General features: G+C 66.5%; 55 protein-coding genes and 1 pseudogene (2 of these 56 only partly in view). 28 read left to right on the top strand and 28 right to left on the bottom strand.

What is annotated here, in order from left to right; genetic code table 11:
- On the top strand, window positions 1–76 hold the 3' portion of the coding sequence (locus ACSQ9E_RS15865; RefSeq protein ID WP_436218426.1) for a zinc-binding alcohol dehydrogenase family protein. 911 nt of this gene lie to the left of the window's left edge; 76 of the gene's 987 nt are visible here — the last part of the coding sequence; the start codon falls outside the window, past its left edge; the stop codon is at window positions 74–76.
- Between the two features lie 301 nt (window positions 77–377).
- The gene (locus ACSQ9E_RS15860; RefSeq protein WP_436218425.1) at window positions 378–1190 is read left to right on the top strand and encodes a hypothetical protein; all 813 of its coding nucleotides are present in this window, start codon (window positions 378–380) and stop codon (window positions 1188–1190) included.
- A gap of 92 nt (window positions 1191–1282) precedes the next feature.
- Here the strand turns inward: ACSQ9E_RS15860 and ACSQ9E_RS15855 are convergent, their stop codons facing one another.
- The 5 genes from ACSQ9E_RS15855 to ACSQ9E_RS15835 all read right to left on the bottom strand — a co-directional run bounded on the left by ACSQ9E_RS15855 (window position 1283) and on the right by ACSQ9E_RS15835 (window position 9500).
- Window positions 1283–3448 carry a response regulator gene (locus ACSQ9E_RS15855; RefSeq protein ID WP_436218424.1) on the bottom strand — a complete coding sequence of 722 codons (2166 nt, stop codon included), beginning with the start codon at window positions 3446–3448 and terminating at the stop codon, window positions 1283–1285.
- 13 nt (window positions 3449–3461) lie between these two features.
- Window positions 3462–3926, bottom strand: a complete 465-nt coding sequence (locus tag ACSQ9E_RS15850; RefSeq protein ID WP_057268097.1) for a response regulator — start codon at window positions 3924–3926, stop codon at window positions 3462–3464.
- Window positions 3926–6178, bottom strand: coding sequence for an ATP-binding protein (locus tag ACSQ9E_RS15845; protein ID WP_436218423.1), 2253 nt, complete (start codon window positions 6176–6178; stop codon window positions 3926–3928). Before ACSQ9E_RS15845 ends, ACSQ9E_RS15850 begins: the two co-directional genes overlap by 1 nt.
- 104 nt (window positions 6179–6282) lie before the next feature.
- Window positions 6283–7974: a response regulator gene (locus tag ACSQ9E_RS15840; RefSeq protein ID WP_436218422.1), complete on the bottom strand. Its 1692-nt coding sequence runs from the start codon at window positions 7972–7974 to the stop codon at window positions 6283–6285.
- On the bottom strand, window positions 7971–9500 hold the full coding sequence (locus tag ACSQ9E_RS15835; protein WP_436218421.1) for an ATPase domain-containing protein: 1530 nt from the start codon (window positions 9498–9500) through the stop codon (window positions 7971–7973). The genes ACSQ9E_RS15840 and ACSQ9E_RS15835 overlap by 4 nt, the downstream gene beginning before the upstream one ends.
- Window positions 9501–9823: 323 nt before the next feature.
- On the opposite strand from ACSQ9E_RS15835, the gene ACSQ9E_RS15830 reads away from it, so the two are divergent.
- Window positions 9824–10138, top strand: a complete 315-nt coding sequence (locus ACSQ9E_RS15830) for a hypothetical protein (protein ID WP_436218420.1) — start codon at window positions 9824–9826, stop codon at window positions 10136–10138.
- A 114-nt stretch (window positions 10139–10252) separates the two neighbouring features.
- Here the strand turns inward: ACSQ9E_RS15830 and ACSQ9E_RS15825 are convergent, their stop codons facing one another.
- Both ACSQ9E_RS15825 and ACSQ9E_RS15820 read right to left on the bottom strand, forming a co-directional pair.
- Window positions 10253–10468, bottom strand: a complete 216-nt coding sequence (locus ACSQ9E_RS15825; protein WP_436218419.1) for a hypothetical protein — start codon at window positions 10466–10468, stop codon at window positions 10253–10255.
- A 143-nt stretch (window positions 10469–10611) separates the two neighbouring features.
- Complete coding sequence (locus ACSQ9E_RS15820; RefSeq protein ID WP_436218418.1) at window positions 10612–10917, bottom strand: hypothetical protein; 306 nt, start codon at window positions 10915–10917, stop codon at window positions 10612–10614.
- A 220-nt stretch (window positions 10918–11137) separates the two neighbouring features.
- On the opposite strand from ACSQ9E_RS15820, the gene ACSQ9E_RS15815 reads away from it, so the two are divergent.
- Entirely contained in the window at window positions 11138–11347 is a 210-nt protein-coding gene (locus tag ACSQ9E_RS15815) for a hypothetical protein (protein ID WP_436218417.1), read from the top strand.
- Window positions 11348–11409: 62 nt separating this feature from the next.
- On the opposite strand, the gene ACSQ9E_RS15810 is transcribed toward ACSQ9E_RS15815, so the two are convergent.
- Window positions 11410–11784, bottom strand: a complete 375-nt coding sequence (locus ACSQ9E_RS15810; RefSeq protein WP_057268092.1) for a MerR family transcriptional regulator — start codon at window positions 11782–11784, stop codon at window positions 11410–11412.
- A gap of 65 nt (window positions 11785–11849) precedes the next feature.
- On the opposite strand from ACSQ9E_RS15810, the gene ACSQ9E_RS15805 reads away from it, so the two are divergent.
- From ACSQ9E_RS15805 to ACSQ9E_RS15790, 4 genes are all read left to right on the top strand, one after another.
- Complete coding sequence (locus ACSQ9E_RS15805; protein ID WP_436218416.1) at window positions 11850–12311, top strand: SRPBCC family protein; 462 nt, start codon at window positions 11850–11852, stop codon at window positions 12309–12311.
- Between the two features lie 107 nt (window positions 12312–12418).
- Window positions 12419–12718 carry a hypothetical protein gene (locus ACSQ9E_RS15800; protein WP_162261402.1) on the top strand — a complete coding sequence of 100 codons (300 nt, stop codon included), beginning with the start codon at window positions 12419–12421 and terminating at the stop codon, window positions 12716–12718.
- A 250-nt stretch (window positions 12719–12968) separates the two neighbouring features.
- On the top strand, window positions 12969–13382 hold the full coding sequence (locus tag ACSQ9E_RS15795) for a hypothetical protein (protein ID WP_082604190.1): 414 nt from the start codon (window positions 12969–12971) through the stop codon (window positions 13380–13382).
- An 8-nt stretch (window positions 13383–13390) separates the two neighbouring features.
- Entirely contained in the window at window positions 13391–13600 is a 210-nt protein-coding gene (locus tag ACSQ9E_RS15790; protein WP_082604191.1) for a hypothetical protein, read from the top strand.
- An 850-nt stretch (window positions 13601–14450) separates the two neighbouring features.
- Here ACSQ9E_RS15790 and ACSQ9E_RS15785 read toward each other — a convergent pair.
- The 3 genes from ACSQ9E_RS15785 to ACSQ9E_RS15775 form a co-directional block, all read right to left on the bottom strand.
- Window positions 14451–15545: an acyltransferase family protein gene (locus ACSQ9E_RS15785; protein WP_436218415.1), complete on the bottom strand. Its 1095-nt coding sequence runs from the start codon at window positions 15543–15545 to the stop codon at window positions 14451–14453.
- Between the two features lie 262 nt (window positions 15546–15807).
- Window positions 15808–16968, bottom strand: a complete 1161-nt coding sequence (locus ACSQ9E_RS15780; RefSeq protein ID WP_436218414.1) for a hypothetical protein — start codon at window positions 16966–16968, stop codon at window positions 15808–15810.
- Between the two features lie 353 nt (window positions 16969–17321).
- A complete protein-coding gene (locus ACSQ9E_RS15775; RefSeq protein ID WP_436218413.1) occupies window positions 17322–17942 on the bottom strand; it encodes a hypothetical protein in 621 nt (206 codons plus the stop codon).
- A gap of 155 nt (window positions 17943–18097) precedes the next feature.
- On the opposite strand from ACSQ9E_RS15775, the gene ACSQ9E_RS15770 reads away from it, so the two are divergent.
- Both ACSQ9E_RS15770 and ACSQ9E_RS15765 read left to right on the top strand, forming a co-directional pair.
- Window positions 18098–19126 carry an AAA family ATPase gene (locus ACSQ9E_RS15770; RefSeq protein ID WP_436218412.1) on the top strand — a complete coding sequence of 343 codons (1029 nt, stop codon included), beginning with the start codon at window positions 18098–18100 and terminating at the stop codon, window positions 19124–19126.
- A gap of 27 nt (window positions 19127–19153) precedes the next feature.
- Window positions 19154–21682 (top strand): S8 family peptidase, encoded by a 2529-nt coding sequence (locus tag ACSQ9E_RS15765; RefSeq protein WP_436218411.1) that lies wholly within the window; start codon window positions 19154–19156, stop codon window positions 21680–21682.
- A 278-nt stretch (window positions 21683–21960) separates the two neighbouring features.
- On the opposite strand, the gene ACSQ9E_RS15760 is transcribed toward ACSQ9E_RS15765, so the two are convergent.
- A complete protein-coding gene (locus ACSQ9E_RS15760) occupies window positions 21961–22434 on the bottom strand; it encodes a winged helix-turn-helix transcriptional regulator (RefSeq protein WP_436218410.1) in 474 nt (157 codons plus the stop codon).
- 198 nt (window positions 22435–22632) lie between these two features.
- Between ACSQ9E_RS15760 and ACSQ9E_RS15755 the strand changes: the two genes are divergently transcribed.
- The 7 genes from ACSQ9E_RS15755 (at window position 22633) to ACSQ9E_RS15725 (ending at window position 28292) form a co-directional block, all read left to right on the top strand.
- Complete coding sequence (locus ACSQ9E_RS15755) at window positions 22633–23388, top strand: SDR family NAD(P)-dependent oxidoreductase (protein ID WP_436218409.1); 756 nt, start codon at window positions 22633–22635, stop codon at window positions 23386–23388.
- Entirely contained in the window at window positions 23388–24020 is a 633-nt protein-coding gene (locus tag ACSQ9E_RS15750) for a 2-hydroxychromene-2-carboxylate isomerase (RefSeq protein WP_436218408.1), read from the top strand. The genes ACSQ9E_RS15755 and ACSQ9E_RS15750 overlap by 1 nt, the downstream gene beginning before the upstream one ends.
- 123 nt (window positions 24021–24143) lie before the next feature.
- Window positions 24144–24878, top strand: a complete 735-nt coding sequence (locus ACSQ9E_RS15745) for a YoaK family protein (protein ID WP_057202836.1) — start codon at window positions 24144–24146, stop codon at window positions 24876–24878.
- A 77-nt stretch (window positions 24879–24955) separates the two neighbouring features.
- Window positions 24956–26017: a hypothetical protein gene (locus ACSQ9E_RS15740; RefSeq protein ID WP_436218407.1), complete on the top strand. Its 1062-nt coding sequence runs from the start codon at window positions 24956–24958 to the stop codon at window positions 26015–26017.
- A gap of 162 nt (window positions 26018–26179) precedes the next feature.
- On the top strand, window positions 26180–26791 hold the full coding sequence (locus tag ACSQ9E_RS15735) for a LemA family protein (RefSeq protein ID WP_436218406.1): 612 nt from the start codon (window positions 26180–26182) through the stop codon (window positions 26789–26791).
- A gap of 11 nt (window positions 26792–26802) precedes the next feature.
- Window positions 26803–27753, top strand: a complete 951-nt coding sequence (locus tag ACSQ9E_RS15730) for a TPM domain-containing protein (protein WP_436218405.1) — start codon at window positions 26803–26805, stop codon at window positions 27751–27753.
- A gap of 2 nt (window positions 27754–27755) precedes the next feature.
- Window positions 27756–28292 carry a TPM domain-containing protein gene (locus ACSQ9E_RS15725; RefSeq protein WP_436218404.1) on the top strand — a complete coding sequence of 179 codons (537 nt, stop codon included), beginning with the start codon at window positions 27756–27758 and terminating at the stop codon, window positions 28290–28292.
- 530 nt (window positions 28293–28822) lie between these two features.
- Here ACSQ9E_RS15725 and ACSQ9E_RS15720 read toward each other — a convergent pair.
- On the bottom strand, window positions 28823–29866 hold the full coding sequence (locus ACSQ9E_RS15720) for a phosphotransferase (protein WP_436218403.1): 1044 nt from the start codon (window positions 29864–29866) through the stop codon (window positions 28823–28825).
- Window positions 29867–29923: 57 nt separating this feature from the next.
- Window positions 29924–30088 carry a hypothetical protein gene (locus ACSQ9E_RS15715; RefSeq protein ID WP_157412524.1) on the bottom strand — a complete coding sequence of 55 codons (165 nt, stop codon included), beginning with the start codon at window positions 30086–30088 and terminating at the stop codon, window positions 29924–29926.
- 41 nt (window positions 30089–30129) lie between these two features.
- On the opposite strand from ACSQ9E_RS15715, the gene ACSQ9E_RS15710 reads away from it, so the two are divergent.
- Window positions 30130–30567, top strand: a complete 438-nt coding sequence (locus ACSQ9E_RS15710) for a hypothetical protein (RefSeq protein ID WP_436218402.1) — start codon at window positions 30130–30132, stop codon at window positions 30565–30567.
- Window positions 30568–30571: 4 nt separating this feature from the next.
- Window positions 30572–31447, top strand: coding sequence for an alpha/beta fold hydrolase (locus ACSQ9E_RS15705; protein ID WP_436218401.1), 876 nt, complete (start codon window positions 30572–30574; stop codon window positions 31445–31447).
- 45 nt (window positions 31448–31492) lie between these two features.
- Here the strand turns inward: ACSQ9E_RS15705 and ACSQ9E_RS15700 are convergent, their stop codons facing one another.
- Complete coding sequence (locus ACSQ9E_RS15700; RefSeq protein WP_436218400.1) at window positions 31493–32401, bottom strand: LysR family transcriptional regulator; 909 nt, start codon at window positions 32399–32401, stop codon at window positions 31493–31495.
- A 101-nt stretch (window positions 32402–32502) separates the two neighbouring features.
- Between ACSQ9E_RS15700 and ACSQ9E_RS15695 the strand changes: the two genes are divergently transcribed.
- Complete coding sequence (locus ACSQ9E_RS15695) at window positions 32503–33372, top strand: SDR family oxidoreductase (RefSeq protein WP_436218399.1); 870 nt, start codon at window positions 32503–32505, stop codon at window positions 33370–33372.
- A gap of 47 nt (window positions 33373–33419) precedes the next feature.
- Complete coding sequence (locus ACSQ9E_RS15690) at window positions 33420–33908, top strand: AtaL-like protein (RefSeq protein ID WP_436177941.1); 489 nt, start codon at window positions 33420–33422, stop codon at window positions 33906–33908.
- Between the two features lie 92 nt (window positions 33909–34000).
- On the opposite strand, the gene ACSQ9E_RS15685 is transcribed toward ACSQ9E_RS15690, so the two are convergent.
- The 3 genes from ACSQ9E_RS15685 to ACSQ9E_RS15675 form a co-directional block, all read right to left on the bottom strand.
- The gene (locus ACSQ9E_RS15685) at window positions 34001–34306 is read right to left on the bottom strand and encodes a hypothetical protein (protein ID WP_436218398.1); all 306 of its coding nucleotides are present in this window, start codon (window positions 34304–34306) and stop codon (window positions 34001–34003) included.
- A 314-nt stretch (window positions 34307–34620) separates the two neighbouring features.
- On the bottom strand, window positions 34621–35595 hold the full coding sequence (locus ACSQ9E_RS15680; protein ID WP_057268273.1) for a magnesium and cobalt transport protein CorA: 975 nt from the start codon (window positions 35593–35595) through the stop codon (window positions 34621–34623).
- An 86-nt stretch (window positions 35596–35681) separates the two neighbouring features.
- The gene (locus tag ACSQ9E_RS15675; RefSeq protein ID WP_436218397.1) at window positions 35682–36623 is read right to left on the bottom strand and encodes a TIGR03571 family LLM class oxidoreductase; all 942 of its coding nucleotides are present in this window, start codon (window positions 36621–36623) and stop codon (window positions 35682–35684) included.
- 207 nt (window positions 36624–36830) lie between these two features.
- Between ACSQ9E_RS15675 and ACSQ9E_RS15670 the strand changes: the two genes are divergently transcribed.
- Both ACSQ9E_RS15670 and ACSQ9E_RS15665 read left to right on the top strand, forming a co-directional pair.
- Window positions 36831–37325 (top strand): ferritin-like domain-containing protein, encoded by a 495-nt coding sequence (locus ACSQ9E_RS15670; RefSeq protein WP_436218396.1) that lies wholly within the window; start codon window positions 36831–36833, stop codon window positions 37323–37325.
- Window positions 37326–37339: 14 nt separating this feature from the next.
- On the top strand, window positions 37340–37984 hold the full coding sequence (locus tag ACSQ9E_RS15665; RefSeq protein WP_436218395.1) for a DNA-3-methyladenine glycosylase: 645 nt from the start codon (window positions 37340–37342) through the stop codon (window positions 37982–37984).
- A 16-nt stretch (window positions 37985–38000) separates the two neighbouring features.
- On the opposite strand, the gene ACSQ9E_RS15660 is transcribed toward ACSQ9E_RS15665, so the two are convergent.
- Window positions 38001–39035 (bottom strand): patatin-like phospholipase family protein, encoded by a 1035-nt coding sequence (locus ACSQ9E_RS15660; protein ID WP_436218394.1) that lies wholly within the window; start codon window positions 39033–39035, stop codon window positions 38001–38003.
- 127 nt (window positions 39036–39162) lie between these two features.
- Complete coding sequence (locus ACSQ9E_RS15655) at window positions 39163–40950, bottom strand: methyl-accepting chemotaxis protein (protein WP_436218393.1); 1788 nt, start codon at window positions 40948–40950, stop codon at window positions 39163–39165.
- A gap of 239 nt (window positions 40951–41189) precedes the next feature.
- Here ACSQ9E_RS15655 and ACSQ9E_RS15650 point away from each other — a divergent pair.
- Window positions 41190–41978 (top strand): annotated as a pseudogene (locus ACSQ9E_RS15650) (MASE4 domain-containing protein); the annotation flags it as partial.
- A gap of 179 nt (window positions 41979–42157) precedes the next feature.
- The gene (locus tag ACSQ9E_RS15645; protein WP_436218392.1) at window positions 42158–42628 is read left to right on the top strand and encodes a diguanylate cyclase; all 471 of its coding nucleotides are present in this window, start codon (window positions 42158–42160) and stop codon (window positions 42626–42628) included.
- 90 nt (window positions 42629–42718) lie between these two features.
- Here ACSQ9E_RS15645 and ACSQ9E_RS15640 read toward each other — a convergent pair whose 3' ends face one another.
- Together ACSQ9E_RS15640 and ACSQ9E_RS15635 are read right to left on the bottom strand one after the other, a co-directional pair.
- Entirely contained in the window at window positions 42719–44107 is a 1389-nt protein-coding gene (locus ACSQ9E_RS15640; protein ID WP_436218391.1) for a hypothetical protein, read from the bottom strand.
- Between the two features lie 126 nt (window positions 44108–44233).
- The gene (locus ACSQ9E_RS15635; RefSeq protein ID WP_436218390.1) at window positions 44234–45790 is read right to left on the bottom strand and encodes a glycine betaine ABC transporter substrate-binding protein; all 1557 of its coding nucleotides are present in this window, start codon (window positions 45788–45790) and stop codon (window positions 44234–44236) included.
- A gap of 209 nt (window positions 45791–45999) precedes the next feature.
- Between ACSQ9E_RS15635 and ACSQ9E_RS15630 the strand changes: the two genes are divergently transcribed.
- Window positions 46000–46710 (top strand): alpha/beta hydrolase, encoded by a 711-nt coding sequence (locus ACSQ9E_RS15630; protein ID WP_436218389.1) that lies wholly within the window; start codon window positions 46000–46002, stop codon window positions 46708–46710.
- Between the two features lie 189 nt (window positions 46711–46899).
- On the opposite strand, the gene ACSQ9E_RS15625 is transcribed toward ACSQ9E_RS15630, so the two are convergent.
- Together ACSQ9E_RS15625 and ACSQ9E_RS15620 are read right to left on the bottom strand one after the other, a co-directional pair.
- Window positions 46900–47898 (bottom strand): hypothetical protein, encoded by a 999-nt coding sequence (locus ACSQ9E_RS15625; protein WP_436218388.1) that lies wholly within the window; start codon window positions 47896–47898, stop codon window positions 46900–46902.
- A gap of 486 nt (window positions 47899–48384) precedes the next feature.
- Window positions 48385–48591 carry a hypothetical protein gene (locus ACSQ9E_RS15620; protein WP_436218387.1) on the bottom strand — a complete coding sequence of 69 codons (207 nt, stop codon included), beginning with the start codon at window positions 48589–48591 and terminating at the stop codon, window positions 48385–48387.
- A 404-nt stretch (window positions 48592–48995) separates the two neighbouring features.
- Here ACSQ9E_RS15620 and ACSQ9E_RS15615 point away from each other — a divergent pair, with 404 nt between their 5' ends.
- The gene (locus tag ACSQ9E_RS15615; RefSeq protein ID WP_436218386.1) at window positions 48996–49379 is read left to right on the top strand and encodes a hypothetical protein; all 384 of its coding nucleotides are present in this window, start codon (window positions 48996–48998) and stop codon (window positions 49377–49379) included.
- Window positions 49380–49759: 380 nt separating this feature from the next.
- Here ACSQ9E_RS15615 and ACSQ9E_RS15610 read toward each other — a convergent pair whose 3' ends face one another.
- From ACSQ9E_RS15610 to ACSQ9E_RS15595, 4 genes are all read right to left on the bottom strand, one after another.
- The gene (locus ACSQ9E_RS15610; protein ID WP_436218385.1) at window positions 49760–51451 is read right to left on the bottom strand and encodes an ankyrin repeat domain-containing protein; all 1692 of its coding nucleotides are present in this window, start codon (window positions 51449–51451) and stop codon (window positions 49760–49762) included.
- Between the two features lie 1085 nt (window positions 51452–52536).
- Window positions 52537–52998 carry a hypothetical protein gene (locus ACSQ9E_RS15605; protein ID WP_436218384.1) on the bottom strand — a complete coding sequence of 154 codons (462 nt, stop codon included), beginning with the start codon at window positions 52996–52998 and terminating at the stop codon, window positions 52537–52539.
- Between the two features lie 88 nt (window positions 52999–53086).
- Window positions 53087–53239 (bottom strand): hypothetical protein, encoded by a 153-nt coding sequence (locus tag ACSQ9E_RS15600; protein WP_157412301.1) that lies wholly within the window; start codon window positions 53237–53239, stop codon window positions 53087–53089.
- Window positions 53240–53639: 400 nt separating this feature from the next.
- Window positions 53640–54557 carry a hypothetical protein gene (locus ACSQ9E_RS15595; RefSeq protein WP_436218383.1) on the bottom strand — a complete coding sequence of 306 codons (918 nt, stop codon included), beginning with the start codon at window positions 54555–54557 and terminating at the stop codon, window positions 53640–53642.
- Between the two features lie 573 nt (window positions 54558–55130).
- Between ACSQ9E_RS15595 and ACSQ9E_RS15590 the strand changes: the two genes are divergently transcribed.
- Window positions 55131–55269, top strand: the 5' portion of a protein-coding gene (locus ACSQ9E_RS15590) for a hypothetical protein (RefSeq protein WP_436218382.1). It continues 128 nt past the right edge of the window; 139 of the gene's 267 nt are visible here — the first part of the coding sequence; the start codon lies at window positions 55131–55133; the stop codon falls past the right edge of the window.

Raw genomic sequence — 55269 nt, 5'->3', positions numbered from 1 at the left:
CGACCAGATCGCTGAGGCCCACCGCGTGATGCAAGCCAACGAGGCGCAGGGCAAGATCGTCGTGCTGACGCGCTGAGGGCGTCTGAAAAAACTCTTCTGGCGTTCTGGCTGCGTCCTGTCGTTCTGCCTGCGACGCAAGGCCTTTTCTTTTCGCTGCAAGGTCGGCGAAAAGAGCCTTTCAAGCCTCCAGCGCGGTAGCGCCCATCCCGCAACGCCTGGCATCCAATCGGGTGACAGGCGTCACGTTCGGCGTGCAAAAAAAGCAGCGCAACCGGATGGTCCACGGCGAGAATAATTCCGGGCAGGCAGTCCGCGATCACCGTGTGCTGCCTGACCATCCTCGACAACTGCGAACCATACAACAAGGAGAAGATCGCATGTACTGGACACAACGAGTTATGCCACTGAAGGCGCTCAAGGCCCTCATGGCCTCTGCCACGCTCATGGGCCTCGCCGCCTGCGGCGGCGGGGGTGGTGACGACCCCATCGCTACGCCCTACGCCCTGGGCGGCACGGTGAGCGGCGTGCCCAGCGGCAAGCCCGTGGTGCTGAGCAGCGGCAGCGGTGAGGACCTGGCCGTGGCGGCCGATGGCAGCTTCACCTTCACCAAGCCGCTGGCCGATGGCGCGAAGTATTCGGTCGCCGTCAAGACGGCACCCCAGGGTTCGGGCTGCGTGGTGCGCAATGGCTCCGGCACCGTGGCCGGCGCCGCGGTGAACACGGTGGCGGTGCGCTGCGTGCCGCTGGCCATCCTGTCGGACGGCGCGTGGGAGCAGGACCGGTGCCAGCCACCGGCCAGTGGCAGCAGCGGCGTGCGCGATCTGTGGAACCTGTCGACCAACGCGACCAGCGGCCAGGTCACGGTCGGTGTGGGCACGGTGACCTACGGCAACGCGCAATGCGATGGCGTAGGTGTCGCCGCCACGGGTGCCTTGAGCCGTACCTTCTGGTTCCAGCCGGAACGCACCGAGGCCGGCGCAGGCCTGGCGGCCTTCTGGGGCAAGCGCCAGACCTTCCCGGGTGGGCTGTTGAACCCTGCGGTCTTCACCCCCGTGGTGCTGGTGCGCAAGGCCAACAACCTGTGCCTGCTGGAAGACACCGCCGTGCCATCGGCCTTCCCCAACGCTGCCAGCCTGGACACTGCCGTGAGCGCGGCGATTGCTGGCGGGCAGTGCTACACCCCGCGCTAAGGTAGAACGCGCGTGTGCTTGCCGGCCGTGGGTGCCGGCAGGTTAACCGCGCGGCATGGAATTGGCCCTGCGTGTGCAGACGCGGGCCACGCCTACCGCGCTTCGATGACCTCTTTGGCACGCCGCGCGAGGGCGTCCATCCCGAAAGGCTTGGTCATGACGTGCATGCCGGGCTCCAGATGGCTGGCGTCCAGTGCGGACTGTGCGTAGCCGGTCACGAACAGCACCTTGAGCCCGGGGCGCTGGCTGCGCGCGGCGTCGGCCACCTGGCGGCCGTTCATGCCGCCGGGCAGGCCCACATCGGTGATGAGCAGGTCGATGGGGCGGTCCGAGCGCAGCCAGTGCATGGCTTCGGTGCCGTCGCCGGCCTCCAGCGTGGCGTAGCCCAGGTCCTGCATGACCTCCACGATCAGCATGCGCAGTGACGCTTCGTCGTCCACCACCAGCACGGTCTGGCCCTGGTCGGCACGCGGCGGTGCGGCCGGGCGTTGCTCGGGCGGCGCCTGCTCTGGCATGCGCTCGCTGCGCGGCAGATCGATGCACACCGCAGTGCCCACACCCACCGTCGACTCGATGCTGACGCGCCCGCCGGATTGCTTGGCAAAACCATACACCATCGACAGACCCAGGCCCGTGCCCATGCCCAGCGGCTTGGTGGTGAAGAAGGGGTCGAAGGCCCTGGCCGCCACCTCGGGCGGCATGCCGGTGCCGTTGTCGCGCACGCACAGGGACACATAGCTGCCGGGCGTGAGGTCTGCGGCCTGGGCCGCGCGCGCATCCAGGGTGCGGTTGCCGGTTTCGATGACCATGCGCCCGCCCTCGGGCATGGCATCGCGCGCGTTGATGCACAAATTGAGCAAGGCACTTTCGAGCTGGCCGGCATCCACATGCACGTTCCACAGGCCGGGCGCAGCGATGACCTCGACATGGATCTCGGGGCCGACCGTGCGGCGCAGCAGCTCCTCCATGCCGTGCACGAGCTGGTCGAGCGCCAGGGTCTTGGGCTCCAGCGTCTGGCGGCGCGAGAAGGCCAGCAGGCGGTGGGTGAGCGATGCGGCGCGCTTGGCCGCACCCTGCGCCATGCCGATGTAGCGCTCCATGTCGGGGGTGAGGTTGGCGCCGCCACGCCGGCGCAGCAGCTCCAGCGCGCCGGTGATGGAGCCCAGCAGGTTGTTGAAGTCGTGCGCCAGACCGCCGGTGAGCTGGCCAACGGCTTCGAGCTTCTGGCTTTGGCGCAGCTGCTCCTTGGCCGCCTCCAGCTCTGCGGCGCGCTCTTCGACCTGGCGCTCCAGCGAGGCGGCAAACGCCTGCAGCGCGATCTGCGCCTCGCGCCGGCCCAGCACGGAGCGCAGGCGGTCGCCGACCTCGCGCACGAAGTCCACCTCGTCATCGGTCCACACACGGGGCTGGCTGTGGTTGAGGTACAGCAGCCCGACAAAATTGCCCTGCTCGCGCAGCGGCATGTTGAGCACGGCACGGGCCGATATGGCCTCCAGCGCGTGCGCGTTGCCCTGGGTGCGCGGGTCTTCGCGGGCGTCGGCGAAAGCCACGGTGATACCGCGCGCCAGGTCGTCGATGTAGGAGCCGTAGTCGCGAAACTGCAGCACCCCCGCAAGGGTCTGCACGCCGGGCGCGTTCCAGTCGCGTTCGATGGTGATGGTCTCGGCGGTCTTGTCCACCACCCCATAGCCTGCGCGGTCCACGTTGAAGTGGTGCGCCAGGGTTTGCGCCGCGGCATAGCCGATTTCGACCACGTCGTCCATGTCGCGGATGCGGTCGCTCAGCTGCACCAGGGCCAACTGCCGCTCTTGCGCTTGCACGATGGCTGCGTCTGCCTGCTGCAGGCGGCGCTCTGCCACGCCCAGGGTGCGCCGGCTGGCCGCTTCCTTGAGTGCGCGGTCCAGCACGAAGGGCAGGCGTTCCAGCCGGTTCTTGCTCACGTAGTCGGTGGCGCCGCGCTTGAGCAGCTCGACCGCGTTGTCTTCGCCGATCACGCCGGAGACAAAGATGAAGGGTACGTCGGGGGCGTGCCTGCGCACCAGCTCCAGGGCCGCACCACCTGAAAAGCCGGGCAGCTCGAAGTCGGACAGGACCACGTCGAAGCGCGTTTGCCCCAGCGCCTGGGTGAAGCTCGGGCCATCGCTCACGAGGGTGACGTCCGCGGCGGGCAGCGCGCTCTTGAGCGCTTCGGCGAGCAGTTCTGCGTCGAAGCGGGAGTCTTCCAGTACCAGCACGCGCAGGTGCGTCGTCGAGTCCATGGCAGGCAGCTGGCTACAGGGGCTCGCCACGGCGGCTGGCTTTGGAGGAGCCTGGTGGCGGCTCGTTGAGCACGGCCCAGAACACGCCCAGGTCGCCGATGGCAGAGACGAAGCGGTCGAAAGCCACCGGCTTGACGACGTAGGCGTTGACGCCCAGCTCATAGCTCTTGACGACGTCGTTTTCTTCCTGGGACGAGGTCAGCATCACCACCGGAAGGCTGCGCAGCGCCGGGTCGGCGCGCACGGCCTGCAGCACCTCCAGCCCATTGACCTTGGGCAGCTTGAGGTCCAGCAGGACCACGGCCGGGTTGCCCGCATCGCGCCCGGCAAAGTCGCCTTCGCGCCGCAGGTAGTCCAGGGCCTGCGCGCCGTCGCGCATGATCACGACCTCGTTGGCCAACTGGCTGCGCTCCAGCGCAATGAGGGTGAGTTCCAGATCACGCTTGTCGTCTTCGACCAGCAAAATGGGCTTTAGCATCAAAGGCTCCTGGGGGAGGGGTTGTTCCTGGATGGAGAGGGGGCGTCTGCCGCCGCGGCGGGCGCCACGCGCGGCAATATAAAGCCAAAGCGGGCGCCCTGGTCCGGCGTGCCTGAACCCCAGACGGTGCCGCCGTGGCGCTCGACAATGCGCTTGACGATGGCCAGGCCGATGCCCGTGCCCTCGAACTCGTCGGCCTGGTGCAGGCGCTGGAACACGCCGAACAGCTTGTTGGCGTACTCCATGTTGAAGCCCACGCCGTTGTCCTCGACCTCGATGCCGTCGCCCTCGGGCCTGCGCAGCGCGCGCACGCTGATGCGCGCGGGGTCGCGGCCACGCGAGTATTTGAGCGCGTTGCTCAGAAAGTTGCGCGTGGCCACCTGCAGCAGCAGCGGGTCGCCAAAGAGTTCGGGGTAGCTGGGCTCCAGCGCCCATTGCACATTGCGCCCGGGCTCCTGGCGCGACAGCTCGCGCACCAGCTCCTGCAGCAGCACCTGCATGTCGACGGGGCGCTGCTTGAGCGCGGCCCGTCCCATGCGCGAAAAATCCAGCAGCGCATCGACCAACTGGCCCGCGTAGGCGGCCGCGTCCTTGACGTTGCCCAGGTAGCGCAGGGCCCGTTCGGACAGCGCCTTTTTCTCCAGGTCGACCACCAGGTCCACATAGCCCGCAATGTGGCGCATGGGCGCGCGCAGGTCGTGCGACACGGTGTACGAGAAGGCTTCGAGCTCCTTGTTCACCCGCGTCAGCTCGTGGGCCACTTCCTCGAACTCTTCTGCGCGGCGCAGCACGATGCCGATGAGGGCCTGGCGCAGCTCGCCTGCCACGGCAACTTCCGCAGCCGACCAGGGCAGGCAGGCGCCGCGGATGCTTTCCTGCCAGCTGTCGAAGCTGCGCCGGGGGTGGATGCGGCCGTCTGCGGCCACCTGGTTCTTGCGCGGGTTGCCCGCCCAGGTGACGGTTTTGACGATCTCGGGCCGAAACCACAGGATCACGTGGCGGTGCACCTGGGAGATGGACACGGCCAGCACCCCGGCCGCCACGTCCTTGAAGCCCTGTGCCGGCGCATGGTCCTGCGCCAGCTGGTGGCTGTGGAACACCTCTGCGCCCAGCCCCTCGATCCAGTTGGCCAGGTCCATGACCGCCTGCTGCGGTGGCACCTCGCCCACGCTCCAGACCTCGTCGTCGCGCACCACCGCCACGCCGCTGGCGCGGGCAAACCGCAGCATGGCAGGTACCTGTGCCAGCAGGCTCAGCGTGCCATCGCTGTCGGACAGGTGCGAGACGATCTCCAGCGTGAGCTGGCGCAAGGCCAGTTGCTCTGCCACCTGGCCGGTCGCCTCCTTGGACTGGATCTGCAGGGCCAGCAATTGGCCCAGGTGCTCGCAGGCCAGCCGCGTGGCCACGCCGACGTGGCGCGGCGCATGGCCATGGCAGGACACCAGCCCCCACAGCCTGCCTTCGATGACGATGGACACCGACATGGACGACAGCGTGCCCATGTTGCGCATGTACTCCAGGTGGACTGGCGATACGCTGCGCAGCTGCGCCTGGGACAGGTCGATGTCCGAGGGCTGCAGTGCTGCGCCGTGGATGCGCAGCGGCACCGGCGTGTAGTTGGCGTCGGCAATCAGGCGAAACTGGTTGAGCACGTACAGTGCACGCGCCTGCAGGGGAATGTCGTCCGCCGGAAAGTGGTGGCCGGCATAGCTGTCGTAGCCCGGGTCCACGTCCTCGGCCAGCACCTGGCCGTGGCCCGCGTCGTCGAAGCGGTAGACCATGCACCGCCCGAAGCCTGTCAGGCGCTTCATTTCGGTGGCGGCCAGCTGGGCCAGCTGCTCGATGGAGCTTGCGGCCTGCAGGCGCGGCAGAAAGATGCGGGTGAGCGAGTAGATGGGGGCCCCGTTGCCATCGGCAGGCGCGGCGGGCTCGAACTCGGCCAGCAGGTGCCGGTCCGTGCAGTGGGCTGATACGTCCCACCGCTCGCCGGCCTGCGCTGCCCACACCCCCAGGGACACTGGCACCGCCCCAGGGGGATTGGCTGGCAGCGCGCTGCTTGTCAGGTGGGCCAGTGCCGCCTGCAGGCTGCCGTCGGGCCAATTGTCGCTGGAGGCAAGCAGTTGCCGCGTGGACGCATCGAGCACCAGCAAGCGGCCTTGGGGCTGAATGGCCCCAGGCACACGGATGGGCTCTGTGTGGCAGGAGAAAAGATCAGGGTCAGCGGTGGGCGGCAGGCCTGGGTTTGACGTCATGAACAAAGGTAGAACGGCCTGCGGCCGTGCGCAGGACAACGCGCATGATGCCCTGGATTTCAGGCCATGCATGTCAGAAGTTTCCTATAAAAACGGCCCGGCGCTCAGCCCTGCGCCCGCGCGCGCGCCAGCTCGTTGCCCACAGCCGCGTTCAGCGTCTCCAGGTCGAAAGGCTTCTTGAGCACCGATTGCACGCCCACGAGTTTTTCGACCTCGGCCATGTCGGCGTAGCCCGTGGCCATCAGCACCGGGATGCCGGGGTAGATCTGCCGTGCGGCGGTGATGAACTCGGCGCCGTTCATGCCGGGCATGAGGTAGTCGGCCATCAGCAGGTCGGGCATGCGCCGGCGCAGCTCGCGCAGGCCGCTCTCGCCGTCGCTGGCTTCGCGCACGCTGTAGCTGAGCAGTCGCAACCCTTCGGCGATGCCCTGCCTCACGGCGTCGTCGTCTTCCACCACCAGCACTTCGGTGCGGGCCTTGGCATGCCCAGTGCCGTTGCGGTCGGCGGCTGCGCTGCTGCCGTCGCCGTCGCCCGAGGCGTCGTGGGCCTGTGCGAAGCGCAGCGTGAGGGTGGTGCCCTCGCCCTCGGTGCTGTGCATCTCCACGCTGCCGCCGGACTGGTTGGCAAAGCCGTAGACCTGGCTGAGCCCCAGGCCCGTGCCTTCGCCGTCGCCCTTGGTGGTGAAGAAGGGGTCGAACACCTTGGCCTGCAGGGCCTCGGGTATGCCGCAGCCGGTGTCCTGCACGCTGATGTGCACCTGGCGGCTGCCATCTGCCGCGCAGGGCAGGGCGGTGCGGATGGTCAGGGTGCCACCGTCTGGCATGGCATCGCGTGAGTTGACGGCCATGTTCAGCAGGGCCATCTCCAACTGGGCGCCGTCGAGCAGGGCCCACGCTTGGCCGTCGCAGATGTCGATGCGGACCTGCACCTTGGAGCCCACAGACACCTCGATCAGCTCGCGCAGGTTGAGCACCATGGCGTTCACGTCGTGCAGCCTGGGCAGCAGGCTTTGCGCGCGCGCAAACGACAGCAGCTGGGCGGTGAGGCGTGCGCCGCGGTCCACCGAGTCCTTGGCGCGGCGCGCGTAGTCGGCCAGGCGCTTTTCGGTGGCCAGGCGCATGATGAACTGCAGGTTCAGGCTGACCGCGTGCAGCAGGTTGTTGAAGTCGTGCGCAATGCCGCCGGTGAGCCGGCCAATGGCCTCGAGCTTCTGGCCCTGCACCACCTTGGACTGCATGCGCTCGCGGTCGGCGATCTCGCGCATCAGCCGGTCGTTGGCGTTCGCCAGGTCGCTGGTGCGCGCGGCGATGCGGCTTTCGAGCCCGGCGTTGAGCCGCTCCACCGTCTGTTTCGCGGTCTCCAGGTCGGACAGGTGCCGCCGCGTGGCGTACTGCCGATTGCGCGCCCGCAGTGCCGAGCGCACCGCGCTCACCAGCGTCTCGGGGTTGACCGGGCGCTCCAGAATGACCAGGTTACCGAGCTCGTGCAGTGAGGCGGTGGCGCGCAGTGACCGGCGGCTGGCCTGGCGAGTGGCCAGCACGACAAACGGAAAATCCGACCACGCGGGCTGGCGCGCCAGGTACTGGCGCAGCGATTCACCCAGGCCGCCCGCCAGCACTTCCTCGGTGAGAATGGCGGCGGCGGCTGCGACCTCCAGCTCGGCCAACAGCGCGGCCGCGTCGGGGCAGACCACGCATTGCACACCATCGCCGCACACCACCGATGCGATGACCTTGGCGTCGCGCCCGTGGGGCGCCAGAATGAGGACACGGCTCTCCATGCGGTGCCCGGTCATGCGCGCGAATGCGCGTTGTCGCTGTCGCCCAGCAGGGGCTGGCGGCCCGTGTACTGCGCAGCGCCGACCAGGATGCCGTGGAAGTCGGACAGGGGCTTGCCGATCTCGACCCCGTTGGCGCCCAGGCGGAACTCGCGGATGGTGGTCTGGTGCGCCGTGGTGCGGCTCTTGATGACCGAGATGGCCTTGAGCACCTCGCCGCGCGCCTCAAAGAAGCGGTACTGCACCATGGCATCGCTCAGGTAGCTCAGGTCGATGTCGGAGCGCATCTCGCCCACGGTGCCGTGCAGCGACAGGATGATGAGCGTGACCACGCCCTTGAGGTTCAGGTACGACAGCAGCTCGTGCATCTGCAGCAGCAGGTACTGCCCGCCGGGCATGGCCTGCATGTAGGAGTTGAGGCTGTCGAGCACCACCATCTTCACCCCGTCGACTTCGACCGCATTGCGCACGGCCTGGGCGAACTGGCCTGGTGATACCTCGGCCGGGTCGAAAGAGCGGATCAGCAGCTGGCCCGATGCGATGAAGGGGTCGATGTCGAGCCCCAGGGCCAGCGAGCGCTGGCGCAGCGAGTTGAGGCCTTCGTCGAAGAGGTAGAAGGCCACCTTGTCGCCGCGCCGCATGGCGGCCACCGCGCAGCTGGTGGCGGTGGTGGTCTTGCCCACGCCGGCCGGGCCGGCCAGCAGCAGGTTGCTGCCGGGCGACAGGCCGCCGCCCAGCATTTCATCGAAGGCCGCCGTGCCGGTGGGGATGGGCGCGTCGTCGAAGCTGCCGCCATGCTCGCCCGCCGAAAGGCGCGGAAAGACCACCAGGCCCCCGCGGTCCAGATCGAAATCGTGGTCGCCGCTGCGGAATTTGACCCCGCGCAGCTTGACCACGCGCAGCTGGCGCTTGTCGGGCCCGTAGGTGTTGGCGTTCTGGTTCAAATGCACCACGCCATGCGCAATGCTGTGCAGTTGCTGGTCGCCTTCGCCCGAGGTCTTGTCGTCGAGCATGAGCACGGTGCAGCCCATCTGCGCAAAAAAGCGCTTCAGAGCGAGTATCTGGCGCCGGTAGCGCAGGGGGCTCTGGGCCAGCAGGCGCAGCTCGGACAGGCTGTCGAATGCCACGCGCTGGGGCTTGAGCTCACCCACCAGCTTCATCACCTCGCGGGTGGTCTCGCCCAGCTCGAACTCGGAGGGGTGCAATATGGTCTGCTCGGCGTCTTCGCTCAGCCCTTCGTCACTCACCAGGTCGAAGACCTTGATGCCGTCGAGCGACCAGCCGTGGGACTGGGCGACCTGCTCCAGCTCTTCCGAGGTTTCGGAAAGGGTGACGTACAGCCCCCGCTCGCCCTTCTCGCGCCCCTCGATCAGGAACTGCAGCGCCAGCGTGGTCTTGCCGGTGCCCGGGCTGCCTTCGACCAGGTAGAGGTGCCGCGTGGGCAGGCCGCCGGCCAGCACGTCGTCGAGCCCGGCAATGCCGGTGCGTGCGATGCCTTGCGTGGCGGGTGCGGTTGCGATAGGGGTGCTGAGGGTGCTTGTCAAATGGATCCTTTCTGTGGCCCGCCCCCGCTGGGGGTGGGGCCCGTGCAGCGCATGCATCCCTGTGGGACAAGGCCAGTCGCGGTAAGGAGCGGCCCGTTGCGCAGACGTATCCAATTTTGAATGGGCGGTGTCGAAACGAAAGTCAGCCCACTTCGGCAGACCAAGGAAGGGCGGGTCCTACAGGGCCCCCCTGCGCTGCGGTTGTAGCGCGCACAGGGTGGACGCGGGTAACAGCGGTGTTCATGAACGGTTGGCCAGGGGGTTTTCCTACAGAGGCCCCTCGGCGCTGCCAAGAAACTGGTTGCACCGTTTCAAGTTGACCGATGATCTACCGCTTTCACATTGCACCCATCGACGCGCCCGATGCCTCGTCCCCGGGCGAGAGGCCGCCGGGCCCCGGCGAACTGCTGCAGGCATACACCCGCCTGAGCGATGCGCTGGGGCAGTTTCTTCAATCCGTGCCGCGCATGGGCATGTCACTCACCGCCGCCGAGCACGGCGAGCAGGGGCTGGAGATCTGGCTGGACAGCCAGCTCGACGCCCAGAGCGTTCACAACCTCGTGGCATCGTTTCTGCGGGACATGAACCGTGCCACGCCGGGCTTGCAGCTTGCCCTGCGGCAGCGTGTGGCACAGTGAGCCAGTGGTCCGTTGCACCATGCGTGCGTTGCAGTTCGTTGCAAACACTGCAGCCACATGGGGTGTACAGGCAGCCGGAGGTGGGGGAAGTGCGGGGCCGGCGCAGGCTGCTGGCTACCCTGTGCGGCGCTGTCTTTGCGCCAGGAATATCCGGCCATACGGCGTGACCGAGTCGACGACGACATGCGGCTCGGGGCTGGCACATGCGACCACCTTGCCCTCGACCAGATTCGCCTGCGCGAGGGCTTTGTAGGCCTCGATGTCGGATCGTTCAACAAGCCGCAGGGGCATGCATTCCAGGGTCAGCCTTCGCAGAAAGATCAGGTCCATGCGGTGTCAGGGTGCGCGCAGCAATGCGCCAGAGTGTCTACTCCCTCCAGGGTAAGCGCGTTGGCCGGTTTGGCAAGTGCCTGCATGTAAGGTGCCGTTACACCAGGCAGGCGTTGGTCAGCACCACCGCCATGCCGCCGCCGCTACCCCAACCGCACCTCAAACCGGCTGCCATCGCGCACGCCCAGCCCCCGGTAGCCCGCCAGGCGCGCCACAGAGAGTGCCCGCACCCAGCGCTGCAGGGCCACCAGGTCGTGGGCCGACACATCCTCGGGCTCCACGCGCTCCAGGGCGTCGATGGTGTGCATGGTGGCGGCAATGTCGTCGGGGCTGCCGAACTGGTGCTCCAGGGCCACGGCAAAGCGCACCTCTGCAGCAGTGCGTTCGGCCTGCGCAAGGCCGGGGTAGTCGCACAGGGCGACGGTGTAGGTGGCGTCCAGAACATCCATGGTCAATCTTCAAAATACTGTATGAATTTACAGTATTTCTGCGGCGCGCGGGCAGAAGATTGGTGCGGCCGGGCCAAATAGTGACTGTGCTGGCGGGGCTGCTATGGATTTGCGAGCGCGGGTCGCTCAGGCGGGCGTTGGAGCCCATGCCCCTCGTGCCGCGCGCGCCCCTGGCATCCCTCGGAGCGAGGAGAATGGTGCTTTAGACAATGAGGTCCCTGTGAGCCCAACCCATCCCCATGCCGAACTCATTGCCTGTTTCAAAAGGGCGCAGGCAGATGCTGCGCGCAAGTTCGGGCTCATCCAGGCGGCTGCGAAGAAAGGGCCTGGCGCTATTCAAGCGGCTGCAGACACCGCAGCCAAGGCCGCGAAGCGCCGGGATTCGTACGCGCAGAAGCTCAAAGCCCTGGGGGTGGACCTGCAGGATTGAGTGGGGCACGGGCTGGCTCGACCCGCTGAAACGACAACGCCAGAGGCGTTTTGTGAGCCACGCTAGTGCTTTGGCAGCCCGTACCGCGCGGCACGGTCTTGCAGGCGCTGCTGTTCGCGCAGCAGCACCTTGCTCACCTTGCGCAGGTTGGCGATCTGGGCCTCGATCGCCGTGCGCTTGTCGGCCATCAGGCGGGCGCCCTTGGCGCAGTCGATGCTTTTGGCGCGCATGGCATCGAGCACCTGGCGAATCTCCTGCAGTGAGAAGCCCAGCGACTGCAGTTGCTGCAGCAGGGCCGCGTCCCTGGCGGCCGACTCGGGGTAGTCGCGGTAGTTGTTCTGGCCGCGTTGCACGCCGACGAGCAGCCCCTCGCGTTCATAAAAGCGCAGCGCGTGGCGGCCCAGGCCGGTGCGGCTTTCCAGCTCCGATATGCGCATCGAATTTCCCTTGACTGTAGACCTTGCTCTACAGATTAGCATGGCTTTTTTGAAGAGGGCACACCATGCATTTGCTGGTCGAAAAGACGGTCTCCATCCATCGGCCTGTGCAGGCGGTGTTTGGCTACATATCGAACATGGAGCAGTTTGGCGAGTGGTTCCCGGGCGTCATCGCGATCGAATCGCTCGGCGCGCTTGCCCACGGGCAGCCGGGCAAGGAGTACCTTGAAACCGTGGTCGTGCCGCTCAGGGGGCGCCGGCAGGTCACTCTGCAGGTGCGCGAAGCCCGGGCCCCCGGGTTCTTTGCCACCGAGGGGCGGTTGCTGCCGCTGCTGCCGCGCATGGAGATCTCGCTGCATGCCACGGCGCCGCAGTCCTGCGAACTCACCTGGCGCATGTTCAGCCGAAGCCGCAGCCTTGCCGTCCGCTGCCTGCTGCTCCCGCTGGCCAGGCGGGTCATGCGGCAACGGGCGGGCCGGGGCCTGGCGGCTTTGAAGGTGCGCATGGAGGGGGGTACCGGTACCTGAACACGGGTGGAACCCGTGCGCTGCGTATTTCGGTAACTTCCGGGCAGTCGGATCGAATTCAGTGGTACGGCGGGGCCGGGGTGAATCGGACACCCATATCGGCGCTTGTGGACATCTCCAGTTCGCTGACGATGGGCACTTTTCCGCTTCGCTCAGTCGCCTTCTTGGGTGATCGAGGGCATGGGCGTGAGCAGCTAGACTTTCGTTGTCGGCCAAAAGCGGTGCGGCACATCGTCGGTGGCGACGCCGTCTTCATGAAAAGGATCTTCAAGGCCATCGGCCAACTGGGCAGCAAGGCCGACGCCGCTGTGCTGGCCAGCCGGTTCGATGCCGCCGCCGAAGATCGACCGGATGTGCTGCAAGCGTTTGAGGCGGCGCTGGCGCGTTGGGAAAAGAAGAAGGTGTGATGCCCGGATCGAGAAGGACGGCTTTGGGCCCAGATCGGTCTATCACCTTGCCATGTGGATCGGCCATTTGCAGTTGTTCGGTTAAAGCCCCGTCCCGCAAGGCAAACACGGCCAATGTCGAACACTTCGCATCTCAAGGGGCATCGCTCCGCTGAAGCCCAGTTTGAAAATCGCGAGCGGGACTTTGGGGCGTGATGGAGGATAATTGGGCTCTTATAACTGTGGCTTATGGAATCACGAGGAAAAAAACGTGCTGTTAACTGATATCGCCGTCGAGCACACGCTGGCGTCTAAAAATGGAGGACCTCGTGAGACGCTTTTTTTGCATCCCTTTACGAATACTCAACGGGATTCTCTGGGTAAATTCGAGATCGTACGTAGCGTCCGTAAGCTTGGGGATAAAGAAGTGAAGTGCTCAACATTCGTTTCGTTTCAGCATTTGGCGGAGTTATATGCAAAAGGGGTGCTCGAAGAATTCGGGTTTTCCGTTCGCATGTGTGCTGCAGGTGGCAAGCACCCCGGTACGAATCCCGTAAAAAAAATACTCCCGACCAGTATCAAACCTGGCTCACCGTTCGACCTGGCAGTTCAAGGCATCGATATTTCAAAACCAGCTACCCGCGAATTGAGAACAGCGTTGCTTCGCACTGACGTCAAGCTTTAAGGGCACCTGTGAATCAATCTGTTGCCAATTTCGAAATCATCGCCACTTTCAAACGGGCGCAGGCAGATGCTGCTCACAAGTCCGGATTGATCAAAGCCGCTGCAAAAAAGGGGCCAAAGGCCATCCAAGCAGCCGTTGACGCAGCTGCAAAGGCAGCAAAACGCCGGGACGCATACGCAAAGAAGCTGGATGCCTTGGGCGTGAGTCTCAAGGACTGAGAGGCTGAGAATCTTTCGTCCAGGCCCGCCTTGCACGCCAAAAAACCCCGGCTCGTCGAAAGCAAATGCTCGCCTTAGAGCGGCTAACAAAACTCAGCGAAGCGGTTCTGGCTAGGCGGTGCGTCGCAGGCAGTACGAGTAGTACGACAAGACGCAGCAACGACGTCAGAAGAGTTTTGTTAGCCGCTCTTAGCCCGAGCTATGGCTGTGCTTTGCGCCTAGGAGCGTGCGCGGCATAAGGCGTCGAAGCGAAACGTCCGAAAACCGAGGATCGCTGGGTAGTACCGACAAGCCCAGGGTGGCCCCCTGGGCGCCGGAAGTAATACCCGGCGAGACCGGTTTGTCGGGCGTTGCAGCCGATGCTCCTTCTGCCGCGCACGCTCCTAGATCCGAGGCGTCTTGGCGCGCCCCTCGGAGACGGCCAAAAAATTCCCAGCCTCTGAGGCGCCATCCGCGGATTTCCGGGACCAGCCGCTGGTCGCAACGGTCGTCGGGCTCGCGCTGCGGTCCGCTGAAAGGCGGGGGAGCCGCTGTTCGCCACCGGCAGTACCTGGCCGATTTTGCTCTTTCGAGATTCATGGCACCCTGTCGTGGCGACGTCCGTCAACACGGGACGGCGCCGTAGCACCTTCGATAGGAGCACGCCATGGAGCATGATTAATCGACTGTCGCATCCCGGACGATCATATGGCCGCTTGTGGAACAGATCGGCTCACAAAACTCTTCTGGCGTCATTGCAGCGTCATTGCAGCGTCATTGCAGCGTCTTTGCAGCGTCTTGTCGTACTGCTCGTACTGCCTGCGACGCAGCGCCTGGCCAGAACCGCTTCGCTGAGTTTTGCTTGCTGCTCTTAGGCCAAGGTGCCGGCGGGCACGCGAGTGGTGACCGTGCTCCGAAAGCGTTTGCCAAACTCGATCATGGGTTGCTCCACGGTGTAATACAGCCCGATGCTCAGCAGCAGGGTGGCAACAATGACGGCGAGGTGGGCATCTGCACCGGTCCACTGCAGATTGACATAGACCACAACCATTACCTTTGCGTGGACCAGGTACAGCGAGTAGGAGATCTTGCCGATGTAGCGCACCAGCGCGTCCTGAACAGGCGGCAGCTTGAGAAATAGGATGAACACGCCGGCCAAGCCCACTGCGGCGAGTGGTTGCGGCGCAAAGCCAACGAACCCCTGCCACGGTGACCACAGCACGATAAGCAGCAGCGTTGCAGGCCACAGGATGCCGCTGGGGATGCGCCGGAGCACCCGCTCGTACCGGTAGATCACCGTGCCCAGCACGAAGAAGTACAGATAGCCCACGATGTTGGACTTGATCAGCGCGAGCTGCAGCGCAGGTGAGAACTCCACGCCCACGCTACGTGCTTGGCCAAGGTACAGGAAATCCAGCGCTCCGGCGTTGGCCGCCTTGATCCAGCCGATGGACAGCAGCGTGGAGAGGGCCAGCACACCGAGCCAGAAATGCCGCCAGCGCAGTCGGTGTGCCACCACAGCCAAGATGCCCACGATGCCATACCAAAAAAGCTCTACCGTGAGTGTCCAGCCTACATGCACACGATCCAAAAACAGGCTGCTCATTACGGACAGCTGCTGCAGGTTCAGCAGGTTCAATAGGAAATGAGGGTATTCGTTGAGCATCAACTGGCGGAACTCCGGCACCAACGCCATCTCGATGAGCACGATGCCCCCCAGGGCGACCCAGTACACCGGGAAGATGCGAAAGAACCGTGCTTTGGCATAGTCGCCCAGGCTGTTGCGCTCGGCGCTCTGGATGATGAGGTAGCCCGAGATCAGGAAGAACAGCTGCACGCCAATACCACCGCCGTGCCGACCGAACAGCGGCACCGGAATGCCGGAGTAAATCGAGAAGTGGTGCAGGGCGACCGAAAGGATGGCGCAGGCCCGCAGGACGTCGATGTTGTTGTCGTGTTGTACCAATTGGAGTGCTCTTCAATACGTGAAGAATTCCTGCTTTAAGGAAGTGGCTTCTTCGAGCCAACGAGGTGTGCGAACGTCCGGCTGTAGCAGGCTGTGGCCATGATCGCTGTGGACCGGTGGGGAGCGAAGCGCAAGCAGCTCTGTGGAAAGCGCAGGTGCAGCCACAGCGTCCGCCGGCGGGCACCTGCCGGGCAGAGTGCGCCGGCCGGCAGCCGGCCAGCGCACGCCGGGCTGGCCCCCGCCGTGCCTTATCCCAGGCGCCTCAGTTGGGCGACTTCAAATAGCAAACCTTCGCCTGGATGGACTCGTCCGTGTCCTGCTCCACACTGGCGATGGTCGGGTAGTCCTTGACGGGGTCGGGCTGGTTGAACGTCTTGCGCGGCAGCAGGCACAGGTACGGGCCCTTGCGCGCCCACACCACACGTTTGGTGCCCGTGCTGCTGGTCTGCGTGCCCCAGAAGGCGGTGAGAGCGCCGCGGGTTTCCTGGCGGTCGAACGCGACGCTTACCGCCGGCCGGCCGGTCAACGCCTCGCTGCCGGGGCTGCAGAACAGGCCCCACCTGGTGACCGAGCCCTGGGTAGCGATGGCACGCAAATCTCCTTCACGCACAATGTTCAGATACTCGCGCGTGCTGACGTCGAAGCCCGAGGAGCAATACTCGGAAGCCCAGGCGCCCTCGGGCGCGGCCTGGGGCAGGCCGGTGCAGGTGACCTGCACAGAGCGCACGTCGCTGCTGGCGCCCACCGTGCCGCTGGCGTTGGCCACGCTGCAGGTCTGGCCGGCCGGCTGCGTCTGCACCTGCACCGCGTAGGCGGCGCCGCTGGCGACCGGCGTGTTGAAGAAAAAGCGCCCATCGGCCTTGACGGTCAGGTTGTCGCCCTGGTTGTTCTGCAGCACCAACGGGCTGCGCGGCACCAAGCCCGTGACCACGCCGCTCAGGTTGCGGGTGCCAGCGGGCAGGCTCGCGCAGCTCACGGACACGTCGGTCATGTTGGCCTCGTTCACCACCTGCCTTGGCTGCGCCACGCTGCAGCGCTGGCCCTCGGGGTGCGAGGCAATGGTGACGACTGCAATGCTGAACCTCTCGAAGCGGCGCCCCATCACGAAGCTGCCGTTGGCGGCAACGGTCAGGTCGTCTGCGCCCTGCACCTGCAGTACCAGGTTGCCCCCCTCGCCCAGGCCTGCGACGGTACCTCCCACGGTGTAGCCGGTGATGGGCGGCGTGACGGGCGGCGGGGTCACCGGCTGCGCATCGCCATCACCGCCACCGCCACCGCATGCCACCAACAGCAACAGCGGCAGTGCCGCCAGCGCCAGGCGGGCCGCAGGTGCGCGGCCACTGAGGGGGTGCTGTTGCCGCTGCCGAGGGGCGCGCGAAGGGCTGGGCAATTGGGGCGGGGTGGTGGTAGTCGTCACTGGCATGGTCGAAACCCTCTCGGCTCAAATGATAAAAAAGACAGCCCGCCTGTACAGCGCGCGCAGCAGTGCGGCGGTGCAGTGGGGTCCGCACGCAAGGGTGGGACTGCACCGATTTTTGTCGAAGAGCGGTGATTCGTCGGTGCCGGGTGTCACAAAGAAGGTGCGCACACCCATTTGGGCGAGGCCGGGCGATGGGTGGGGCAGGCCCGTGCGGCGGCCGCGGTGGGAAAGATCTTCGGGCGACTTTTTTCGGGGCCGCCCCTGCGGTGCCCTGCGGCGGTCACGGCGGCTGCGCCATGTGCGCGATGCGAAACAGGCGCGGGCGCAACGGGCGCGTGTCGGTGTGGTGCCTGCGGCTACGCAGGGATGCCGTTGTTCACGAGGTAGCCCCCGGTGAAGCGCGGGTCGTCGGTCACCTCGCAGGTGGCGAAGTCCGGCCCCGGGAACGCGACCAGCTGTTCTGGGGTGTCGAACTCGGCCTCGGCCAGCAGCAGCCCCGCGAGTTCGCCCAGGAACTCGTCGACGACCACGAACACGCCGTCCACCGGCGCGAGCCGGTGCCGCAGCTTTCTGATGCGGCGCCCCGGCAGGGAGGTGGCGAGCACGGCAAATTCTTCCTCGGGCAGATAGATGGAGGTGATCAGCCGGGTGTGGATGTCCACGTCCCCCTTGCGCGTAAGCCGCAGCATGGGGGCACCACCGCCGACCGGGCGCGCCTCCCGCAACCGCAGCCGCGCGCCGGTCACATAGAGGTCGGTGATCGCCTCCGTGCGGTGAATGCGCTCGCGCGGCACCTCGCTGCACAGCCAGCGCCGTTCGCGTTCGATGGCCATGTAGTGTTGCTTGGGGAAGCCCAGGCGTTCTGCGGTCTCCTGGTCGATGCGGTTCACCTGCTTGCGCTCCTCATGGCGCCCCGTGTGGTGGGGCGGGTGCCAGCGTAACCCAAAGGGGTCACCACGCACTTGCGTCTTTCGCAAGACTTGGACATGAAGTTCGGCACTGTGGACACTGGGCCAGACGCCGCGAGCAGGGACCACCACCACGCCTGGGAGTTCTGACAAAAATCAGCCGCCGACTTAAAAGCCACGTCACATGCACGACAAAGCCCCCACATGTCGGGTTTACCAATGTCGTGGGCGCCAAGCCTGATAATGTTGAGCAAATGGCAAATGGTGATCAACTCAAAGCTCTCTTCCGCTCCTATGCGGAGGGAGACGAGCGCCATTTCTACAGCGTAGCGATGCAAATGGCGGCCCACGAGGCCAAGCATGGCCACGGCAAGCTAGCCGAGGAGCTGCGCGAGCTGATCGACGCAGCGAAAGGACGGCGCAACGCTGCCGGCGGTGAAGCGGCCATTCCCCTGGCGCGCCCCAAAGGCGAGCTGTCGTCGCTGCTGAGCGTGTCTTACCCAGCCATGCGCTTGTCGGACATGGTGCTTGCGCCGACCGTTCTGGATGGCCTCAAGCAGGTACTCAAGGAACAACGGCACCTTAGCAAGCTACGCAGCCATGGGCTGCAGCCACGGCGCAAGTTGCTGCTGGTGGGGCCATCCGGCACGGGCAAGACAATGACGGCGGCCGCTCTGGCGGGTGAACTCGGAATTCCATTGTTTGTTGTCCGGCTCGACGCGCTCATCACCAAGTTCATGGGCGAATCGGCTGCCAAGCTGCGGCAGGTATTCGATGCTGCAGCGACGACCAGGGGCGTCTACTTCTTTGATGAGTTCGATGCCATTGGCAGCCAGCGGGGACTGGCCAACGACGTCGGAGAAATCCGCCGTATCCTCAATAGCTTCCTGCTGATGATCGAGCAGGACGAGTCCAGCAGCGTCATCGTTGCAGCAACCAACCATGTAGACATTCTGGACGAAGCCCTTTTCAGGCGCTTTGACGATCTCGTCGAGTACCACTTCCCCTCTGCCGACGAGGTCCGGGCACTGCTGCGCATGCGGTTGGGCAGCTTCCTCAAGTCCCCCAAATCCATCACAAGCCTGGCGACCGAGGCCGAGGGACTGAGCCACGCTGAAATCACACGCGCCGTCGGCGATGCGGTCAAGGAGGCCGTCATGCACGACCAGGACAGCATCCCTCTCGATTCCGTGAAGCTGTTACTGCAGCAGCGCCAAGCGGTTCGGCGCCGTTCTCCGGCTTCCCGCGCATAAACCCAGGCCCGAGCACGCATTCGAGGTATGGCGACTCAACATCCGCAGCATCGCCAGCACCTGCTCCCGCAGAACACAAGTACTGCACAAAGCTATACCGCCAAGCCCCAAGCGCGGGACCCTGAGCCGGGGACACCTGCCAAAGTGCGCCAACAGCATGGTGATCACCTGCGCGCCCAACTGGCAGCAGTGGCCATCGTTCAACAGCAGCGTGCAGCACAGCTGCATGACGCCAACGTGCAGAGCGCTATCGGTATTCAGGTCGAATTCGAAAGCGAGGAAGGGATTGAACTCGCAGCCGCCAGCCTCGCAAGGGACAATCAGGGCATCGAGTTGATGAACGTGCGAAAGCGCGATGACCAGATTCTGGCCACCGTTTTCGTGCCCGAAGGCAAGCTCACGTATTTCGAAAAGCTGATCACCAAGTACGTTGGATACAAGACCGATAAGAACGGAGATCCGCTGGATCACCAAAACCTGATCGACGCCATCAAAACCCTGCGTGTGGCGACTTTTGAATCCCTCTGGACCGATGCACCTGAGGCACTGCCCACAGACGATGCGCAAGCGATCTGGTGGGAGACATGGCTGCCGCTGGGCCGGAATATTCAGCGGACCGTCGAGGACTTTCAGACCGTTGTGCTGCAGGCCGGGCTGCAGGTCAGCGAACGGGTGCTGCACTTTCCTGAGCGGATTGTTGCCCAGATCCACAGCAGCAAAGCGCAGTTGCTGCAGTCGCCACTGGTACTCAACATGATTGCCGAGCTGCGCCGGGCGAAGACCACTGCTGCGTTCTTCGACGGCCTCCCTTTGGATGAACAGGTCCAGTGGCAAGACGATCTTCAGGCCCGCCTGCTGCCCCAGCCCACCGGCAATGCCTACGTCACGTTGCTCGACACCGGTGTCAACCATGGCCACCCGCTGTTGACGCCCTTTGTGGCCAACGTCGACCGCCATTCGATAGAGCCGGACTGGGGTACGGACGACGCCAACGGCCATGGCACCGAATTGGCGGGTCTCGCCCTCATGGGGGACCTCACCCATGCGCTTGCGGACAATGCCCTACTGCCGGTCCCCCATCGTCTGGAGTCGGTGAAGATCCTGCGCTGGCCTGGCGACAATGAGGGTGAGTCTTATGGCGCTATCACGGCAGAAGCCGTGGCACGCGTCGAGATCACGGACGTCGATCGCCGGCGGGTTTTTGCGATGGCCGTTTCGTCTACCGACGCCCTGGACCGCGGCCGGCCATCGTCTTGGTCGGCCGAAGTGGACCGCCTGGCATGCGACTACGACGCGCGGGGTGCATCACCGCGGCTTTTCGTACTGAGCGCGGGCAACACTATCGATAGCAATGCCTGGGCAGCCCATCCCGACAGTCTGGCGACCAATTCGATACACGACCCGGGACAGGCCTGGAACGCATTAACAGTCGGTGCCTGCACCGAACTCAGCACGATCACGGAAGACAACGCACAGCAGTATGCGGCTGTCGCTGCTCCGGGCAACCTGAGTCCCTACACCACGACATCTGCGACCTGGCAGAACGACTGGCCGCTCAAGCCCGACATCGTGATGGAAGGCGGCAACACAGCAATCGAACCGACGGGTTTTGCCTGCTCTATGGGCAGTCTGTCGCTGCTGACGACAGGGCATCAGCCTCATGAACGCCTGTTCACGTTGAGCTGGGCCACCAGTGCTGCGACGGCATTGGCGGCCGGCATGTGCGCCCGGATCGCTGCGGCCTATCCGGGCTTCTGGCCGGAAACTGTGCGCGGTTTGATGGTGCATTCAGCGCGATGGACCCCGCCCATGCTCGACACCTACACGCCCGGTGGAGTGCGGACCAGGCACACTTTGCGAAACCTTTTGCGCCACTGCGGCTACGGCGTACCCAGCCTGGATCGGGCGTTGTACAGCGCAAGCAACTCACTGACGATGATCGTGCAGGACGATCTTCAGCCGTACGTCAAAACCAGCAAAGGAGTGAAGACCCGAGAGATGCATCTGCATGATCTCCCGTGGCCAGCCGACATGCTGATGGCGTTGGGCAACACGCAGGTCACCTTGCGTGTGACCCTGTCATATTTCATCGAGCCCAATCCAGGCGAACGCGGTGGCATCGACAAATATGCCTACCAGTCGCACGCGTTGCGCTTTGCGGTGCGCCGTCCGCTCGAAAGCGAAACAGCGTTCAGGCAGCGCATTAACGCACAGGCCACAGCAGCCGTGGAGGGTTTGCCAGACACCACAGCCAGCGGGGACGCAGGCTGGACTGTCGGCGAGAAGCTGCGTGCGCGCGGATCCTTGCTGTCTGACAGCTGGACGGGTACCGCAGTCAATTTGGCCAACCGCGGTCAACTTGCCGTGTTCCCTGCGATGGGCTGGTGGCGCAACCGCCCCTCTCACCAACGATTCAACCGCTCGGCCCGCTATAGCTTGTTGATTTCGATCGAGGCACCAACGGTCGAGCAGGATCTTTACGTGCAGATCTCCCAGCAAATCGAGGCAGCCGCAGTAGTGCCGGTCGTGGTTCAGGTCCCGGGAGCGGCCGCCTAAGGCGAGACCCCAAGTCGGTTGTGGGCTGAGGCTGTGTGAAAACGCGCGTTAGGCCCTCGGCTTGACAGCCCATTCAGAAATCGACCGCACAGATCGCGACGCAAAGTCGATACTCATCCGCAGCAACTTGCTTGTGTCCGTCGATGCCGATTGGGGTGTCCAGTTCCCATCGTTCTCACTGATACGCAGCACTGACCGCGCGCGCTTTCTGCATCCCTGTGTGCCGCACGCCCCCGCGCCAGCGAAGCCAGTGCCAGCGAAGCAGGCATTTGCTCTTGTCAGCGCTGCGTGTGGCCCGTGTCCTGCGCGCCGGGCCCGGCCTCTACCGTGACCTCGCGCGCAGACAGCGCGGCCCTGCACTCCGAGCATACGGTCACCGGATCGAACAGGTGCCCGCACCCCGTGTGCCGATGCAGCAGGGGGCGCCCTTCCTTGCCCGCCATGTGGATGTCGCCCCAGTGCACGATGGCCATCAGCACCGGGTGAAGGTCCAGGCCCTTGGGCGTGAGGCGGTAGTCGTAGCGCGCGGGCGTTTGCTGGTAGGCCACTTTTTTCAGGACCTTGGCCTCGACCAGCTTGTGCAGCCGGTCCACCAGCATGGGCCGTGATATGGCCAGCCGCTCCTGAAACTCCTCGAAGCGCTTCACCCCGAGAAAGCACTCGCGCAGCACGAGCAGCGTCCAGCGGTCGCCGATCACCGAGACGGTTCGCGCCACCGAGCAGGGCTCGGCCTCCAGTTCTGTCCACTTCATGTCGGGCATTCTACGGTTGACGGGTTCAGTTTTCAAACGTACTATTTTTGTGAGTTCAAAAAATAAACGGACAAGGAGACCCGATGCACATCACAGATTCCGATCCCCTGGCCTGCACGTGCCATGCGCGCGCCGCGATCCCGGCCACCACCGCTGCAACCAAGCTGCGCCAACACCCATCCGCCAAGGAGGTATGCCATGGGCAATGAACCCCAAGCCGTCGTCGCGAGGAACAAGACGGTCGCCGTGATCGGCGCGGGCGACTACATCGGCGCGGCCATCGTGCGCCGCTTTGCCGCCGGCGGCTACACCGTGGTGGCCGGCCGGCGCAATGGCGACAAGCTGGCGCCGCTGGTGGAGGAGATTGCGGCCCAGGGAGGCCAGTGCATCGGCAGGTCGCTGGATGCCCGCAAGGAAGAAGACGTCACCGCCTTCCTGGCCGAGGCCGAACAGATTGCGCCGCTGGCGGTGTGCGTCTTCAACGTGGGCGCGAACGTGAACTACCCGCTGGTCGACACCACCGAGCGGGTGTTCCGCAAGGTGTGGGAGATGGCCTGCTACGCAGGCTTTCTGAGCACGCGCGAGGCGGCGCGCCTCATGCTCCCGCGCAAGGAGGGGTGCATCTTGCTGACCGGTGCCACCGCCGGCTTGCGCGGCGGGCCGGGGTATGCCGCGTTCGCCGCCGCGAAGTTTGGCCTGCGCGCGGTGGCGCAAAGCGCTGCGCGTGAACTGGGGCCTGCCAACATCCACGTGGCCCACCTCGTGATCGATGCCGGCGTGGACACCGAGTGGGTGCGCGCCCGGCGCAAGGAGCGCGATGGCACCGATACCTTCGAGCCCGACCAGCTCATGCGGCCCGAGTCCATCGCCCAGACCTACTGGGACCTGCACCTGCAGCCGCGCGATGCCTGGACCCATGAGATGGACCTGCGTCCGTTTGGGGAGAAGTGGTGATGGTGGCTGTCCAACCCGAGTTCCTTTTCGATTTTGGCAGCCCCAATGCCTACCTGTGCCACAAGGTGCTGCCCGCCATCGAGCAGCGCACCGGCACGCGGTTCGTGTACGTCCCCGTGCTGCTGGGCGGGCTTTTCAAGCTCACCAACAACCGCTCCCCCGCAGAGGCGTTCGCCCACATTCCCCACAAGCTGGCCTACGACCGGCTGGAGATGGAGCGGTTCAGGGCGCGGCATGGGCTGCAGGCGTATCGGCACAACCCGCACTTCCCGGTGAACACCCTGAAGATCATGCGCGGCGCGTGCGCGGCGCAGCAGCTGGGCGTGCTGCCCGCCTACGTGGAGGCGGTGTATGCGGCGATGTGGGAGCACGGGCGCAACATGGCCGACGACGCCGAGATTGCACAGGTGCTCGGCGCCGCGCACCTGGACGTGGCGGCCCTGCTGGCCGCCTCGCAAGACCCGGCCGTCAAGGCGCAACTGATGGCCAACACCCAGCGCGCCTGCGATGCCGGCGCCTTTGGGTCGCCCAGCTTTCTGTTCGGCGATGCGCTCTTCTTCGGCAAGGACCGGCTGCCGGATGTCGAGGAAGAGATTGTTGCCCGCCAGCAGGGCAGGGGGCCCGCCCCCTGAGGCCCCGCAGGCGCTGAATGCCTGAGTGATTCAGTGCCAGCCAGCCCGCCCGATTGCTCCTGCCCCGGAGGTGTTCCAATCGAATACCGCCAAGCATGGTTTTCCGCAAAAGGACAGGAGCTGATGCCGACCAACTACGCCCGATTTCTGGTGGGCAGCCACCGCACGGCTGCGTCCAACCGCCAGCTGGGCTGGTTCCTGGCCTTTGTGGCCGGGGCCATCAATGCCGGGGGCTTTCTGGCGGTGCAGCAGTACACCTCGCACGTCACCGGAATGGTGTCGGCGGTGGCCGACAACCTGGCGCTGGGCCAGCTCGGGCTGGTGGTGGATGGCATCGTGGCCGTGCTGTCGTTTCTGCTCGGTGCGATGTGCTGCGCCATTCTGGTCAACTTTGCCCGGCGCAAGGCGATGGCGAGCGAGTACGCCCTTCCCTTGTTGCTGGAGTCGGTGCTCATCCTCTGCTTCGGCCTGCTCGGGGCCCGCCTGGCGTCGTTCGAGGGGCTGCTGCTGCCCTTCACGGTGGTGCTGCTGTGCTTCATCATGGGCCTGCAGAACGCGGTGGTGACCAAGCTGTCGGGCGCCGTGATCCGCACCACGCACATGACCGGCATCGTGACCGACCTGGGCATCGAGCTGGGCAAGCTGCTGTACTGGAACGCCGACCGCAGCGCCGCAAACCCGGTGCGTGCCGACCGCGACCGCATGAAGGTGCTGGGCGGGCTGTTCCTGGCATTTCTGCTGGGCGGCATATCGGGTGCCTTCGGGTTCAAGGCGTTCGGCTACGGCTTCACGATCCCGGTCGCGGTGCTGCTGGCCGTTGTTTCGCTGGTGCCGGCGTGGGATGACTTCAGGCGGTGATGGAGACTTCACGCGCAACCCGCGCACACTGCGACCGCAGATAATGCCGAACCATCGCTACTGCACGGAGAGCCTCGATGAGCTATGTGGTCCATATCTGGGAGCACCCCCAACCCACCAGCCTGGCGGCGGCGGAGAAGTTGCACCAGTACCTTGGTGACCGGGCTTCGCCCCGGTCTGCAAAGTGGCAGCAGTTGCGCGACGAGATCGAGGCGCGCATGGTGGCGCAGGGCACGCCCAGGGAGTGGATCGAGTTTCCCATCGATCCCGAGCATCAGGAGCGCAGTTACGGCCTGGAGTTTGATGGCCCCGAGAATTACCAGGAGGTGGTGGTGCAAAGCGCTACCGGGCTCGGGTTCAGTGTCTACGACGACCAGGCGGCGCGGCTGTACCTGCCGTTTGGCCATGTGCTGACCTTCGAGGGCCTCTCGCGCTTCGATCGGGGCGATGGTGCCATCCCACCGCCACGCCTGGGCGTGGAAGACCGCGACGCGGTGATGGCGCGGTGCGAGGCCGCGTGGCGGCCACGCCTGGAGGCACTGGGATTCAGTTTCCATCGCGGCGAGCCTTTTCGCTCTGAAATCCCGCTGGTGGCCGAGCGCGTGGTGCTGGTCGGCAAGCAGACCATCGCCATCAACTTCTCGACCTTCGAAGAACGCTTGTCGTTCGAGGTGATCGCAGCCATCGTGCCGGACCTGCCCGCAGCCGTGCTCGAGGCCAGCGGCGGCATCCAGCGGATGCAGGTGCGGGGCCGCGAGTACCGCGGCATCGCCGCATTCATGGTCGACCATGGGCGGGGGGCGGAGTGGATGAGCATGGGCGGCACCCTGCGCAATGCCGAGTACGTGGACCGGCTGGTTCCAGCGCTGTTCGAATACCTCGGTGACGAGATTTTGCCCATGCTGGATGCATGCACCACAGCCGGCGACGTACTGCGCGCTGCCACCCGCCCCGACGAGGGGCCCGGCGAGCTGCTGCCCAGCAGGCTGCCCCTGGCCCTGGCCTGGGTGGAAGGGGACAGCGCGTTCCAACACTTCTACGCACAGTACGACAAGGCGCTTTCGCACTGGGACAAGGATTGGGCGCGCGAGGTCTGCGACGCGCTGCGCGCCTTGCCGCGCGGTGCGGCCACGGCTTGAGGCAGGTACTTGAGGAGTTTCTCACGCCTCAGTGGCGGGCGGAGCCCGTGCCGACGTTGGCTGCCGCAGGGCTCGGAATAGCCCCGCTCCTACACGTCGCCGCGTGAGAATGGCCTATGTTCGATTCGCCGCCGGGCGCTGTCTTGCCCACGGCCTACGAACATGATCCAACGCCTCACCGCCATCCTCCTCGCCTTTGCTGCCGCCCTCGCACTCACGGGCTGCGGCTACAACGATTTTCAGCGCCTGGACGAACAGTCCAAGGCCGCGTGGAGCGAGGTACTCAACCAGTACCAGCGCCGCGCAGAGCTGGTGCCCAACATCGTGGCCAGCGTGAAGGGCGAGGCCAATTTCGAGCAGGAGACGCTGACCCGCGTGGTGCAGGCGCGCGCCCAGGCCACCGCGATACAGGTGACACCCGAGACCCTCAACGACCCCGAGGCCATGCGCAAGTTCCAGGCGGCGCAGGGCGAGCTGTCGAGTGCGCTGTCGCGCTTGATCGCGGTGTCCGAGCGCTACCCTACCTTGCAGGCGAACCAGGGCTTTCGCGACCTGCGTGTGACGCTGGAGGGCACCGAGAACCGCATCGCCGTGGCGCGCAACCGCTACATCGACACCGTGCAGCAGTACAACACCCTGGCGCGCAGCTTTCCCACCAACATCACGGCCAAGGTGTTCAGCTACGCCCCCAAGCCGCCGATGGCCGTGCCCAACGAGGCCCAGATCTCGACCCCGCCCACGGTGGACTTCTCCACCACCCCCAAGAAGCCGTGAGCTGCGGGCCCATGCCGCACGCCAAGCCCTTCTGGCGTCGCCTTGCCGTCGCCGCCACGCTGCTGGGGGCGCTCTGCGCCGGGGCCCAGTCGCCAGTACAGCCCGTGCCGGCCCTCACCGGTCATGTGGTGGATGGCACAGGCACGCTCAGCCCCGCGCAGCACCAGGCCCTCGAAGCGCAACTGGCCGCGCTAGAGACCGGCCAGGGCAGCCAGGTGGTGTTGCTGATGGTGCCCACCACCGCGCCCGAGGACATTGCCGCCTACGCCAACCGCGTGGCCAACCAGTGGAAGATAGGGCGCCGCGATGTGGGCGACGGCGTGCTGGTGCTGGTCGCCAAGGACGACCGCAAGATGCGCATCGAAGTGGCCAAGGCGCTCGAAGGCGCCATCCCCGACATCGCGGCTGCGCGCATCATCGACGGCACCCTGCAGCCGCGCTTTCGCGCCGGTGACTTTGCCGGCGGGCTGCAGGCTGCGGCCACGCAACTGGGCGCACTCATTGCGCGCGAGCCGCTGCCCGAACCGTCCGCTTCACCGTCGCAGCAGGCGCCAGGCAAAGGCCTCGGTTCAGGGTTTGGCTGGGGCGAGGCCGCCATCATGCTGGTGATGGGCGTGCTGGTCGGAGGGCCGATTGCGCGCTCGATGTTCGGCAGCGCATTCGGCTCGGTCGTCACGGGAGGTGCGGCGGGCGTGGGCGCCTTTGTGCTCACGTCCAGCGCGATGCTGGCGGGGCTGGCCGGTGTGGCGGGTCTGCTGTTCACGCTGCTGGCCGGCGCAGGCCGGCGCACCACCATGCGCCAGGGCGGCTCTGGCGGCCCCTGGGGCGGTGGGCTTGGAGGCCTTGGAGGTCTTGGCGGTGGCGGCTTCGGAGGTGGCGGCTCGCGCGGTGGATCGGGCGGCGGCTTCAGCTCGGGCGGCGGTGGCAACTTCGGCGGGGGCGGTGCCTCCGGGGGGTGGTGAGCATGGCCGTGGATCTGTCCTTGTCCCGGTCCTTGCGCGCGCTGCGGCGCCTGGCCGCGCACCGCTGGCAGGAGGGCGATGTGCGCCGAGCCCTGCCCGATGAGGCTCTGGCCCGGCTGTCGGCGCGCGTGGCGGCCAGCGAGCAGCTGCACACCGGGCAGATCCGCATCTGCGCCGAAGGCGCGCTGCCCTGGAGCTACCTGCACCGCGACGCCACGGCCCGCGAACGCGCCCTCATGCTGTTCAGCAAGCTGCGCGTATGGGACACCGAACACAACAACGGCGTGCTGATCTACCTGCTGGTGCCCGAGCACGCCATCGAGATCGTCGCCGACCGTGGCCTGGCCCGCAGCGTGGCGCCGGGCGAATGGCAGGCGCTGGTGTCCCAACTGGCGGTGCACCTGCGCGAAGGCCGCTACGAAGAAGGCCTGGCGCAGGCGGTGGACGCGGTGTCGGCCAGGCAGGCGGCGCATTTCCCCAGGCTGGGCACAGGCACCGCTTACGCCAACGAGTTGCCTGATGCGCCGGTGGTTCGGTGAGTGATCATTTGATTGGTCGGCGCCTGCGCGCCTGGGTGCTGGGGCGGGAGGGTAGGGCGCTGGCCGGGGATTCTCTACCCACGGGATGTCGCTGCGATCACGCGCGGGGATGGCACGGTGGTGGAGCCGTTGGGTTGGTGGCAGATGGGTTTGTGTATGCGTGCGGAAGTCTGCCTCGTGCTGCAGTCTTGCTGCTTCCTGGCCATGATGGCTCCGTGCTCTTCTGCACTCAAGTACTCGTATTCGCTTGTCATACAGCGCTTCTCCACAAGTCAGGGGAGTGTTGCGCTTGGAGCTTGAGACCGCCCAGCGCCAGCACTATCGCATCAAGAGTTTGATGCCCGGAGACGTGCAGCTGGCATTTGCAGGCAAACCGATTGTGATCGGCTGATACCGTAGAGTGGCTGCTTTCCCAAACGCCGACAGCGGCTCCCGGCCTGTAGTTGCCACTGCAGCAGTGGCTGCTTCAACCCCAACTCAGCAACGCCCTTCGCCATTGGGCCCGCCGATTGATTCAGTCATTCAGTCACTCACTCCAGCAAATCCAGGCAGCCCAAATCTTCCACCGCATGCGCCACCCGGGTGAGCTGGGGCCACCAGACGAAGGCCGACATGCCCCGCGCAAACCTCGCCATTGGTGTGCGCAGGTGCAGCAGCACCGCCAGGCGATAGTCCTGCTGAAACGCCTCACGCGAATAGCCCGCCACCCCGTGGGCGGTGAGCATTGCGTGGTAGCGGTCCAGCAGCGGCATTTCAAAGCGCTGGCGCACGGCGCGGTCCCACTGCAGGGCCATCATGTAGGCCAGGTCCCAGACACCGGTGCCCACATGCCAGCCATCCCAGTCGATGAGCTTCGCGACCCCTGCTGCGCTGTCGCGGGGAACCATCCAGTTCCAGACGTGGGCATCGCCGTGGACCAGGGTCTTGTGCTGGAATTGGTTGGCCCGCTCGATGAGCGCTGGCAGCCCGGGCAGGAACTGCGCGTAGGTATCCCGCGTGCGCTCATCCAGCGCATCGCCGGCCTGCGCAAACAGGCGCTCGCAGGCGCCTGGCAGCCATTCCGATGCCTGAAGCCGGCTCCAGAGCGTGGGGCCCATGCCAGGCACGGTGCCCTGATCGCCACCGGTCCAGCCAATGGCATGGAACCGCGCCAGCGCTTCGACAATGAGGGTGCAGCGTTCGAACGTGGGCGGCAAGGGCTCGTCGCTGGGCTGCTGGTGCGACTCCGACAGGTCCTCCATCAGCAGCCAGGTGCGGCCCGTGGGTTCATCCACGCCCCCGGCGTAGAACCGGGGAATGACCGGGCTGTTCAAGTGCCTGGCGATGGTCTCGTAGAACGGCAGCTCCGGCTGCCCAAACCCGAGGTGCGACACCTTCAACACGGCCCGTGTCGGAGCGCCTGTGGGGTGGCTCCATGCCAGCGTCACTCCGGTCAGATCGGAAAGATAGCCTGACGCACCGATGGCGCTGGGCACGGCGCTGAGCAGCGATGCACCGCTGGGATCCTGGTGCCGGGCCATGTGCTCCCCCAGCAACGGGGGGGCCAGCAAACGCTCCAAAATCGAACTGTCCAAATTGGCTCCTTGGGGGATCTGCATTTTCAACGGCCGCTGCGGGCCCGACGCCCACGTTCAGCGCTCGGTCGCATTGCCCTTTTTGCCCGTGATGGCAGAGACAACCACCTCGATCACGAGGGCCAGCACGATGACGACACCTGCGGCCTCAGCGTGCCCAGTCACATAGAGCACGAGCGGGACGAGCACACCCGCAAGGGAAAAATAGTGCATGGGTTTCAAGCCTGACCTCCTGGTGTTGTGGCCGCCAGCCCCGGAGGCGGATGGCGACGATTGCCTATGGCGGCCATTGTGCATCGCCGGCCGTCGGGCCCATCGTTCGCTCGGGTGTACACCCGTCGAGCGCGTGGCGCCCTGCGAAGAATGGGGGATGGACACGCGTCAGCCGCTGTGGACCTGGGCAACTGGGCAACGGCACCTCGGTCAACACGGACAAGCCGGTCAACATCGGCGCCGGCTTCACCCAGGTCGCCGTGGGCAGCCGCTACATGGTGGCCCTCAAGGCCGACGGCAGCCTGTGGATGCGGGGCCACGCGCTCTTGAAGAACAAGGTGTTCTACGAGACCTCGCCAGTGCAGATCGGCAGCGGTTTTTCGCAGCTGCTGACGTCCGACACCGCGGCAAAGGCAGGCGGAACGGCCTGGTTCTGGGGCGATTCCAATGCCCGCCTTGCACCCCAAAACACCGGCGTGTCAGAATGAAAGGATGAGCACTTCGACCTCTTCATTTCTCTCCAACGCAGACGGCACCAAGGTCGCGACCTACACCTGGGCCGACATCGCTGGACGCCCCACCGGTGTGGTGCAGATTGCCCACGGACTTGCCGAGCATGGTGAACGCTATGACCGTTTTGCCAGGCAGCTCAATGCCGCGGGGTTTGTGGTCCACGCGGTCGATCATCGTGGACACGGGCGTACCGGCGGTGCTCGGCTGGGCGATTTCGGCAGCGCCGGGTTCAGCGGGCTGATTGCCGATGTGGCCCAGTATGGATCGGCACTGCGTGCGCAGCATGTCGGCCTTCCGGTGTTTCTGTTGGCCCATTCGATGGGTTCGTTTGCAGCGCAAGCGGCGATCCTGGACCACGCATCGACATGGGCCGGTGTCATTCTCTCCGGCTCCACCGCGCTCGACGCGCTTGCCGCTGCAATGGCCAATGCCCCTGCCGATGCGCCGGCGGGGCTGGAGGCATTCAATGCAGCCTTCGAACACCGTACGGGATACGAATGGCTTTCGCGGGACGAGGCGGAGGTTGATGCCTATGTGGCCGACCCCTGGTGCGGGTGGGAGGTGCCGGGCGATGTGATCCCGTCGCTCTTCGCCCCCGCGTCCCGGCTGGCGGACCCGGCGCTGCTGGCGGGCATCCGCAGTGACCTGCCCCTCCTGATTGCCTCTGGCGACGCCGATCCGCTGGCCGGTGGCGGTGCACTCATTGAGCTGCTGGGGCAGCGCTACCGTGATGCGGGGATAGCGGACGTGACCGTCAAGTTGTACCCCGCAGCGCGCCACGAAATCCTCAATGAGACAAATCGCGACGAGGTGACTGCCGATATGGTCGCCTGGCTGCGTGCGCACGCGGCATAGCCTGCACCCGCTGGCACGCTGGTTTTTGCAAGCCGCCCTGCCACCTCACGCGATGTACGCCGCCAGCTCCTGCGGCGTGCCTTGCGGAAACGCCTCTTTCAACAGGTCCAGAAAGGCCGATACGCGCGGGCTCAGCAGGCGGCGCGAGGGGTAGAGCGCCCACAGCGCGATCTCCGGGCCTGGTACATCGCCCCACTGCACCAGGGTTCCGTCCGCCAGGTCGTGCAGCACCAGAGACAGGGGCAGGCGTGCGGCACCCACCTGGGCGCGCACGGCATCGCGCACCATGAACAGAGAGGACAGGTGCAGCACGGGTTGCACCGCCAGACGCTTTGGTTTGCCCTTGGCGTCGGTCAGGTCCCAGGTGGTGGCAGGGGCGGCGGCGTCCGCGCCTGCGCCCCCACGCAGCACGGCCGGGACAGGGGTGGCGCCCGATGGCCGGCCGAGCTCGGGGCTGGCAACGACCACGATGCGGTCGCGCATGAAGATGCGCCCGACCAGGCGTTCGTCCGGGTCGGGGTTGACGCGGATCACCAGGTCGTAACCTTCTTCCACCATGTCCACCGGCCGGTCTTCGGTCGTGACCTCCAGGCGCACCTCGCGGTGCTGCAGGGCAAAGCGGGCGGCCAGCTTGCCCATGGCGGCCTGCGAAAAGAGCAGGGGCGCGCTCACCCGCAGCCGCCCGCGCGGGGCGCCGCCGCCGCTGGCGATGGCGGTGGTGCTCTCGTCGAGCTGGGCGAGCAGCACCGAGGTCTTCTCGTACAGCGCGCGCCCCTCTTCGGTGAGCTTGAGCGCGCGCGGCCCGCGCTCGAACAGGCGCAGGTTCAGGCCGCTTTCCAGGTCGGCCACGCGGCGCGACAGGGTGGCCTTGGGCCGGCCCGATTCGCGCGCCGCGCGGCCAAAGCCGCCGTGCCGGGCCACCAGCGTGAAGTCGGCCAATGCCAGCAGGTCCATGTGTTCCACCAGTGAGACGAAGAGTCTAAATATACCGTCTATCGGACATCAGGCGGAACAAAGAAGATCAGGGCTCCTTCAACACGCAACGGAGCATTTCCATGACCATCCTCATCACCGGCGCCACGGGCAACGTAGGCCGCCAGGTCGTCAACCAACTCGTGAACCGCGGCGCCGATGTGCGCGCCCTGGTTCGCGACCCCGCCCGGGCGAACCTTCCGGCGGGCGTGCAAACGGTGCAGGGCGACCTGCTCGACGTGGACGCGCTGCGGCGCGCTTTCGAGGGCGTCTCCACGCTGTTTCTGCTCAATGCAGTGGTGCCCGACGAGTTCACGCAGGCATTGCTGGCGCTGAACCTGGCACGCGAGGCGGGCATCGAGCGCGTGGTCTACCTGTCGGTGATCCACAGCGACCGCTACCTCAACGTGCCGCACTTTGCGGGCAAGTTCGGGGTGGAGCGCATGCTGGAGCAAATGGGCTTTGGCGCCACCATCCTGCGGCCGGCCTACTTCATGGACAACGACCACAGCATCAAGGACGTGGTGCGCAACTACGGTGTCTACCCCATGCCCATCGGCAGCAAGGGCCTGGCCATGGTGGACGTGCGCGACATCGCCGAGGTCGCCGCCATCGAGCTGCTGCGCCGCGAGCGTGCGAGCGAGCCGCTGCCGCTGGCGCGCATCAACCTGGTGGGCCCCGACACGCTGACCGGCGAGGCGGTGGCCGCCCTCTGGTCCGCCGCGCTGGGCCGCCCTGTCGCCTACGGCGGTGACGACACTGCCGGCTTCGAGACCAACCTGCGCAACGCCATGCCGCACTGGATGGCCTACGACATGCGCCTGATGGCCGAGCGCTTCTTGACCGACGGCATGGTGCCCGAGGCCGGCGACGTAGAGCGCCTGGTGCAGCTGCTGGGCCGCCCGCTGCATTCGTACCGCGACTTTGTGCACGCCATCGCCAACGCGGCCTGAGCGCCGCGCACTGAATCTCTCAACAAGCAACACCGAAAGGAAACGCCATGATCTATTCCACCGCCACAGTCCTCGTCAACCCACAGGGCGAAGTGCCGCTCACCCGCGCCCAGGCCTGGGCGGGACTAGTCCTCAAGGCCCGCGACGCACGGCTGTTTCTGCCACCCAATCTATGCACCCACTGCGAGGTGGTGCAAGACAGCGGCACCCACATCGTGCGCGAGGCCACCATCGCGGGTCAGGATGTGCGTGAGATCATCGCCTTCGAGCCCTTGAGCAAGGTCACCTTCTTCCAGGCCAGCGGCCCGCGCGAAGGCGCCATCGTCAACGAGCTGTTCGAGGACGAACACGGGCAGCTGCAGCTGCGCTTTTACGGCTACCTCGGCCTGCGCGGCAAGCAGCCCGGTGGCCCCGAAGAGCAGGCGGAGCAGGCCTGGATGGACGGCGAAAAGGGCTACTGCAGCGCGCTGCTTTCGACGCTCCAGCGCACCCGCGAACTGCTCGCGCAAGGCCAGCTGCCGGTGGGCGTGGCATGACGGCACCTGCGATGGCGCCATAGTGCCTCGTTGCCCTCTGGGCCGCCCAGTGAGGCTATGAACTCTTGCAGCCCATGGTGAATGGCGCCGTCTCAACTGCGCGGCAGCTCGCGCACTTCCACCGTGCCGCCCGCTTCGTACACGGGGTTGCCGGCGAGAAACTGCTCCTTGGCCGCCTGCAGGCTGTCGGCGCGCACGCGGATGAAGCCGCTGGGGCCGCCAGTGGCGGCCTGGCCGGGCTGGCCCTTGCGCACTCGCTCGCCGGGCCCGATGGCGCTGCCGCCATCGAACTGCCCGGTGCTGCGCAGCCGGGCGAGGTACTGGCCCAAGCGCTCGGGGTCATCGGCGGCCTGGGTGTCGGGCGCGTCCTGGTGCATCAGCATGATGTATTCGTTCATGCGCGGGCCCTACAGCGCAAACACATCTACCGACAGCTGCTGCATGCCGCCCACCAGGGCCACCAGTGGTTCGGTGCTGACGGGCACCCGCGGCGCGTGAAGGGTAGTGTGTGCCGGTGGCATGGATGAAGGGCTCCCGAAGATTCTGTTTTTTGCTGTTCGCGCAGCCGGTCCAGGGGCTTGAAGGCATGAACCGGCAGGGTCAAGCATGCCGGATTGTGCTGCGCCGGTCGAGCATCCGAGCGCAACAACATGTTGGCAGCCGAAGGCCGTAGCCAGCGAGGCCTGGTGCGATGCGTTTCGCAGTTCAAGAGTCACAGCCATCCGGCCTTTCGGAAGCGGTAGTACACATAAGAGCACACGCTCACGATGAGCAGCAGCGCGGCCGGGTAGCCGTAGCGCCATTTCAGCTCGGGCATGTGCTCGAAATTCATGCCCCACACGCCGACAAAGGCGGTGCAGATGGCGAAGATGCCGGCCCATGAGGCCAGGCGCTTGGTGATCTCGTTGTCTTCGATGGTCACCATCGAGAGGTTCACCTGAATCGCCGTGCCGATGGTGTCGCGCATACCCTCAATCAGACCGTTGATTCGCACCAGGTGGTCCACCACGTCGCGAAAATACTCCTGCGACCCCATGCAGATCTGCGGCACCCGGCCGCCATGCAGCTTGCTGGCGCCTTCCAGCAAGGGCGAGACAGCATGCTTGAGCAGCATCACGCGCTGCTTGAGGTGGTAGAGCTGTTCGATGTTGTCGCGAGCCGCTTTTTTTGTGAAGATCTGGTGTTCGATTCTTTCGAGTTCGACTTCCAGGGCATCGATGATGGGGAAGTACCGGTCCACCACAGCGTCCATCAGCGCATACAGCACGAAGCCCGAACCATGGCGAAGCAGGTCGGGCTCGTGCTCGCAGCGGTCGCGCACGCCGAGGAACCCCTGCTTGCTGCGGTTGCGCACCGAGAGCACGTAGTTGGGGCCCACGAAGACATCGACCTCGCCCGCGCTGAAATGGCCAGGCCGCTCGGGCTCGGGCTCCAGCAGGTGCATCACCACGAACAGGGACGGGCCGTACTCCTCGACCTTGGGCCGCTGGTGGCCGTGGTGGGCGTCTTCCACCGCCAGCTCGTGCAGGCCGAACTCCTCGCGCATTTCGTTGAGCTCTTCGGGCGTGGCGTCGGCCAGCGCCACCCATACGAAGCAGCCGGGCCGCACGATGTACTCGCTGATATCGGCGACAGGGATATCAGCCAGTTTGGCGCCGTTTTCATAGGCTACGCAGTTGATCAGCATCGGGGCACTCCAGGGGCAGTTGTGGTGGCGGTGGAGGCGATGGTGCCATGGTTCCATGGCGCTCCCGGGCGCGCGCATGCGCGCCGTCACAGGCTGGGCATAACCTGCTCCCCGATCTCGCGCAGCACCTCGGCCGGTGTGCGGCCGCTGCCTTGTGCCAGGTTGAACAGCACATGCCCCACGCCCATGGCCTGCAGGCGCTGCAGGTAGGCGATGAGTTCATTGCGCCCCGTGCGCAGCCCCAGCTCCAGCGGCACGGCGCCGGCTGCCGGATCGGCCAGCAGGTCGAGCTGTACGGATTGCACGAAGGGCTTGCGCTCACCCGCCGCCTTCTGGTCCAGCGCCTGCTGCCACAAATGAATACGGCCTTGCTGCCTTGCCTCCTCTCGGTGGTAGCTGGCCCAACCATCGGCATGGGCGGCAGTCCATTGCAGCGACTGCCGGGCCGAGCCGACCACCACCATGGGGATGCGCGCTGCTGGCGGCTGCATGAGGTCGTAGCCGCCTGTTGCCGTCAACAAAGCCTGTCGCTCCTGCGGCTCGGGCGACAGCGCTGCGCGTACCAGTGGCCACCGGTCGCGAAAGGCATCGCCACGCGCTTCCACGTTTTCGCCGAAGGATGCGAATTCCTCGGGCCGGTCGCCCGAGCCCAGCCCCAGGATGAAGCGGCCGTTGCTGATGCGGTCCAGAGAAAGCGCTGCCTTGGCCACATGCAGCGGGTGGCGCAGCGGCAACACGATGGCCGCTGCGCCGATGGCGATGCGGCGCGTGGAAGAGGCGAGCGCTGCCAGCCACAGAAAGGGGTCGTCGAGCGCACTCGCGGTGTTGTCGCTGCCCTGGGGAATCATCAGCGGCACATCGCGCGCCCATAGGGCCGCGAAGCCGAGTTCGTCGGCCAGCGCGGCCAGGCGGGGGGTCTCCTGGATATCGGCCATGGCGCCAGCGGCGTGGCCGAAGGGCGTCATGAAGCCGAGGGTAAGCCGCCCGGGCTGGAAGACCTGCGCGTGACCGGCGTTGAATGAAGGCATGGGTCTCCCGTGAATCGGTGGCCGGCCACCATGCGATGCGATGGCGCGCGAGGGCTGGCAAAACTGGAGGTCGGCAATGGAACGAGGATAGGGCGATTGCAAGCGCGGCGGCGCCAGGCAGGCTCGCACTTCCACAAGCTGTTGTCTTACGAGCAGCGAAATGATCCGCAATCACCATAGCCCCTTTTCAACCCAAGGAGCATTTTCATGGCCGTAAAAACTGTCGAAGACCTCTTCCTGCACGAGCTTTCGGACACCTACAGTGCCGAGAAGCAGATGACCCGCTCCCTTCCCCGGATGGCGCGCGCAGCGGCTGACGGGCAACTGGCCCAGGCGTTTCTCGATCACCTTGAAGAGACCCGGGGCCAGGTGGAGCGCATCGACGAGATCGTGGAGATCCTGAACCTCAAGCTCAAGCGCATCAAGTGTGCGGCCATGGAGGGCCTGGTGGAAGAAGGCAAGGACCTGATCGACGAAATCGACAAGGGGCCCGTGCTCGACGTGGCCCTGATCGGTGCGGCGCAGAAGGTGGAGCACTACGAGATCGCCAGCTACACCACCCTGATCGCCCTGGCCACCAAGCTGGGCTACACGCCGGCATTGCCATTGCTGCAGGCATCGCTGGCCGAAGAGAAGGCCACCGATGACAAGCTGGGCAAGCTCGGCCAGGCAGCGGCCATCGAAGAGGCCGTGCAGGCGTAAGGCCTGTAGATGCCGTGGCGCGTAGCCTGACGGACCTGTCGCCACGCCGCCCGCTGGTGGTGGCCGACATCGACTTTGCCGCCCCTGCACACGAGGTGGCGCGCAGGTTGATCGGCGTCACACTGCTGGTGGACGGCGTGGGCGGGCGCATCGTGGAGACCGAGGCCTACGACCAGGCAGACCCGGCATCGCACACCTTTGGCGGGCCCACGGTGCGCAATGCGGCCATGTTCGGCCCGCCCGGCCATGCCTACGTGTACCGCTCGTACGGGCTGCACTGGTGTCTGAACACCGTGTGCCGCGAGGCAGGGCACGGCGCGGGCGTGCTGCTGCGCGCGCTGGAGCCCACGCACGGCATCGGCACCATGCGCGAGCGCCGTGGCTTGCAGGACGTGCGCTTGCTGTGCGCCGGCCCGGGGCGCCTGGCGCAGGCGCTGGGCATCGATGCGGGGATGAACGGCGTGCCGCTGCACATGCCGCCTTTTGCGCTGTTGCAGGCGGATGCCCTGGCAGCGCAGGAGGGTGCGGACCAGATCGTGGCGGGCCCGCGCATCGGCATTTCCAAAGCGGTGGACGTGCCCTGGCGCTTCGGGCTGAAGGGCTCGCGCTATCTCAGCCGCGCATTTGCCGCGCCACAGGTTCCGCCGGGCAGCACTTAGCCGACCGGCCAGGGTCTCAGGACAAAGCCATGTCCCGCTGCTGCGTGTGGGGCCTCAGATAGCGCGCGGTGATGTCCGCCGTCGCATGCCGGCCCAGGTGCGCGCCGTGCTCGGACAGCCAGGCATCGCATGCCCTGCGCCCGTCCCGGCGCAGCATCTCGAACAGCACACGCCCCACGGTGCGTTTGATCGAAGGCTCGGTGGCGAGCAGCCCTGCAGGCTGATCGGGCAGGCTCAGCACATGCATGCGGATGTCGGCGCCCGGCACGTTGCGATTGATGATTTCCAGGGCCCTGAGCTCCGACACCAGGCCATTGACCGACGCCACCTCGTTGATGCGGTTGAGGATGTTCTTGGCAAACAAGGGCGTCTCGGCCCGGTGCAGAGGGGTCAGCTCCACCAGCAGGATGTCCGTGTCCAGCGCATCCTCGTACAGCGGCCACAGCGACGGGTTGGCCGCGTAGCTCCCATCCCAGTAGGATTCGCCGTCGATCTGCACCGCCTGGTAGGACAGCGGCGCGCAGGCGGAGGCAAGTACGGCGTCGATGCTCATTTCCGCCGGGCCGAACACGCGGCCGCTGCCACTTTGCACGTGCAGGGCGTTGACAAAGAGTTTCGGCGCAGTGTCGGCCTTGCGCAGCAGATCTTCATCCACCACGGTGTTCAGAATGTAGCGCAGCGGCGCCATGCCCATGGGGTTGGCCTGGTACGGGGAGAGGACGGGCAGGGCGTCGTCCCATAGGCCCATGCCAGGCTTGCGCAGGGGCAGCAGCAGAAGAGTCATCAACGAGCCGGCCTGCGCCACCTGCTCCCAAAGCATTGCAAGGTGCTCCTTCGCACCTGCGCGGCCGCTGCGCGCCATGCCGGTGGCCAAAGCCGCGCCGTTCAGCGCGCCGGCACTGCTGCCGCTGATGCTACCGATGTCGATGTCCTCTTCTTCGAGCAGGCGGTCGAGCACGCCCCAGGTGAATGCGCCCTGCGCGCCGCCTCCCTGCAGCGCCAGATTCAGCTGTACCCGCTCGCGCGCTGCGCGCCGCATGCCTTTTGCCATGGTGGTCCCTTTGTGAAAAGACCATGGTATGGGCCATGCAGCAGCGGCGTGTCAGCCAATGGCGCGATCCGGGGGAGGGCGCTCGGTATTCGCCAGGGCCGCGCAGCAGGGGCAGCTCTTCGCTTCTCTAAAAGCTCTCCCATTCGTCATCCCCACCCCCGGCCGCCTTCGCCGGCGCCTTGGGTGCCGCTGCCGCTGCAGGGCCTGCCGCCGCTGCGGCCTTGGGCGCCGCCAGCCGGCTGGCCGCAGGTGCCTTGGCCGCTGGCCTGGACGTGACCGCCGCGCGTGCAGCCGGTGCCGCCATGGCTATCGGCTTGCGCACCGCTGGGGCCGGTGCGGGTCCCGCGCTGCGGTAGTTGCCGCCTCCGCTGCCATCGCCCGCCAGCCTGAACACCGCCACCGCATTCACCAGCTCGCCCGCCTGGCTGTTCAGGCTGCTCGCCGCTGCGGCCATCTCCTCCACCAGCGCTGCGTTCTGCTGGGTGGCCTGGTCCATCTGGGTGACTGCTTCTCCCACTTGGCCCACCCCTGCGCTTTGCTCGCTGCTGGCGGCGCTGATCTCGCCCATGATGTCCGTCACGCGCCGGATGGCTGCCACCACTTCGGTCATGGTGGCCCCGGCCTTGTCCACCAGTTGCGTGCCTTGCTCCACGCGTTCGACGCTGGCGGTGATCAGGCTCTTGATTTCCTTGGCCGCTTCGGCGCTGCGCCCGGCCAGGCTGCGCACTTCGCTGGCCACCACGGCAAAGCCCCGGCCTTGTTCGCCCGCCCGGGCGGCTTCCACCGCTGCATTCAGGGCCAGGATGTTGGTCTGGAAGGCGATGCCGTCGATGACGCTGATGATGTCGGCGATCTTGCTGCTGCTGGCGTTGATGCCTTTCATGGTCTCTACCACTTCGGCCACCACGTCGCCGCCTTGCACGGCCACGGTGGAGGCGCTCAGCGCCAGCTGGTTGGCCTGGCGTGCGTTGTCTGCGTTCTGGCGCACGGTGGAGCCAAGCTCTTCCATCGAGGCGGCCGTCTCTTCCAGTGCCGAGGCCTGCTGCTCGGTGCGCGCCGACAGGTCGTTGTTGCCCGAGGCAATCTGGGCGCTGGCCGAGGCCACGCTTTCGGCGTTGCCGCGCACCGTGGTCACGGTATTCGCCAGGCTTTGCTGCATGCGCTGCAGGGCACTGAGCAGGTGGCCGGTTTCATCGCGGGATTGCACGACGATGTCGCCACTGAGGTCGCCGGCGGCGACGCGGTCGGCAGCCTGCACCGCCTGGGCCAGGGGGCGGGTGATGGAGCGGATGATGGTGATGGCCAGGAAGATCGCCAGCGCGATAGCCAGCGCGCTGGCAATCATCACGTCGCGCTGCAGGGCCGCCGCGGCTTCCTCGGCCTCCTTGCCGGCTTCGTCGGTGAGTTGCGCCTGGAACTCCACCTGGTCGCGCAGCGTCTTCTGGTAGTCAAGCTGGATGGGGCGCAGCCTTTCTTCCAGCAGTTTCGTCGCCTCGTCCTTCTGACCCTTTTGCACCAGGCCCAGAAACTCATCGCCGCGTGTGTAGAACTCGGCGCGCGCCTTGAGCATGCTGGCCAACAGCTCTTCCCCTTTGGGCGAGGAAATCAGCGTGCCCAGCAGCTTGTATTGATCTGCCGTGGTGGCCCGCTCGGAGGTGATCTGTTCGAGGGCCGATCTGGTGATGGGTTCTGAGCTGAAGATCACCAGGTTGCGGTACTGGATTGCCTGGGTGTTCACGCTGTTCGCCAGCACGCCCAGCGCGTTGGTGATCGGCACGCGGGTGCCGATGACGTCGCTCAGTTCGGAGCGTTGGTCGGCGGACCGGACCAGGCTGGTGGCACCCAGTGCAATGAGCATCAGCACCATCGCTGCAAATGCCACCGCGAGCCGGGTGGCAATCGTCATCTTGTCCATGGCAGTTCTCCCTCAGGTTGATTGCAAGGCAGCGCTCGCATGCCGCTTCGATCCGGCGGGCTAGGGCCTATTCAAGAACGCGCTTATTAATAAATACAGCATATTCAAGGATCCCGAATTCACTAAGCATGAAATTGCAGGACTACATGCCCCAGGCGATCATTGGAATGCTATGTAAGCAAATGGTATTTTTGTAACAAAAGACTAAAATTCTCGGGACATCACGCAGAAGGTTCCCCATGCACCCCACTGCGTCCCCCGGGCTGTCCACGGCCCCGCTGGCCGGCGAACCGGCGGGCACCCGTGAGAAGGTGGTCGCCGGCACCGTGGTCGTTGTTTCGCTGGCACTTGGCGCAATGGCCCTGCCGTACGCCAAGGTGCCGCTCGCAGCATTTGCGGCCTTCATTCCGATCTACGTCACCGCGCTGGTGATCTTTGATCTGGTCACGGCGGTGCTGCTGTTGGGCCACTACCGGGCCCTGAAGTCTGCGGGGCTGCTGGTGCTGGGCGGGGTGTACCTGTTCACCGCCACGGCCACGGCGGCCTATGCGCTCATCTTCCCGGGGCTGTTCGCGCCCACGGGCCTGCTGGGGTCGGGGCCCCAGACCTCATCGGCCATGTACATGCTGTGGCACGCGGGCTTTCCGCTGGGGCTGGTGGCGTATGTGCTTGTCAGGCGGCGCGAGGCACGCCGCCCGGCGCGCCCGAGCGGCGGCCGGGCGTTGCGTGCGGTTGCCGCCACCGCTGCCCTGGTGCTGGCGCTGGTGGCGGCGTTCACGGCATTCGCCACCGCGGGGCATGAATGGCTGCCGGTGTTTCTGGACGACAACCGCACCACGTCGGTCGGCAAGGCCTTTCTCATCGGCATCTGGGTGCTGAGCTTCGGGGCGCTGGTGGTGCTTTTGTGGAGCCGGCCCCATTCGCTGCTGGACATCTGGCTGATGGTGGCCTTGTGCGTCTGGCTGCTGGACCTGGCCCTGGCGGCCGTGCTGAACGCCGGGCGCTACGACCTGGGCTGGTACCTGGGGCGCATCTATGGCCTGGTGTCTGCGGGTGTGCTGCTGATCGTGCTGCTCGGCGAGAACGCGCGGCACTACGCCCGGCTGCGGGCGCTGACCGCCGCACTGCAAAGTGCCAACGAGACGCTGTGGCGCTCGTCCATGCAGGACGGCCTGACCGAGCTCTGGCCAACCGCCGGGCGTTCGACATGCACCTGGCGGAACACCTGGCCCTGGCCCAGCGCCACCGGCGGCCGCTGGCGCTGGTGCTGCTGGACGTGGACCACTTCAAGGCCTACAACGATGCCTATGGGCACCAGATGGGCGATGAATGCCTCAAGGCCATTGCCCGGGTGCTGATGGCCCATGGCAAGCGCCCCTCGGATCTGGCCGCACGGTATGGCGGCGAAGAGTTCGCCCTGGTGCTGCCCGAGACCGATTCGGTCGGCGCCATGCACATTGCCGCTGCGGCGCATGCGGCTGTGGCGGGCCTGTCGATTGCCCACCGCGAATGCTCCACCGGTGCGGTGGTGAGCATCAGCATCGGCATCGCGGCCACGCGGGGGGACGAGCCGCTGAACCCGCAAGACATGATCGCCATGGCGGACAAGGCGCTTTACCAGGCCAAGGACGCGGGCCGCAACCGCATTGTGCTGCTGGACGCAGCGGGTGTGTGGTGAGCCCTTCAGCGCGCGGGAATGCTATGGGCCGACCGGGCCGACCGGGCCTGCCGGCGCACCCGGCTGCCCAGGCGCCGCCATGTCCTGCCTTCAGAGCACGAAGGTCGCGCCCGCCCTGGCCTGTGCCTGCAGCCACGGGAACAGCTGGTCGGCGCTGTCCACGATGGGGCTGAACACGGTGCACTCGTCGTGCGCCCAGAAGTAGATGCCGCCCGCGCCGGGGCCGTCCATGCGCAGCACAAAGCAGTCCGAGGCGTTCTCGGCGCCCACGATGGGCAGCATGTGCTGCGGGTCGATGCCGCTGTCGGCGATGGCGCTGCGGATCTCCTCTGCCAGCTCGGGCGAGCTTTCGTCGTGCAGGCTGAGCCAGCCCAGCAGCTCTTCGTGCTTGTCCAGCGCGGCGGAGATGCTGAACAGCTCGTAGGTTTCGCTGCTGTCGCCATCGACCACGGTGAGCTGGTGCCGCTCTGCCTGGGTGATCCATTGCAGGTAGGCGTGCGGTGGCTGGGGAAAGCGCCGCAGCAATTGTTCGAGATCGCCTTCGGAGGCGGGGCTGCCCGGGGCGGTTTCAAAGCGCAGCTGGCTCACGCGCTGGCTTTCGGCGCTGCGCGCCTGGGTCTGCTGTTGCTCGACGAAGGCCCGGTAGCCAGCGGATTCGAGCACCTCGGGCATCTGCAGGCGCCACTTCAGGTGGGTTTCGTACGCCTCGGTGCTGCGCTTGAGCTGCAGCAGCGCTGTCACCTTCAGATGCTGCAGTTGATCGGTGCCATGGTTCGTGGCATCGGCGATGGCCAGGGCCTGCATCGCCTGCTCCGGGTCGCCGGCAATGCACAGCAGGTACTCCGCCACGGTCTGCGCGGCTGCGGCCAGTTGCGATGCAGGGTGCCGGTAACTGTCGCCAAAGCTGTACATGGCGTCTGGCTGGGCGGCGTTAGCGTCTGCAGATTGGTGGATGATGACCATGGCGTGCTCAACGGCTGCCGCCCAGTCGCCGTCCGCCTGCGGGCCGGGGTGGGCGCGCGCCCGGTTGGCATGGGCGCGCCGGGCCGCCGTGTGCCAGTACCAGGCCTGTTCGCTGTGGCGGCAGCGGTGCAGGGCGGCCAGGGCGCTCTCGTGGTCACTGCACTCGGTGTGCAGCGCCGCCAGGTCCATCAGGCACTCGTCATCGGTCTTGGTGCGGTGGTCCAGCAGGTCCTTGGGGAAGAGGGTCAGGCTGTCGTGCACGACGATCTCCTGCCACCCTTGCTGGGCAAGGGCCTGGCGCAGGTCCACCAGGCGCTGCAGCACGGCCTGGGGGCCGCCATCGGGATCGAGGCGCAGGTCCTCCACCATCTTGAACTCGCGGTCGGAGGCGCGCGCCTCCTGGCGCTTCCAGTAGGCATGGCCGTCATAGCCGTGCGGTATCAGCGTGATCTTGATCAGCAGCGGAGCCTTGTTGCTGGCCGCGGCCTGGAGCCAGTGGCTGGTGTAGGTGGTCATGCGGGGGGCAATGCAGTCAATGCAGGCTGTGCGGTGGCGAAGCCGCCATTGAAGCACCGGCTTGCAAGCGCGCGAGCGGCGCGGTGTGACGCATTTCACGCGCAAGGCGTTTTTACTTGTGCTGAATCAACTGGCTGCCGCACCTGGTTGCCGGAACATGCGCTCGACCACCTCGAACACCACCTGGATCAGCACCGCCAGCCCGGCCGAGGGAATCGCACCCGCCAGCAAGGTGGTGCCGTCGTTGAGCGCCAGCCCCTGCGCAATGCGCTCGCCATAGCCGCCCGCGCCGATGAAGGCGGCGATGGTGGCCGTGCCCACGGTCATCACGGTGGCGGTCTTCACGCCTGCAATGATGACGGGCAAGGCCAGCGGCAGCAGCACCAGGCGCCAGCTTTGCGCGGGCGTCATGCCCAGCGCCACGGCGGCCTGCTGGGTGCCCTTGGGCACCTGCATCAACCCCACGGCGGTGTTGCGCACGATGGGCAGCAGGGCATACAGGCTCAGCGCCACGATCGCCGGCACGGTGCCTATGCGGCCCAGCAGCGGGATCAGCGCGGCCAGCAAGGCCAGCGAGGGCACGGTCTGCAGCAGGCCGACAAAACCCAGGATGCCCTGGCCCAGCCACGCCCGCGCGGCGGCCAGCGTGCCCAGCGGTATGCCGATGAGCACGGCGATGCCGACGGACACGGCCACCAGCCACAGGTGGTCGCGCGTGAGGCGCCAGAAGTTGCCGCCGAAGATGGCGCTGGACAGTGACGGGCGGGCCTGTGGCGCGGCCGCAGTGGCCGCACTTGCGGGTGCAGCGGCCGGCGTGGCCTTGCCGGCCAGGAAGTCGGCCGCAATGGCCGGGAACGCCTGCCCGTGCAGCTCGGCCTGTGCGTTCATGGTGATCATGCGCGTGACGTCGATGCGGCCTTCGAGCGCGGCGATCTGGCGCCAGGCCTGCGGCGCGCGCGTGGGCAGATCGGCGCGGTAGAGCAGCACCGCGTCGTAGCGGGGGAAGTAGTTGGCGTTGTCCTGCAGCGTCACCAGGCCCAGGTCGGCGATGCGCGCGTCGGTGGTGTAGATGTCGGTCAGGTCGATGCGCTGCGAGGCCAGCGCCTGGTACGACAGGCCGTGGTCGATGGACGTGGGGCGCTGAGGCAATTGGTAGCGCCTGGCCAGGCCGGGCCAGCCGTCTTCGCGGCCCAGGAACTCTTGCGAGATGGCGATGCGCAGGTCGGGCGCATTGCGAAGGTCGCCCAGGGTTTTGAGGCCGTGCTTGCGCGCCACCTCGGCGCTGGCGGCCAGGGCATAGCCGTTGGCAAAGCCCAGCGGAACACCCAGGGCCAGGCCCATTTCGCGCAACTTCTGGTCGATGGCCTCCCTGGACGACCCGGTGGGGAGCTTGAGGATCTCGCGCTCCACGGTGCCCAGGTACTCGGGGTAGACATCGATGGAGCCGGTCTTGAGCGCCTCGACCACCACCGCGGTGTTGCCCAGGCCCTGGCGGTGCTCTGCAGTGGCGCCGCCCTGGCGCGCTGCCTGGGTGATGACCTCGCCGAGGATGTAGCTTTCGGTGAAGCGCTTGGAGCCCACCGCCAGTTGCTCGGCCGCGTGCAGCGCAGGGGACAGCAGGGCGCCGGCCATGAGGAGGGCGAGCGCATGCGCTGCGAAGCGCAGTGGACGTATGACATTCATCGGGCCATTCTGCGCTGGTTTGGGGCCTGCGCCGTGGGTGGCATGCGCCACCCGCTGTCAGCGCAGGCGCGGTGCGGCGATGCCGGTCGCTACGTCGCCTGGGCAGCGCGTTGCAGGCGTGTCTTACGGGTTGACTGCCGCACCGCTGACACCCGGCAGCACGCAGGCGCGGACACCATGGGCACATGGCCTTCTTGCACGCAGATTCCTTGTCCCTTGCGCATGGCAGCGCGCGGCCTGGCGCGCCGCTGTTGCGGCCCGATGGCATCCAGCGCCCTGCCTTGCTGGTACTGCCGGGCTGGGACGACCATGGCCACGCCCAGTTCGACCTGCTCGACCAGGACCTGTCTGCCCAGGGCTGGCACTGCCGACGCGGCAATCTGCCTGATGCCAGCTGGCCTGCGGCCGAGCGCGCCCGTGTGAACCGCGAGGACACCCTGCGCCAGACGCTGCGCGACTACCAATTGCTGCACGCCCAGGAGCGGCCTGACGCCGTGGGCGTGCTGGGGTTCAGCTACGGCGGGTACATGGCGGCACTGTTGGCGGGGATGTACCCGTTCGACTGGCTGGTGCTGCGGTCACCCGCGATCTATCCCGATGCGGACTGGATGCTGCCCAAGGAGGACCTGGACAGGCGCAAGGTGAACGCCTACCGCCACACCGTGCACACGCCCGAGGGCAACCGCGCGCTGGCCGCCTGCGCCGCCTTCAAGGGCGATGTGCTGCTGGTGCAGTCCGAACACGACCAGGTGGTGCCGGGCCCGGTGGCCGAAAGCTATGCCTGGGCCTTCGGCAACGCGCGCTCAGTGGTGCGGCACATGCTGCTGGGCGCGGACCATGAACTGTCGAGCGCCCAGTGGCGTGAGACGTACCATCGCATTGTTGTCGACTGGCTGCAGGCCCGGCGGGCCCGCTGCTGAGGGTATGGGTCGCATCGCGCGCAACCGTGCCAGGTGAGCCGGCGCCAACCCCTGCAACGGTGCGAGTCGGTCGCGACAACCGCGTCAGGTATCGCGCCCGAACTACTGCCGCACGCCGCCCTCACCTCGAACTGGAATTCGCCCCCGGGCATTTTCCGGGCGACTGGATCCCGGAGAAGGGCGGCGATCTTACTCGACTGCTTCGGTGCCCTCGGGCTCGCCATCGGCGTCGGACCCATCCGTCTTTTGCTCGAAGCGGTTGATGTAGCACTTCTCCTGCATGACCCTCTGCGTCACCAGCAGGTTGATGCCCGTTTCATCGACATGGATGCCAGAGCCCCAGCGGAAGTGCGGCTGGTTCACTCCCGGTGTGCTCGATCCATGCGTGATGAAGTGCCTGGCAGAGGCCGGATCTCCGAGGCCCTCGGACCAAGTGACCTGGTAGAGGTAGGCGTAGTCGGTGAAGAGGACTACCGCCTTCTCCCGCACCGCGAAGTTGACCAGGTACAGCTGACCGTCCCCACCGTAGAGCAGGTTGATGGTCTGCGGGCCCGCGTCATTGTGCTCGGGTACCTTGCAGGTGAACGCGTAGCCGCCCGAGACCGGCACCGAAAGATCGCTGCCCGCAGTGCGGTAGAAGTACAGGTCGCTGCCCTGGAGGCCGACGATCACGTAGGTGCCATTGGCTTCGTCGAATGCGACGCCGATGGATTCGATCTTGCGGTCGTCGCAGTCGGGGATCAGGCTGTTGTTGACCAGCGTGATCGAGGGGTTGTCGCTGGTCAGGCCTTCCACGTTGTACACCTGTATGCGGGTGTTGTTGTAGTCCTCGGTCTGCACCGGCACAAACAGGTACTTGCCCGCCAGTTGAACGCCCCCCGGATGGTTGAATGCCTGGCCATTGCCTCCCAGTGCAGCAGTCGACAGGCTGACGTCAAGATGGGTGGTGAAGATGCATTGCTGGGGTGGCGAGGCGCGGAACACATAGAGTTTTCCGCTGTCATGGCCGGAGCGGTTCTGGGTGAGCAGGTACAGGTCCTCGTACTGGGCAATGCCCTGAAGGTGGCTCTCACTCAAAGCGTCGTAGTGCGAGGGGCCCTGCAGGCATTCGCGGTCGCCGTTTTTGTGCAGGTTGTTGAAGGATGCCAGTGGGTTGGCCAGTGCGGATGAGACGGTAGTGGAGTTCACGGTGAGACCTTCGATTCGGTGGTTGATTGAAGGAAAAGGCGGCAGCCCGGCTGAGGCCAGCCAGGCAGCCCACAAGGCAGATCCGGTCGCAACCGGCACGGTTGAGCGACTGCAGTTCCGCACGGGCTGTGAATGGCTTCATGGCTACCACCATGGGCAGCGCCACACCCAGCACCCACCAAATGCTAGGGATTTGTGCTGTGTTTGTATGTCCTCTAAATAGATGACAAATGCGGGTTGAATGCGTTTTTTGTGCCTGCACCTGCGGCCCCAGCCTCAGTGGCTGCAAACCACTGGTCGCTGGGCAGGCGCGCGCAGGAGCTGCTCACTGACGGCATGGGGCCTTCGGTCTTTTGATGCGGGGGGCGCGGCGCAGGGCGTGGAATTCTGCGCGCGGGCATGCATGCATGGGTAGGGGCCTGGTGCGTGGACTGGCCCGCTCAATCCCTTCGTGCAAGCGTGATGCTGTCGATCAACGATCAACGATCAACGATCAACGAGCACCAGCACCAGCACCGGCACCGGCACCGGCACCAGCACCAGCACCAGCACCGGCACCAGCACCAGCACCGCCGGATCCTGCGCTGCCAGCGCCTGCGCCTGCTGAACCGGCTCCGGCGCCCACGCCCGCGCCGGGGCCGGCCCCCGTACCGGCACCTGGCCCCGCGCCCACGCCGCCAGCTCCAGTTGCACCGGCACCCACCCCCGCGCTGCCGCTCGTACCGGCTGCCCCGCTGCTCGCGGCACCTGCGCTACTCCCTGTCGCAGAACCCGCTGCAGCGCCTGGGGCCGCACCGGGTGCGGTGCCGGCCGCACTGCCAGGTGCGCCCGCGCTGGTGCTGCCACCCGAGCCCGTGCCAGATGGCGCACCTGCCACGCTGCCCGCGCCTGCGCCGCTGACCCCGACCCCAGCGCTGGTACCCGGGGCGATACCGGTGCCTGTGCCAGTGGCGCTGCCTGCACCAGTGCCGGTGCTTGCGCTCGAGCCAGGGCTGGTGCCGCCCGATGGCGTGCCGTTACCGGTGGTGCCCGGGCTCCCTGCCGGATTGCCTGTCGTGGCTGCTGTCGTGCCCGTGCTGCCCGTACCCGGTGTACCTATGCTGCTGCTCGGAATGCCACTGGGGATGTTGCCCGAAATGCTGGCGTTGCCGATGCTGCTGTTGCTGCTGGGTGTGGTGGTGGTTGTGCTGCTCGGGTTGCCGGTGGCAGCCGTGGGCGTGGCGGTGCTGCTGGGCACGCTGCCGGGGATGCTGGAGGGGCTGGTGGTGGCGTTGCCGATGTTGCCGCTGCTTGGGATGCTGCTCGGAATATTTCCAGGAACGGGGGTGTTGCCGATGCTGCTGTTGCTGCTCGGCGTAGAGGTGGTGTTGCCCAAGGTACTGCCGGGGGTGGCCGTGCTCGGGGTCGCGGTGCTGGGGTTGCCAATGGTCGAGATGGCCGGCGTGGCCGGGCTTGCGCTGCCGAAGCCGCCCTGGCTGTAGGCATGCTGCGATACGGTGAGCGCGAGCACGGACACTGCGATCAGCGGGGCCGCAAGGCTGCGGTGCGAACGGGAGACTGGGGTGGTGGACATGGGGAGCTCCTTGAAGGATGGCGGTGGCCGTGGTGCCACCATGCCTCCCATGTTGAAACCGGCGGGCGTGCGGCGCGGTAGGGACACAGGCGCGCCCCCGGTAGGACGGGGCCGTCCACGCCGCGCGGCCCGCAGGCTGCATGCAAGCGCAGGTAACGCGCCCAAGGCCCGCACGCAAGGGCGCGTCGCAACCTGACACAGGGTGAACAGCTGCTGACAACTGGTGGGCCGGCGCTGCGCGGGTGCCACTGCCACCCACACCGTGCCAGCCTGTCTCGCAACCGGTCGCTAAGCCTGCGCGCTGGCGGGCTGGCCCAGCAGGTAGTCCGCCACGTCTTCCGAGAACCTGCTGCGCCGCCCGCTCAGCAGCACGGCACCGTCGTCCGTGCCTTCGGGGTCGGGCCGCGCGCCGGGCATGCCGTGGGCCACCAGGGCCTGGGCGCAGCCGACCCAGTCGCCACCGGGCACGGGCTCGTTGAGCGAGGCCCATGACAGCGTGCCGCTGGCGTTGTCGCCAAAGCCGTGCAGGGCCTGCCAATCGGCGCCATGCGCCAGCAGGAAGCGGGCGAGCGCCGCATCGCCCCGGAACACGGCCTGGTTCAGGGCCGAGGCATCCCAGTCGCCACCGCGCACCTCGATGGGCCAGCCCAGGGTGACCATGGTGCGCACCGCATCGCCGCAGCCCTGGGCCGCCAGCTCGGGCAGCAGCCGCAGCTGGGCAGGGCCGAGCCTGCCGATGGTGCCAGGGTGTGCGGCCTGCAGGGCGCGGGCCGCCGCTTCGTCGCCGCGTGCGCAGGCGGCGATGAAGGCCTCGTCCGTGTCGGGCGGCGCATGGCCGCTGGTTCCCGCCGTGGCGTTCTGCAGCAGCTGTGCCACCTCGGTCAGACCGTAGCGCAGGGCCATGGTGTGGGCGGGCGTGCCGTCCTGCATGCGCGCATCGGGCCTGGCGCCTGCGGCCAGCAGGGCCGCGATGTGCGCGGGCGAGCGGCGCCGGCGAATGGCCCACAGCAGCGGCGAACCCCAGTCCGACGAGGGCGGGCCCTGCGGTGCTTCGTTGGCATCGCCGCCGTGCGCCAGCAGCAGTTGCAGGGTGGCCAGGTCGTCGAGGTCGAGCACGCGGTACATGGCGTTGGTGCCGGTGATGCGCGCGCCGGCTTCGAGCAGCAGCCGGGTGCACTCGGGGTTGTCGAGCGCGTGGTAGAGCGATTCGTTGTCATCGGGGTGGGCGCCGGCACCGAGCAGCAGCTTCGTCATCTCGGGGTCGAGGTTGCGGCCGGCAGTGCCGTACAGGGCCGAGAGGCGCTCGGTTTCTGCAGGTGCCTGCAGCGAGGCTGGGGGCCAGCGGTTGCCCACCGACTGGTCGGGCGATGCACCGGCCGCCAGCAGATGCCGTGCGCAGGCGATCAGCCGCTCGCGGTGGCTGGGCAGCTGCAACAGGCCGGAGTGTGTGACCGCCACCAGCGGCGGCAACTGCAGCGGCCCGCCTGCGCGGTGCACCCAGCCGGGGTCCTGCGCGGTGGCCTGGCGCAGCACGGCTTCGTCGCCGGTGGCGCAGGCCAGCCAGGGGTCGCTGTTGCCGAGCAGGGCGGGGTGGTCTTCGAGCAGGCGCAGGGCCACGGCGGGCCGCGCGCGGTTCATTCCGCCTGAGATATCGCCCGCGTACACCAGGCCCAGCCAGTGGAGCAGGGCCTTGCCCGGGTCATCGGCCTGGGCCCGGCGCGCGACGACAAAGCCCTGCAGGTCGGCCCAGGCGGCAAAGCCGTACTCGCGCGCGATGCACGACTGCGCATCGTGCAGGCGCAGGCCCTGGGCGGCGAGGGTGGTGTCGCTCTTGCCTGCAGCGGCGGGCAGGGCGGTGCGAATGCGCTGCAAGGCGGCAGCGTCGTTGCCGCGGTACAAGGCCAGGAGATTCTTGGCCTGTTTCTTGAGGTGGCCGATGTCTGGCCGTGCGGGAAGGCGCTTGTAGGGCGTCGTCGTCATGAAGAAAACCTCCGTGCATCATGTGCCGATGGCCCGCAGATCCGGCTGCACAAAAGGCGGTGGACAGGCGTGTGGGGGAAGGCAGCAGCGTGGCGCTGGTGTCCTCCGTGCAAGTGGGTTCTACCCTTCCCGCGGGCCCGGGGGCGGCTTGCACCGCGGGTGGGATGTTAGCCGATGTGCGGTGGTCTTCGTTTCGTTGTTGCGGCAGGTCTTGGTGTTGCTGCGTGCTTTGGTGTCTGTGGTTGCTTCTGTTCTTTTGCCGAGGGCGGAGGCCGGGGTATGCGCCCGGCGGCGCAGTAACTTTCTCTTGCGTCGCCAAGAGAAAGTCACCAAAGAGAAGGCGACCCCCAGTCTGCGTCCCCCGTTCGCCCTGTCGGGCGAACGGGGGCAACCTGCGATGCTCGGGCCTGGGGTGGTGCCGCAGAACTCGCTGCGTTCTTCGAACTCCGCTCAAACAGCTGCGGCAAGCCAGATCACGAAGTGCGTGTGTCCTTCGGCACACGCACCCACCCCAGGCCCTGCGCTTCTCGGCGCAGCCAGCAGGGGTGGGGAGCGGGGTCAAAGACGGCTGCTGCTGCGCAGCTGCGCCTGGGGTCGGGGACGCGCGCGATGCGCGCTGCCGACATGCTGGGCGCGATCGCCCTGCCCAGGCCAAGCGCAGCGAGGCAGTTGGGGCCGAGCGAAGCAATGGCCCGTATGGAGCCCGCTCCCACCCCCTTCTGACCGTGCCGAGAAGCGCAGGGCCTGGGGTGAGCGCGTGCCGAAGGACACGCGCATCGTAGTCTGGCTCGCCGAAGCTGTTTGACCGGAGCTGCCTCGCAGAGGCAGCGCAGGGAGTTCTTCGGCGTCACCCCAGGACCGAGCATCGCAGGCTGCCCCCTCGTACGCAGTGCGAGGGGGACACGGGCAGCGGGGTCGCCTTTTCTTGGCCTACCTTCTTTTGGCGACGCAAAAGAAGGTAGGTGCGCCGCCGGGCGCACACCCCGGCCCCCGCCCTCGGCAATAGAACAGAAGCGACCACAGAAACCAAGCCGCAGCACCACGCACCGCAAGCCAGCAGCGGTACAACCCCGCTGCCCCCGCTGCTACCCGTTCTCCAGACTCAGCTCCGGCCACGAACTGAGCGGCGCGGGCCCGGTCGGCGGGTCATCCGGGTCCGCCAGCGCGTTGATCGCCGGCCGGGGCGCCAGACACATCTGCAGGTACAGGTAGTCGCGCAGCACGGCGCGGCCGGGTTCAAACTGCACAGGGGGCATTTCGTCGCCGGGCTCGAAGAGCACGTCGATCTCGACCTTGGCGCCGCGGGGCGGGTTCAGAAACTCCTGCGCGGCGGCGATGGCTTCGATCCAGACAAAGGCGCCTGCGATCTCTGCCGTGGCGAAGGCCGAGGAGGGCAGGTTCAGCCCGGAGTGGACCAGGGAATAGTCATGCCAGGCCATGTAGGGGTGCACGCCAGCGGTCAGGCAGACTTCGAGCGCGGCGCGCTCTGCCATGGCAGCCTTCTCTGTGCTGTCTGCATCCTCGGGGTAGGCAAGCACTAATCGCATGGGGAGGTGCTCCGGGTCATCGGGCCATCGTAGCCACAGACCCCGCGTTTGATCAATCAAACAATTGCCACCACCTGTGCCACCGCACCTACATCGGTGCTGGCGTGGGGTGCGGACCCACGGGCTCGGGTGGCAAGGGGTTGCCGGGCAGGGGATCGGGCACGGGGTCCACCGGCCCCATGGGGCTGGGGTGGGTAGCCCCGAGCAATTGCTGCAGCAACGAGGGGAAGTGGAACAGCATGGTGGGGGCTTTCGTGTGCGTGGGTTTAGCGCTGGCCGAGTGGGGAACTCGACGGCCATGGTCACGCTGGAGCGGGTCGGGTGCTGTAGGACGGGTCCGCGTGGTGCCGCCGGACGGCGGCAAGACAGGTAGGGGCTGGGCTTCTGTGGCTGGGCTTTTCGGATGGCTTGTTGCACGCCAGCCAACGGCCCGCTGGCAAGGCATTGCCCTGTCGCAGGCGCCAGATGGAAGGGCGCGCAAGGCACGCGGGCCTGCCCACGGCGCTGTCGACAATGAAGGCAACGCCGCAGACACACGTGGCACCTGGCTGTGCGCTTGACGGAGGGTTCCGGGCGCGGCGCGCCTTGGTTGGCACGGCGGGGCAGGGCCGCCCCGCGCCGCCCTGCATTACCGCGCCCCATCACTCCTTGGTCTTGCCCTGGGCTACCCCTGCGGTGGTACCCGGGTTGGTGGTGCTGCTGCCTTGCTGGCTCTTGGCCGACGGGTTCTGCACCACCTGGCCCGACTGGTTGGACCCGAGCAGGCCCTCGTTGCGGCTGCGCGAGGTGCGCCAGGTGTTGAACTCGTCTGAGAACTTCTGGTAGCGCTCGTTGCGCCACGAGTCGTAGTCCTCGTCGAGCAGGCGCAGTTGCTCCTGGCGCCAGGCAGAGTAGTCGGGGTCATGGTGCTCGCGCTGGCTGCTGCGGTACAGGGGGTTGCCCTGCTGCTGGCGGTCGTAGTTGCCACCGTAGCCTTCCTGGCGGGCATCTGGCCGGCCATCGTAGCCATGGCCATAGCTGCGGCCCCGCTGGCTGGCGTAGACGTCGCCCTGGTCACGCTCAGGGCCGCCATAGCCATCGCGGGACCAGGCGTCGGGGCGGTTCAGGCGGGCACGGTCATCCTGGCCGTAGCTGCCACCATAGTTGCCGCCGCTACCGTACTGTTGCTGCTGGCGAAAGCGTTGCTCTGCTTCGTACGGGTTGTAGCCACCGATATCGGGGCTGCGCGCGCCGTAGCCATAGCCGCTGTCGCGGTTGCTGCGGTAGTCACCGCCCTGGCCCTGGTAGCGATCACGGTCAAATCCGACCTCGCTGCGGCCTTCCCAACTGCGTGCACCCTGGTAGCCCTGGCCTTCGCGGCGGCCGCCGTAGGGCTCATACCGGCCCGTGCGGCCGTCCCCAGGGATGGAATGGCTGGTGCGCAGGTCTTCGTCGCGGGCCAGGTCGGGGTGGTCAAAACCCGCGCGGTGCGAGCGTTGCTGCGGATCGTGGTGGTCGTTGTCGCGGTGGTTCATTCCGTGGCGCGAAAAGCCACTGTCGTCACTGTCTCGGTATCCCATTGTCTTGCTCCTTGGGCGGGGCGGGCGGCGGCGCGTGCGGTACGCAGGCCAGGCCGCGCGCCCCTCTTTCTTCAAATCCAATCAATGAATCGATCAATCAATTCATCCATCAACGGTGCCGACCGTGTGTGACTCCATTCTTGGGCGCCGCGATGGCGCGGTTTTGTAGGTCTTGTCCTATGCGCCGGTCAGAAAAATCCCATGCCCGGTAAGTAGATGCACGGGTTGTATCCAGCGGACGAGTGGGGCGCCGATTTGTAAGCCAAGTGAGCGGACGCTAGCCCGGAGCGGGCCTCCACGCATTGGCCTGCAGTCCTACATTGGGGCGTGGGGCGGCACTTTTACGATGGCTACGCCGCGAGGTTTGCGGCGTCTCTCTCCCTCGTGACCATCGCGAGTTGGGCCCGCCGCCGAGCGGGCCCTTTTTTGGGGGCGCGGGCAGTACACAATGGCTTACTTCTCGCGCAGGCTTTGTTGGACACCCGGCCAGCCCGGTGTTGCTACCATGGTGCCCACCTGGGCATGGCTCAGAGGAAGACCTGGGCCTGCCCCCAACCCCCTGCCTGTATGCCAATGTCGTCAGCCGTTTTCCGATTCACGCGCGACGGGCGCGAATCGCACAGCACCATGATCAGCGCGACCACGGACGCGATGAGCGTCGTGCTCGTCTGGCAGGCTCTGGGTGCCGGGCGCCGCCACGAGGTGCTGGACG

Source organism: Acidovorax sp. LjRoot118, assembly GCF_964253575.1.
In the GTDB taxonomy this organism is placed as follows: Bacteria; Pseudomonadota; Gammaproteobacteria; order Burkholderiales; family Burkholderiaceae_C; genus Acidovorax.
Note: the sequence above shows the minus strand (reverse complement) of the source record. Positions and strands in the feature narration are given on the sequence as shown.

Bases quoted from the DNA above. Each gene is read 5' to 3' on its own strand.
- ACSQ9E_RS15740 (WP_436218407.1), top strand. From the start codon at position 24,956: ATGAGCTATGTGGTCCATATCTGGGAGCACCCCCAACCCACCAGCCTG.
- ACSQ9E_RS15805 (WP_436218416.1), top strand. From the start codon at position 11,850: ATGCATTTGCTGGTCGAAAAGACGGTCTCCATCCATCGGCCTGTGCAG.
- ACSQ9E_RS15595 (WP_436218383.1), bottom strand. From the start codon at position 54,557: ATGGGATACCGAGACAGTGACGACAGTGGCTTTTCGCGCCACGGAATG.
- ACSQ9E_RS15840 (WP_436218422.1), bottom strand. From the start codon at position 7,974: ATGACCGGGCACCGCATGGAGAGCCGTGTCCTCATTCTGGCGCCCCAC.
- ACSQ9E_RS15765 (WP_436218411.1), top strand. From the start codon at position 19,154: ATGGCGACTCAACATCCGCAGCATCGCCAGCACCTGCTCCCGCAGAAC.
- ACSQ9E_RS15780 (WP_436218414.1), bottom strand. From the start codon at position 16,968: ATGCCAGTGACGACTACCACCACCCCGCCCCAATTGCCCAGCCCTTCG.
- ACSQ9E_RS15670 (WP_436218396.1), top strand. From the start codon at position 36,831: ATGGCCGTAAAAACTGTCGAAGACCTCTTCCTGCACGAGCTTTCGGAC.
- ACSQ9E_RS15825 (WP_436218419.1), bottom strand. From the start codon at position 10,468: ATGGACCTGATCTTTCTGCGAAGGCTGACCCTGGAATGCATGCCCCTG.
- ACSQ9E_RS15605 (WP_436218384.1), bottom strand. From the start codon at position 52,998: ATGCGATTAGTGCTTGCCTACCCCGAGGATGCAGACAGCACAGAGAAG.
- ACSQ9E_RS15860 (WP_436218425.1), top strand. From the start codon at position 378: ATGTACTGGACACAACGAGTTATGCCACTGAAGGCGCTCAAGGCCCTC.
- ACSQ9E_RS15725 (WP_436218404.1), top strand. From the start codon at position 27,756: ATGGCCGTGGATCTGTCCTTGTCCCGGTCCTTGCGCGCGCTGCGGCGC.
- ACSQ9E_RS15680 (WP_057268273.1), bottom strand. From the start codon at position 35,595: ATGCTGATCAACTGCGTAGCCTATGAAAACGGCGCCAAACTGGCTGAT.
- ACSQ9E_RS15810 (WP_057268092.1), bottom strand. From the start codon at position 11,784: ATGCGCATATCGGAGCTGGAAAGCCGCACCGGCCTGGGCCGCCACGCG.
- ACSQ9E_RS15745 (WP_057202836.1), top strand. From the start codon at position 24,144: ATGCCGACCAACTACGCCCGATTTCTGGTGGGCAGCCACCGCACGGCT.
- ACSQ9E_RS15820 (WP_436218418.1), bottom strand. From the start codon at position 10,917: ATGGATGTTCTGGACGCCACCTACACCGTCGCCCTGTGCGACTACCCC.
- ACSQ9E_RS15755 (WP_436218409.1), top strand. From the start codon at position 22,633: ATGGGCAATGAACCCCAAGCCGTCGTCGCGAGGAACAAGACGGTCGCC.
- ACSQ9E_RS15655 (WP_436218393.1), bottom strand. From the start codon at position 40,950: ATGGACAAGATGACGATTGCCACCCGGCTCGCGGTGGCATTTGCAGCG.
- ACSQ9E_RS15610 (WP_436218385.1), bottom strand. From the start codon at position 51,451: ATGACGACGACGCCCTACAAGCGCCTTCCCGCACGGCCAGACATCGGC.
- ACSQ9E_RS15600 (WP_157412301.1), bottom strand. From the start codon at position 53,239: ATGCTGTTCCACTTCCCCTCGTTGCTGCAGCAATTGCTCGGGGCTACC.
- ACSQ9E_RS15685 (WP_436218398.1), bottom strand. From the start codon at position 34,306: ATGAACGAATACATCATGCTGATGCACCAGGACGCGCCCGACACCCAG.
- ACSQ9E_RS15635 (WP_436218390.1), bottom strand. From the start codon at position 45,790: ATGAATGTCATACGTCCACTGCGCTTCGCAGCGCATGCGCTCGCCCTC.
- ACSQ9E_RS15855 (WP_436218424.1), bottom strand. From the start codon at position 3,448: ATGGACTCGACGACGCACCTGCGCGTGCTGGTACTGGAAGACTCCCGC.
- ACSQ9E_RS15675 (WP_436218397.1), bottom strand. From the start codon at position 36,623: ATGCCTTCATTCAACGCCGGTCACGCGCAGGTCTTCCAGCCCGGGCGG.
- ACSQ9E_RS15710 (WP_436218402.1), top strand. From the start codon at position 30,130: ATGGCGACGATTGCCTATGGCGGCCATTGTGCATCGCCGGCCGTCGGG.
- ACSQ9E_RS15850 (WP_057268097.1), bottom strand. From the start codon at position 3,926: ATGCTAAAGCCCATTTTGCTGGTCGAAGACGACAAGCGTGATCTGGAA.
- ACSQ9E_RS15750 (WP_436218408.1), top strand. From the start codon at position 23,388: ATGGTGGCTGTCCAACCCGAGTTCCTTTTCGATTTTGGCAGCCCCAAT.
- ACSQ9E_RS15845 (WP_436218423.1), bottom strand. From the start codon at position 6,178: ATGACGTCAAACCCAGGCCTGCCGCCCACCGCTGACCCTGATCTTTTC.
- ACSQ9E_RS15735 (WP_436218406.1), top strand. From the start codon at position 26,180: ATGATCCAACGCCTCACCGCCATCCTCCTCGCCTTTGCTGCCGCCCTC.
- ACSQ9E_RS15615 (WP_436218386.1), top strand. From the start codon at position 48,996: ATGCTGCTGCTCGGAATGCCACTGGGGATGTTGCCCGAAATGCTGGCG.
- ACSQ9E_RS15690 (WP_436177941.1), top strand. From the start codon at position 33,420: ATGATCTATTCCACCGCCACAGTCCTCGTCAACCCACAGGGCGAAGTG.
- ACSQ9E_RS15760 (WP_436218410.1), bottom strand. From the start codon at position 22,434: ATGAAGTGGACAGAACTGGAGGCCGAGCCCTGCTCGGTGGCGCGAACC.
- ACSQ9E_RS15660 (WP_436218394.1), bottom strand. From the start codon at position 39,035: ATGGCAAAAGGCATGCGGCGCGCAGCGCGCGAGCGGGTACAGCTGAAT.
- ACSQ9E_RS15705 (WP_436218401.1), top strand. From the start codon at position 30,572: ATGAGCACTTCGACCTCTTCATTTCTCTCCAACGCAGACGGCACCAAG.
- ACSQ9E_RS15640 (WP_436218391.1), bottom strand. From the start codon at position 44,107: ATGACCACCTACACCAGCCACTGGCTCCAGGCCGCGGCCAGCAACAAG.
- ACSQ9E_RS15830 (WP_436218420.1), top strand. From the start codon at position 9,824: ATGATCTACCGCTTTCACATTGCACCCATCGACGCGCCCGATGCCTCG.
- ACSQ9E_RS15695 (WP_436218399.1), top strand. From the start codon at position 32,503: ATGACCATCCTCATCACCGGCGCCACGGGCAACGTAGGCCGCCAGGTC.
- ACSQ9E_RS15730 (WP_436218405.1), top strand. From the start codon at position 26,803: ATGCCGCACGCCAAGCCCTTCTGGCGTCGCCTTGCCGTCGCCGCCACG.
- ACSQ9E_RS15700 (WP_436218400.1), bottom strand. From the start codon at position 32,401: ATGGACCTGCTGGCATTGGCCGACTTCACGCTGGTGGCCCGGCACGGC.
- ACSQ9E_RS15645 (WP_436218392.1), top strand. From the start codon at position 42,158: ATGCACCTGGCGGAACACCTGGCCCTGGCCCAGCGCCACCGGCGGCCG.